This is a genomic window from Burkholderia sp. WAC0059 (genome assembly GCF_002870125.1).
GTDB lineage: Bacteria > Pseudomonadota > Gammaproteobacteria > Burkholderiales > Burkholderiaceae > Paraburkholderia.
This window is the reverse complement of record NZ_PNEO01000023.1, coordinates 1-54,693: the sequence shown is the minus strand read 5'-3', so window position 1 is coordinate 54,693 and position 54,693 is coordinate 1. Positions and strand designations below refer to the sequence as shown.

Sequence of the window (54,693 nt, the reverse complement as noted above, 5' to 3'; positions counted from 1 at the left end):
GCCGGGCGAACGTCTGCGCGTGCTGAATGCAACGAGTGACGCGATGGGCGCGACGCCGGCCGATTGCGAGGCATGGCTGACCCATGGACACGATCTCTTCGCACTGGCTCGTACGCTATCGCCGCAGGCGTTTCAGAGCGAGATCGAATTCATGGAAATTCTGTCCAGGCATCGACAATCCACTTCCGACGAGCAATACACGACAGCGGAGCTGCTGGACGCGGAGGCTCGCCTGAATGCCGCGTCGCTACCCGGAGATCTTCGCGACGTCGCCCAGCCGTCTCCGGCCCAGCAATGCGAGCTCCTTCACACGGCGATTGCCGCGATTGATGCAATGCCCGAACCGCTCCAACAACGTGCATCGTTCGAGTTCGTCAGGGTACTGGCGCATCAGCCGACTGCCGTTGACACGGTACTCAGCGACCCCGAGGCCTATCTCGATGCGATGTTCGACGAGCAGGCGTTGCCGGAAACGATCCGCGGGCGGTTACCGGCCGATGGCAGCCGTCCGCTTCCGTTCAGGCGTCTCGTCATCGACGGCGAGTGGGTCAGTCAGATTCCGGGCGAATCGGGGCCGATCCGCGACATCTATGTTAACCGGCACAATAACGGCGTAGTCAGCGAACTGCTGACTCCTGCCGGGCAGCCGGCCAAACCGGAGTGGGCGAATTTCATATTGAGCGACGGCTTTGTCGAGCTGCGCCAGCAATCCATCTGGAAACTCAGCGTCACGCCGCTGGCCGCCCTGTCGGGCGACCAGGGGACGGCGAAGGCAGACGGGCCGTTCGCCAAGGGCGAGACGATCGTCATTCCGCAGGCGCAGCCGCAACCGGACTTGACCGTATCCCAGCAGTGCACGGTAGGCGGCAGCCGGCCCGCTTCGACGGTATTCCCGTCCTTGAGCGGTGTTGCTGTCGACATGCAGTGCGTATCGCATGCGCAGACGGGAGAAGTCACGGCAGAGAATCAGGACGTCTGGTTGCCGGATTATCACGTTGCGTTCAATATGTCGTGGCGTATCAAGGGCAAGGCGGGCCACCTCGTCATCCACAACATCACGATCGAATGAGCGATGGCAGGCTGATCGTCCGGCCTGAAACCGGCGCGGACAGGGAGCAGCCCGACCTGCCGGGACAGGTGGCAGGGATGGGCATTGCGGCTGCGCCCTGAACGCTCCATGACGCATCCGGTGGGCGATAGTCTCCAACGTCGGGCGAAAGGAGCAGACATGGCAATCGAAACGGTCGGCGTCGTCGGGGCTGGCACGATGGGCAACGGCATCGCGCAGGTGGCGGCAGTCGCGGGTCTGAAGGTTCTCCTCATCGACGTGAACGACGCGGCGCTCGCGCGGGGCGTTGCTGCGCTGACGGGCAGCCTCGAACGGCTTGTGGCGAAAGGCAAAATCGGGGCGGAGGCGCGCGACAACGCGCTCGCGCGCATCGAGACCTCGACCGACTATCGACGGCTCGCCGCCGCCGATCTCGTCATCGAGGCCGCGACGGAAAACGCCGAGCTGAAAATCCGCATCCTGAAGCAGATCGAGGCCGCGGCGCGTCCCGACGCGATCATCGCGTCGAACACGTCGTCGATCTCGATCACGGCGCTCGCCGCGACGCTCGGCAACCCGACGCGCTTCGTCGGCATGCACTTCTTCAATCCGGTGCCGCTTTTACCGCTCGTCGAGGTGATCCGCGGCCTGCAAACCGGCGACGAGACGGCCGCGGCCGTGCGCGAACTGGCCGCGCGGCTCGGCAAGACGCCGATCGACGTGCGCAACGCGCCCGGTTTCGTGGTCAACCGGATTCTGCTGCCGATGATCAACGAGGCGTTTTTCGTGCTGGCGGAGGGCGTCGCGACGGCGGAGGAGATCGACGACGGGATGCGCCTCGGCGCGAACCATCCGATCGGTCCGCTGGCGCTCGCCGACCTGATCGGGCTCGACGTCTGCCTCTCGATCATGGACGTGTTCCTCAAGGACTTCGGCGACGCGAAGTATCGCGCCTGTCCGCTGCTGCGCGAGCTCGTCGCGGCCGGGCGGCTCGGCCGCAAGACCGGACACGGCGTTTATCGCTACGGTTAGGAAGTGGGGAAGGCGCCCCAGCGGGCTGGGACGAGGCGTGTGCAGCGCATCGCGCCAGCTCGTTCAATCCGGGCGCGCCCGGTAGACGGTCTGCTTGATCCGCCGGAGAATCCGGTACGGCGTCGCGAAATGCAGCAGGTTTTTCGCGAGCCCGAGCCAGTCGCACGGATTGAGCGCATCGAAGTAGCGCAATTGCAGCCGCAACGTGGAAACGATCTGCCGTCGCCGCTTCGTCGCGCTGATGCCGCCTTCGTTCAACTCGTAATAAAGGCCGAGTTCCGGCAGGTTCGCGCATTCGTGGCGCTCCATCAGGCGCAGGAACAGGTCGAGGTCCTCGGCGGCCGGATAGGCGATGCGATAGTTGCCGGCCGCGAGCACGGCGTCGATGCGCAACATCATCGAGGGATGGACGAACGGCGAGCGCAGAAAGCGCGTGCGGCGAATCTCGCGCGCGTCGGCGGGCGGCGTCAGCATGAAGAGCGGCGCGCCGGCCCGGCTCACGACCTGGGTCCAGGTGCCGAGCGCCGCGAGCGCGGGCTGCGCCGCCATGCGCGCGCGTTGCTTTGCGAGCCGCTGCGGCGCGGCGAGGTCGCCGGCGTCGATGCGCGCTGCGAAGCGGAAGCCGCGCGCGGCGAGCGCGTCGATGCCGGCCGCGAGCGCGCGTTCGATGCCGCCGTTGCGCGGCATGCGCCGTATCTCCACGGTCATGCCGGGCACGGCGGGTGCGACGAGCGGCGGCGTGCTGCCGTCGTCGACGACGAGCGCGTAGACGGGCGCGTCCTCGACGAACGAGGCGAGCGTGCGTTCGAGGTCGGCTTGGCCGTTGAAGGCGGGCATCAGCACGGCCACGTCGGCCAGCGCGCCGGTGCGTTCGGCCGCGGGAGGAAGCGTCATGACCGCAGCCTGAGACGGATGTAATGAAAGTTCACGGCCGCCGCCGCGAGGTAGCCGGCCGCGAGCCCGACCAGCGCGCCGTACGAACCGAACCGCGCGATGGCGGCGAGGTCGACGACGAACGCCACCGCGAGCGCGAGCAGCCATTTCGCGAGCAGGACGTACTTCGCCTGGTATTTGAGCACGACGAGATTGCCGATCGCCTCGATGCCGGCCGGCACCGAAAGCCACACGGCCCAGCGGAAGATGCCGGCGGCGCTCGCGTAGGCCGGCCCGAACACGTGCAGGACGATGAAGCCCGCGAGCGCGTCGAGCACGAGCGCGCCCGCCACCATCAGGAGGGCCGTCAGCGCGAACAGGCGCACGAGATTGCGGCGCAGTAGCGCGGCCTCCTGCACGCGGTAGACGAACGCCGGGGCGATGGTCTGCGCGAGCATCAGCGCGAGCGTGATCCAGTTCTCGTTCAATTGCTGAGCGGCCGAGTAGCGGCCGAGATCGGCGAACGAGATGGTGTGCTCGAGCATGAGCCGGTCGAGCTTCAGGAACAGGTACATGCAGATGAGCCCGAGCCAGAACACCGTGCCCGCGCTCGCGAAGTGGCGAAAGAGCGCCGGGTCGAGCCGCCAGCCGAGCCGGCCGCCGTGCCGGCGCCGGTAGTAGAGCACGAGCGCGGCGCCGATGGCGGCCGCTTCGAGCCCCCAGAGCCAGCCGAAACGCGAAGGCGCCGCCGCCGCGCGCGCGAGCGCGTAGACGAGCGCCGCCTTCACGATGGCCGTCGTCATGCTCGCGAGCAGTTGCGGCTTACTGTAGGTCATGCTCTGGAGCCAGGCGTTGATGACGCCGACGAACGGCTCGCGAAACAGCATCGTCGTTGCGAGGCCGGCGAGCATCGCGCCGACGAGCGGATCGGTCAGGCCCGCCGCGATGCCGGCCCAGGTCAGCACGAGCGCGGCGGCCGAGACGCCGACGCGCAGCGCGAACGCGCTGCCGAGCACGGTGCCGAGCTCGGCGGGCGGACGGTGGACGATGGTGGGCACGAGAATTTCCGCGCCGCACACCCAGGTGACGGGCGCGAGCACGAGCAGCAGCGTGTTCGCGTACTGCCACTTGCCGAACACGTCGGGGCCGAAGTAGCGCGCGAGCACGCCGCTGATCACGATGGCGACGACGATCTGCGTGACGCGCTCGAGCCCGAGCCAGACGATGTTGGAAAACGCTCGCGCCACGTCGGGGTTGGCGAAACGCTTCGTGCTCAGCATTGCGCGGGCGAGCTTCGGCGCTTCGCCCCGCCGCGCCGGGACGCGCAGAGGACGGCATGCTGGCGCGGATTGGCCGGACGAGCCGGCCACGTTGTCGAGGGGGCGAAACGTGAAGGCATTAAAATGGGCGGCAAAATGGAGCCTGAACGGCACCGAAAAACGGCCATTATAGTTTGTAACGAATACGACTTTTGGTAACGGCGCAACGGGGCGGCCAGGCGAGCTGTGTTATCCATAGACCCAATTTTCCATTGCACCAGGTGAGTCCAACCATGATTTCGAACTCCATATTCAAGGCATACGATATCCGCGGCGTGGTCGGCAAGACGCTCGACGCGCAGACGGCGCGCGCGATCGGGCGCGCGTTCGGCAGCGAGGTGCGCGCGCAGGGCGGCGACGCGGTCGTGGTCGCGCGCGACGGGCGCCTGTCCGGGCCGGAGTTGATCGGCGCGCTGGCCGACGGCCTGCGCGCGGCCGGGGTCGACGTCGTGAACCTCGGCATGGTGCCCACGCCGGTCGGCTATTTCGGGGCGAGCGTGCCGCTCAGGCTTGCGAACGGCGAACGGCGCGTCGACTCGTGCATCGTCGTGACGGGCAGCCATAATCCGCCCGACTACAACGGCTTCAAGATGGTGCTGCGCGGCGCGGCGATCTACGGCGAGCAGATCCAGGGGCTCTATAAACGCATCGTCGAGGACCGTTTCGAATCGGGCAGCGGCGCCTACGAGGACTACGACATCGTCGACGACTACGTCGCGCGCATCGTCGGCGACGTGAAGCTCGCGCGGCCGATGAAGCTCGTCGTCGACACGGGCAACGGCGTCGCGGGCGGTCTCGCGCCGCGTCTTTTCAGGGCGCTCGGCTGCGAGCTCGTCGAGCTCTTCACCGAGATCGACGGCCACTTCCCGAACCACCACCCGGACCCGGCGCATCCCGAGAATCTGCAGGACGTGATTCGCGCGCTGAAGGAAACCGATGCCGAGATCGGCTTCGCGTTCGACGGCGACGGCGACCGGCTCGGCGTCGTCACGAAGGACGGCCAGATCATCTATCCGGACCGCCAGTTGATGCTGTTCGCCGAGGACGTGCTCACGCGCAACCCGGGCGGCCAGATCATCTACGACGTCAAGTGCACGCGCAATCTCGCGACGTGGGTGAAGGAAAAGGGCGGCGTGCCGCTCATGTGGAAGACGGGCCACTCGCTCGTCAAGGCGAAGCTGCGCGAGACGGGCGCGCCGCTCGCGGGCGAGATGAGCGGCCACGTGTTTTTCAAGGACCGCTGGTACGGCTTCGACGACGGTCTCTACACGGGCGCAAGGCTTGCCGAAATCCTCTCGCGCGTCGCCGATCCGAGCGCGCTGCTCAACGGTCTGCCCAATTCGCGCGCCACGCCCGAATTGCAGCTCAAGCTCGAGGAAGGCGAGAACTTCGAACTGATCGGCCGGCTGCAGAAGAACGCGAAGTTCGCGGACGCCGACGACGTGCTGAAGATCGACGGCCTGCGCGTCGAGTACCCGGACGGCTTCGGCCTCGCGCGTTCGTCGAACACGACGCCCGTCGTCGTGATGCGTTTCGAGGCCGACAGCGACGCGGCGCTCGCGCGGATTCAGCAGGATTTCCGCCGCGTGATCCTCGCCGAAAAGCCGGACGCGAAACTGCCGTTCTGAGCGAGGCCGGCCGCCCCGGAAGGCGGCCGGCGTCTTTCCGGCGCCGGGTTCGCGCAAAGCGCGATCGGGCTGCCGTTTCCGCATTCGCCGGCGCCGATGTGCGCAACGATTCGCGCAATGATTGGCGCGCCCGGCGAATGTTCGTGTTTCCCCTGCCGGCGCGCTAGAATTGCGGACCTTTGTCCATCCGGGACGGTTCGCGCAGCCTGTCTGCCTCTTGCCGGCCCACCCCGTAGAAGCGTGCAAAAGATCCTGATCGTCCGCGTGTCGTCGCTGGGCGACGTCGTCCACAACATGCCGGCGATCGCCGACATTCTGCGTCGTTACCCCGACGCGCAGATCGACTGGCTGGTCGAAGAAAGCTTCCGCGAGCTCGTCGAGCTCGTGCGCGGCGTGCGCCGCGCGATTCCGTTTTCGCTGCGCCGCTGGCGCAAGCGGCTTCTCTCGCCCGCCAACTGGCGCGAGATCGGCGCGTTCAGGCGCGCGCTCGCGGCGGAGAAATACGATCTCGTGATCGACTGCCAGGGGCTCATCAAGACCGCCTGGGTGGCGAGCTGGGCGCGCGGTCCGCTCGTCGGCCTCGGCAATCGCACCGAGGGGGCCGGCTACGAATGGCCGGTGCGGTTCTTCTACGACCGCCGCGTGCCCATCGAGCCGCGCACGCACGTCGTCGAGCGCACGCGCCAACTGGTGGCCGCGGCGCTCGGCAACCCGGCGCCGCAACCCGCCGATCCCGTCGAATTCGGCCTCGACACGGGCCGCGCCGCGATGGCGCTGGCCGGCGCGGGGCTGAACCTGCCGGTGCCGTACGTCGTGTTCGTGCACGCGACCTCGCGCGCGGACAAGGAGTGGCCGGCCGCGCACTGGATCGAGCTGGGCCAGGCGCTTGTGCGGCGCGGGGCGTCGCTCGTGCTGCCTTGGGGCAACGCGGCCGAGCGCGCGACGAGCGAGCGGCTCGCGCGCGAGTTCGGCGCCGCCGCGATCGTGCCGCCGAAGCTGTCGCTGCCGGCCGTCGTCGGCCTCGTCGACGGCGCGGCGGCGACGGTGGGCGTCGATACCGGGCTCGTGCACATCGCGGCGGCGCTGAAGCGGCCGACCGTCGAGCTGTACAATTTCGCGACCGCGTGGCGTACCGGCGGCTACTGGTCGCCGAACGTCGTCAATCTCGGCACGGCGGGCAGGCCGCCCGCGCTCGCCGACGTGAGGCGCGCGCTGGCGGAATTCGGGCTGCTGTAGACGGCCCGGCCGTGCCGGGGTGACGCCCGGCAAGAACGACACGCAAGAAGACGAAGCGGGACGGAGCCGGTTGCGCCGCCCGCTTCGGGCCAGGGACGTATTGCGGCCCGTCAAGGTGGCGCGGGGGGCCGGCCGGTATAACGAAGCGGCGCGCGCAGGCGCGCAAAGGGGCCAGCCGGGCGATCCGCGCAAGGCGCCGCGGCGCGGGAGCCGCGCGGCGCCTCCCCGGCGACGCAACAGGCATGACCTTGCTCCACCGCTTCAAGAGGGCGACCATGAACGAATCCCAGATCATCGAAATCGCGAGCGCCAACTGGCGCGGACAAAACCTGTCGATGCCGCGCGAGGCGCTGCTGGCCGGCGTCGAACAGGGCAAGGTGCTGTATTTCCCGAACCTCGGTTTCGCGTTCGACGCGAACGAGCGCGCGCTGCTCGATCCGGCCATCGCCGATCCGAAGCGCAAGAACATCAGCCTCGATCCGGACGGCCGCACGCTGCACGGCGTGCTCGGCGACGGCGCGCGTCAGGACGCGGTGCGCGGACTGATCGCGCGTTACCAGGCCAATGCGCGCGCGCTTGTCGACGGCCTTTTTCCCGAGTACGACGGCAAGCTGCGCGTCGCGCCCACGAGCCTGCGCCTGCACCAGGTCGAAACGCGCCAGACGTCGTGGCGCAAGGACGACAGCCGTCTGCACGTCGACGCGTTCCCGTCGCGGCCCAATTACGGCGAGCGCATCCTGCGCGTGTTCACGAACGCCAACCCGAACGGCGCGCCGCGCGTCTGGCGCGTGGGCGAGCCTTTCGAGGACATGGCCAGACGCTTCCTGCCGAACATCAAGCCCCAGATGCCGGGCTCGGCCCGGCTCCAGCATCTGCTGCACATCACCAAGACGCCGCGCAGCGAATACGATCACCTGATGCTGAACCTGCACGACGCCATGAAGGCCGACCTCGACTATCAGAAGACGAGCCCGCAGGTCACGATGCCGTTTCCGCCCGGCAGCGTCTGGGTGTGCTTCTCGGACCAGGCATCGCACGCGGTGATGTCCGGCCAGTTCATGCTCGAGCAGACCTTCTTCCTGCCCGTGCGGGCGATGGCGCGCCCGGAATGGGCTCCGCTCGGCATTCTCGAACGCCTGAAGGGCAAGGAGCTCGTTTGAGCGCGGCGGCGTACCCGGCGACGCGGCGCACGGCGGCGGCCTTTCCTGCATCCGGACCGCTGTCGGGACCGATGCTGCCAGGCCGCCGATGCTGAGGGCCGTCTATCGCGCCGTCTGGTGGCTCGTCGCGCCGCTGGCCGTCCTGCGTCTGTTCATCCGGTCGCGCCGCGAGCGCGGCTATCGCGAGCACATCGGCGAGCGCTTCGGTCACGCGGCGGGCCGCCTGCCCGAGGACGACGCGCCGCTCGTCTGGGTGCACGCCGTGTCGGTCGGCGAGACGCGCGCCGCGCAGCCGCTCGTCGAGGCGCTGCTGGCCGCGCGTCCCGACATCCGCATCCTCCTGACCCACATGACGCCGGGCGGCCGCGCGACGGGCGAGCGCCTGTTCGGCGCGCGCGTCGCGCGCTGCTATCTGCCCTACGACGCGCCGCGCTTCGTGCGGCGCTTTCTGCGCACGTGGCGGCCGAGTCTCGGGCTCGTGATGGAGACCGAGGTGTGGCCGACGCTGATCGACGAATGCCGGCGCGCCGATGTGCCGCTCGTGCTGACCAATGCGCGCATGTCGGCGCGTTCGTACCGGCGCGCGGCGAGATTCGGCCGCGCGACGCGCGAGGTGTTCGGCGGCTTCGCGCGCGTGCTGGCGCAGAGCCCGGCCGACGCCGAGCGGCTGCGCGCGCTCGGCGCGCGCAATCCGGCCGTGCTCGGCAACCTGAAGTTCGACATGACGAGCCCGCCCGAGCTCGTCGCGCGCGGCCACGCGTGGCGCCGCGCCGTCGGCGCGCGGCCCGTCTGGGTCGCCGCGAGCACGCGCGAGGGCGAGGAGGAGCACGTGCTGCAGGCGCTGGCGGTGCTCGGCGTCGAGGGCGCGCTGCTGATCCTCGTGCCGCGCCATCCGCAGCGTTTCGACGAGGTGGCGGCGCTCGCGGCCCGCAAGGGCCTGCGCGTGGCGCGTCGCTCGGAATGGGCACCGGGCGCGCCGGCCGCCGCGGCCGGACATACCGATATCCGCGCGTTGCCGGCCGACGTCGACGTGCTGCTCGGCGACTCGATGGGCGAAATGGGCGCGTACTATGCGGCGGCCGATCTGGCTTTCATCGGCGGCAGTCTGCTGCCGTTCGGCGGGCAAAACCTCATCGAGGCCTGCGCGGTCGGCGTGCCCGTGCTGATCGGCCCGCACGTGTTCAACTTCTCGCAGGCCACGGCCGACGCCGTCGCGGCGGGCGCGGTCCAGCAGGTGAAGGACGCGCAGGATCTCGCGGACGTGCTGCGCGAGCTGTTCGCGGACCGGTCGCGCCGCGTCGCGATGGGCGCGGCGGCGGCGGCTTTCGCGGCGCGCCATCGCGGCGCGACCGCGCGCACCGTGGACGTGCTGACGACGCTGCTGCCCGAGCCGCGGCCGGCGGCGCACCGGCCCGGCGATCCGGCGCTGCGCGTGAACGAATAGACCGTAGACGCGCGGGCGTGCCGGGGCGCCTTCACCCGGCCAGCAGCCCCTTCTTCTCGATGAACGCGACGACCTGGGCGAGCCCGTCGAGCGCCTTCAGGTTGCACATCACGAACGGCCGCTCGCCGCGCATTTTCTTCGTGTCCGAGGCCATCACCTCGAGGTTCGCGCCGACCATCGGCGCGAGGTCCGTCTTGTTGACGACGAGCAGGTCCGACTTCGTGATGCCGGGGCCGCCCTTGCGCGGAATTTTCTCGCCGCCGGCCACGTCGATCACGTAGATCGTCAGGTCCGAGAGCTCGGGGCTGAACGTCGCCGCGAGATTGTCGCCGCCCGACTCGATGAACACGATGTCGGCTTGCGGAAAGCGCGTGAGCATCTGGTCCACGGCCTCGAGATTGATCGACGCGTCCTCGCGGATGGCCGTGTGCGGGCAGCCGCCCGTCTCGACGCCCATGATGCGCTCGGCGGGCAATGCGCCCGCGACGGTCAGGAGGCGCTGGTCTTCCTTCGTGTAGATGTCGTTGGTGATGGCGACGAGGTCGTAGCGCTCGCGCATCGCCTTGCACAGCATTTCGAGCAGCGTGGTCTTGCCGGAGCCGACCGGGCCGCCGATGCCGACGCGCAGCGGAGGCAGTTTTTTCGTGCGTCTTGCCGGATGGGGAGAAGTCGCGTTCATGATCGGAGGGATGGGCTTTCTGGGTTCGGGGAAGCGGTGGTCTACGACCGGAAGAGCCGCGAATACTGCGATTCGTGGCGCGCCGACAGGATGCCGAGCTGCGGCGCGAACGTGTTGACGGCCTCGGGCGGCGTGGCGAGCGCGCGCTCGACGGCGGCCTCGACGGCGGGGCGCAGCGCGACGAGTATGCGCTGGCCTGCCAGTTGCCCGAGCGGCACAGTCTTGAGCGCGGCGGCCACCTGGTTCTCGATCCAGCTAAACGCGTAGGCGGCGAGCGCGGCGTCGGCCGGCACGTCGTGCGCGAACGCGGCCAGCGCGAACGCGGTCGGTTGCGCGACGCTCGCGAGCCCGTCGAGCGTCGCGCGCCGGGCGGCGTCGCCCCATTCGAGCTGCAGGCAGAGTTGCCGCAGCGACCAGCCCATTTGCGCCGTTTCGCGGCGCAACTCGGCCGATTCGCGGCTCGCGAGGAATTCGTCGTTCGCCTCGGCCAGCATGGCCGCGTCGTGCGTATCGTGCGTGCGCCAGCGTTCGATCTGATGCGCGAGAAACGGCAGCTCGCCCGCGGCCAGCACGTCTCCAAGACCATGCTCGATCCAGCGTCGGGCGCTGTCGGCGTCGCCGACGAGCTGCGCGTCGATGGCCGCCTCGAGTCCCTGCGAATAGCTGAACGCGCCGATCGGCAGCGCCGGCGACGCGAGATGCAGCAGCGCCGTGAGCTCAGCGATGCGCATGGCCGTGATGGTGGTGCGGATCGGCGCAGGGCGCGCCGTCGTCGTGCGTGTGGTCGTGGCCGTGGTCGTGACCGCAGCCCGGGCCGTGGACGTGCGCTTCTCCGGCGGCATGGCCGTGGTCATGGCTGTGGTCGTGACCGCAGTCCGGACCATGCACGTGGGCCTCGCCTGCATGGGCATGGCTTGCGTCGTGCTGGTGGTGCCCGTGCCCGTGGTGGGCGTGCCCATGATCGTGATCGTGCGCATGCCCGTGATGCTCGTCGAACACCTTCTGCGCGAGCGCGTAGTCCTCGTCGAACGACGCGTCGTGGCCATGCCGGTGGCCGCCGCCGTACGCGCCCGCCTCGGGCTGGAACGGCAGCGTCGCCGTCTCGACGCGCGCGCCGAGCCGGCGCAGCATATCTTCGAGCACGGGATCGGCCTCGAGCTTCAGATAATCGGCGCCGACCTCGACGGGCGTGTGCCGGTTGCCGAGGTGATAGGCGGCGCGCGTGAGCGTCGGCGCGTCGTCGGCTTCTACGCGCAGCACCGTCTCCGGCGCCGCGACGACGCGCACGAGGCCGCCGTCGTCGGCGACGAGCATGTCGCCGTCGCGCAGCACGGTGCCGCGCGGCAGCACGAGCGCGACTTCCTCGCCGGAGTCGAGCGCGGCGGACAGGCGGCTTTTGCAGCGCGATTCGTAGGCGAGCGTGAGCGTGGGCGCGCGCCGCACGAGCACGGCCGCGAGTTTGACGTGGGCGTCGAGGCGTTTGTCGAGTGTGCGCATATCGGAGTCTTCAGAACAGAAAGTAACGTTGGGCCATCGGCAGCACGGCGGCCGGTTCGCAGGTCAGCAACTGGCCGTCCGCGATCACCTGGTAGGTCTCGGGGTCGACGCTGATTTTCGGCTGCCACGCGTTGTGGATCATGTCGGCCTTCGTCACGTTGCGGCAGTTGCGCACCGCGACGACGCGTTTCTCCAGCCCGTAGCGCGCCGCGACGCCGGCCGCCTCGGCCATCTGCGAGACGAACGTGAGCGAGGTGCACGCGAGCGCCTGGCCGCGCGTCGCGAACATCTCGCGATAGTGGACCGGCTGCGGCGTCGGGATCGACGCGTTCGGGTCGCCCATCTGCGCGAGCGCGATCATGCCGCCCTTGAGCACGAGCGAGGGCTTGACGCCGAAGAACGCCGGCTCCCAGAACACGAGGTCGGCCCACTTGCCCGGCTCGATCGAGCCGACCTCGTGCGCGATGCCGTGCGTGATGGCCGGGTTGATCGTGTACTTCGCGACGTAGCGCTTCACGCGGAAGTTGTCGTTGCGCACGGAGTCTTCGCCGAGCGCGCCGCGCTGCACCTTCATCTTGTGCGCGGTTTGCCAGGTGCGGATGACGACCTCGCCCACGCGCCCCATCGCCTGCGAGTCCGAGGACAGCATCGACAGCGCGCCGAGATCATGCAGGATGTCCTCGGCCGCGATCGTCTCGCGGCGGATGCGCGATTCGGCGAACGCGATGTCCTCGGCGATCGACGGGTCGAGGTGATGGCAGACCATCAGCATGTCGAGGTGCTCGTCGAGCGTGTTGACCGTGTAGGGCCGCGTCGGATTCGTCGACGACGGCAGCACGTTCGATTCGCCGCAGACCTTGATGATGTCGGGTGCGTGGCCGCCGCCCGCGCCCTCGGTGTGGTACGTGTGGATCGTGCGGCCCTTGAAGGCGGCTACCGTCGCCTCGACGAAGCCCGCCTCGTTGAGCGTGTCGGTGTGGATCGCGACCTGGGTGTCGGTGTCGTCGGCCACGGAGAGGCAATTGTCGATCGCGGCCGGCGTCGTGCCCCAGTCCTCGTGCAGCTTCAGGCCGATGGCGCCGGCGGCGATCTGCTCGGTCGCGGGCTGCGGCAGGCTCACGTTGCCCTTGCCGAGAAAGCCGAGGTTCATCGGCCAGCCGTCGGCGGCCTGCAGCATCCGTTCGAGGTGCCACGGGCCCGGCGTGCAGGTGGTCGCGTTCGTGCCGGTGGCCGGGCCGGTGCCGCCGCCGAGCATCGTCGTCACGCCCGAGGCAAGCGCCTCGTCGATCTGCTGCGGGCTGATGAAGTGGATGTGCGTGTCGACGCCGCCGGCCGTCACGATGAGCCCCTCTCCCGCGATCACCTCGGTCGCGGCGCCGATGGGGATCGTCACGCCCGGCTGCACGTCGGGGTTGCCGGCCTTGCCGATCTTCCAGACGCGGCCGTCCTTGATGCCGATGTCGGCCTTGACGATGCCCCAGTGATCGACGATCACGGCGTTCGTGACGACCGTGTCGGCGACCTGCGCGGCGGGAAGCTGCGACTGGCCCATGCCGTCGCGGATCACCTTGCCGCCGCCGAACTTCACCTCGTCGCCGTAGACGGTGTGGTCGCGCTCGATCTCGATCACGAGCTCGGTGTCGGCGAGGCGCACGCGGTCGCCGGTGGTGGGGCCGAACATCTCCGCGTATGCGCGGCGGCCAATGCGTAGTGTCATGATGAAGGTCCGAAGCGGATGGCGGATAGCGGTGGCGCGGGCGCCTTACAGCGGCCCCATCACCTTGCCGTTGAAGCCGTAGACGACGCGGTGGCCGGCAAGCGCGACGAGCTCGACCGTGCGTGCCTGGCCGGGCTCGAAGCGCACCGCCGTGCCGGCCGCGATGTTCAGGCGGAAGCCGCGCGCGGCCTCGCGGTCGAACGCGAGCGCCGGGTTCGCTTCGTAAAAGTGAAAGTGCGAGCCGACCTGCACGGGCCGGTCGCCGGTGTTGGACACCGTGACGGTGAGCGTCGTGCGGCCCGCGTTGAGTTCGAGCTCGCCGTCGTCGATCAGCAGTTCGCCGGGAATCATGTGCAGCGCCTCGCTCAGGGAATCGGGTGATGGACGGTGACGAGCTTCGTGCCGTCGGGAAACGTCGCCTCGACCTGGATGTCGGGGATCATGTCGGGCACGCCCTCCATCACGTCGTCGCGCGTGAGCAGCGTCGTGCCGTAGTGCATGACCTCGGCGACGGTCTTGCCGTCGCGCGCGGCTTCCATCAGCGCGGCCGTGATGAACGCGACGGCCTCCGGATAGTTGAGCTTGAGGCCGCGCGCGCGGCGCCTTTCGGCGAGCAGCGCGGCGGTGAAGATCAGGAGCTTGTCTTTCTCGCGGGGCGTGAGCTTCATCGGTTCAGGGTCGATTCGGGGTCGGTCGGGGCGCCTGGCGGGTACGGGCGGGATGCGTCGGCGGCGCCACGGACATCATAGCGGCTGATTTCATGGGCGTCGACGCGCTCAAAATGCGTTGCCGGGTCGGCTTGGGCGTCGCGCGCGGGTCAGGTCGTCCACAGCCGCAGCGGCGTGGCCTCGACACCGTGCACGAGCGGGCGCAGGCGGGTCCAGCAGCGCGCGAGCGTCTGCTGCAGCGGCTCCATCGAGCGCGCCAGCACGCGCACGAGCAGCAGGCCGGGACAGACGCAGGTCGCGGCGGCGCGCAGCGCGTCGTCGAACGGCAGGTGTTCGGCGAGCGCCTGCGCGAGCGCATCGTCGCAGACCGGGCCGGCCGCCCAGAGCACGCCGAACGCCGGATAGCCGGAGAGCCCCTGCGGAGCGTCGCGCAGCGTATCGGCGGCGTCGAGCCGCGCGCGTTCGAACCAGAGCAGCGGCGTCGCGGAAGGGAGGGCCGAAGGCGAAGCCGTGGCGCGCGCGAGCCGCGTCGTGGCACGCAGCGTGCCGGCCGACCAGCGCTCGCCGGCCGCCTGACGGCCGAGCTGGGTGGCGTCCCAGCCGATCGCCGTCGCGCCTTCGGCCAGCGTCAGCGAGAAGTCGAGTTCGGCGTGGGCATGGTCGAAAACCAGGTTGTTCTGCGGTAGCCAGTCGAGCTTCGCGCCCGCGCCGATGCGCAGGTCGATCCGCTGGCGCGCCGCGCGGCCGTTCGACTTGTACCACTTCGTCGCGCCCGGCGTGGTCAGCACGGCGTGCGCGCCGTCGGCCACGTTCACGTCGATTTCGAGCCGGTCGCCGCCCGCGATGCCGGCCGGCGGATGCACGATCACCGCGTGGCAGATCGCGTCGCCCTCGGGGTAGAGCGGCCGCTGTACGCGCAGCGGGCCCAGATGCCGCCGGTGCGCGAGCGTCGTGCGCGCGCCGCCCGGCTGGCCTCCTTGGGCGGCGTCGCGACGCTCGAAACCGAGTTCGAGCCGCGCGAGCCATTCGCGATGCGCGGCGGACGGATCGGACGCATCGGCCGGCGTGACGAGGGCGGCGGGATGTTCGTTGAGCGACATGCGGGCGTGGCGTGCGGCGCGTTGGGTATGGGCGGGGGGCGGCGGTTGCCGGCGGCGGCGACCGCCGCCCTTGTCGTCGACAACCGCCGCATGGATTTCCACGACGCCCGGGGGCGCCCGCGCGCCGCTCCGGACGAAGAAGCGCGCGCCGACGGGCCCGGATCAGTAAGTCGGCACGTCCGGATCGACCTGGCGCGACCACGCGTCGATGCCGCCGTACAGATTGAAGACTTGAGCGAAGCCGCGCGACTCGAGGAACATCGCGACCTGGGCGCTGCGCGCGCCGTGGTGACAGATGCAGACGATCTGCGCCTCGTCGTCGAGTTCCTCGCTGCGCGCCGGGATGTCGCGCATCGGAATCGAGACGCTGCCGGCGAGCTTCGCCGTTTCGATTTCCCAGGGCTCGCGCACGTCGAGCAGCACGGGCGCCTTGCGCGACGAGTCGGCGAGCCATTCGGCGAGGGCGGGGGCGGTCAGGTTCTGCATCGTGGTCGGTAGTGGCGTAGGGTCGGGGCGGAAAAGCGTACGCTCAGAACTTGAAGCTCGACGGGTGCACGGCGTTCTGCAGCGCTTCGGTCCAGGTTTCGAAAATGCCGGCGATGCGGTACTGCCGCTCGTCGATGCGCGTGATGATCTGGGCTTCCATCACGGGCGCGGTGCCGACGAAGGCGGCGAGGCGACCGCCTACCTTGAGCTGTTCGAGCAGTTCCTGCGGCACGACGGGCAGGCCGCCCGAGACGCAGATCACGTCGTACGGCTGCGCGGCCTTCCAGCCGCGCGCGCCGTCGCCGAGCGCGACTTCCGCGTTCAGCACGCCGTTCTTCGCGAGGTTCGCGCGCGCGAACGCGGCCAGCTCGGTGTCGATCTCCACGGTCAGCACCTGCTGTGCCCGGTGCGCGAGCAGCGCCGCCATGTAGCCCGAGCCCGCGCCGACTTCGAGCACGCTTTCGTGTTTCTTGACCGCCAGCTCCTGCAGCACGCGCGCCTCGACGCGCGGCGTCAGCATGTGCTGGCCGCCCGGCAACGGAATTTCGAGGTCGGAGAACGCGAGGTTCGCGTAGACGGCGGGGACGAATTGCTCACGCTTGACGATCGACAGCAGGTTCAGCACGTCCTGGTCGAGCACCTCCCAGGTACGGATTTGCTGTTCGATCATGTTGAAGCGTGCTTTTTCGATGTTCATGATGGTTCGGCGTGGTGGGTTCGAATCCGTTCGGGTGCGGCGTCTTCCCGGCGCGGCGCGGGTCCGGCGGCCCGGCCGCGGCGCCTCGGGCGCCGGCGCGGAACCGCACGATAACCCGTGTGCAAAAAGGTGCCAGGGCAACCCGGCGATTGTAGCAAAGCGGGGCGCCGCGCCGCGCCGGCGCCGGCAATGGAGCCAGCGCAGGGGCCAGCAACCGGGCCGGCCCGGTGCCCGCCGCCTCAAAGCTCGTAGCTTTCGTGCTCGCCCTTGAGCGCCTGCTCGATGAGCCGCCGGTTCAGGCTCGGCGAAAGCAGTTCGACGAGCGTGTAGATGTAGCTGCGCAGGTACGCGCCCTGCTTGAGCGCCAGACGCGTGACGTTGCTGCCGAACAGATGGCCGACGGGCAGGGCGCGCAGGTGGCGGTCGCGCTCGGCGTTGAACGCGATGTCCGCCATCAGGCCGACGCCCATGCCGAGCTCGACATAGGTCTTGATGACGTCCGCGTCGATGGCTTCCAGCACGATGTCAGGCGAGAGGCCGCGCAGGTTGAACGCCTGGTTGATCTTCGAGCGGCCCGCGAACGCGTTGTCGTAGGTGATGAGCGGGTACTGGGCCAGGTCGTCGAGCGAGAGCGGCTTGCGTTCGAGCAGCGGGTGGTCGGGCGGCATGACGGCCACGTGGTGCCACTGGAAGCACGGCAGCGACACGAGTTCCTTATAGTTCGAGATGGCCTCGGTCGCGATGGCGAGGTCGGCTTGGTCGTGGATGACCATCTCGGCCACCTGGGTCGGGCTGCCCTGCAGGATCGACAGATGCACCTTCGGGAAGCGCCGCTTGAACTCGGCGATCGCGCCCGGCAGCGAGTAGCGCGCCTGGGTGTGGGTGGCGGCGATGGTCAGATTGCCCTGGTCCTGGGCCGCGTAGTCCTTGCCGACGCGCTTTAAGCTCTCGACCTCCTGCAGGATTCGCTCGACCGATGCGAGAATGATCCTTCCGGGCTCCGTCAGCGAGCGTACGCGCTTGCCGTGACGGGTGAAGATTTCGACGCCCAGTTCGTCCTCGAGCTCGATGATGGCCTTCGAAACGCCCGGCTGGCTTGTGAACAGCGCCTTGGCCGCCTCGGTGAGGTTGAAATTCTGTCGGACGGCCTCGCGCACGAACCGGAATTGGTGCAGGTTCATATATAACACCTTGGCATATAAACAGAATTTTTTAGTCGTTTGAAATATAAAGGGAGTTTATTACGATTTCCCCAAATTTTCCAATATGGATATCTGTTTTCGTCATTAGCAAATGACGGACGGGCTTTGCCCGCCGTCGGCCGCGACGAAACGGAGCCGGGCGCGGCACAACCGGAGAGCCGCGTCGAGTTCGAATGCAACACAAGCGCAACCCTGGGGTCCCCGAATGTACCAATACGATCAGTACGACCAGACCATCGTTGACGAGCGCGTCGCGCAGTATCGCGACCAGGTTCGCCGCCGGCTGTCGGGCGAATTGAGCGAGGAAGAATTTCGTCCGCTGCGCCTGCAGAACGGCCTGTACATGCAGCGCCACGCCTACATGCACCGCATCGCCGTTCCGTACGGCAACCTGCGCAGCGACCAGATGCGCATGCTGGCGCGCATCGCGCGCGAGCACGACCGCGGCTACGGCCACTTCTCGACGCGCTCGAACATCCAGTTCAACTGGATCGAGCTCGAGGAGACGCCCGACCTGCTCGCGAAGCTCGCCTCGGTACAGATGCACGGCATCCAGACCTCGGGCAACTGCATCCGCAACATCACGGCCGACCAGTTCGCGGGCGTCGCGCCCGACGAGACGGTCGATCCGCGCCCGTGGGCCGAGATCCTGCGCCAGTGGTCGACGTTCCACCCCGAATTCGCGTGGCTGCCGCGCAAGTTCAAGATCGCCGTGTCCGGCGCGAAGGAAGACCGCGCGGCCGTGCAGATTCACGACCTCGGCGTCTATCTGGACCGCGACGCGGCCGGCGAGGTCGTCGTCACGATCATGGCGGGCGGCGGGCTCGGCCGCACGCCGGTCATCGGCTCGATCATCCGGCGCGACCTGCCCTGGCGGCATCTGCTCACCTATTGCGAGGCCGTGCTGCGCGTCTACAACCGCTACGGCCGCCGCGACAACCTCTACAAGGCGCGCATCAAGATTCTCGTGAAGGCGCTTTCGCCCGAGAAGTTCGCGCAGCAGGTCGAGGAAGAATGGCAGCACCTGAAGGACGGCCCGTCGACGCTGACGGAAGCCGAAGTGGCGCGCGTGGCGCAGTATTTCGCGCCGCCCGCCTACGAGAAGCTGGCCGACACCGACGCGACCTACGAGAAGTACCTGCTCGAAAACCGGGCGTTTTCGCGCTGGATCGAGCGCAACGTGCGTCCGCACCGCGTGCCGGGCTACGCTTCGGTGACGCTCTCGCTCAAGCCCGCGGGCGTGGCGCCCGGCGACGCGACCGACGCGCAGATGGACGCGGTCGCCGATTGGGCCGACCGCTATTCGTTCGGCCAGATCCGCGTTTCGCACGAGCAGAACCTGATTCTCGCCGACGTGAAGAAGCGCGACCTGTTTGCGCTCTGGGAGGCGGCGAAGGCGCAGGGCTTCGCGACGGCGAACATCGGCCTCCTGACCGACATCATCGCGTGCCCGGGCGGCGACTTCTGCTCGCTCGCCAACGCGAAGTCGATTCCGATCGCGCTCGCGATCGAGGAGCGTTTCGGCGACCTCGATTACGTCCACGACCTCGGCGACGTGTCGCTCAACATCTCGGGCTGCATGAACTCGTGCGGCCACCATCACGTCGGTAACATCGGCGTGCTCGGCGTCGACAAGGACGGCGCCGAGTGGTACCAGGTGTCGCTCGGCGGCGAGCAGGGCACGGGCGCGAACGGCGCGCGGCTCGGCCGCGTGATCGGCCCGTCGTTCTCGGCCGGCGAAATGCCGGACGTGGTGCAGAAGGTCATCGACACGTTCGTCGAGCACCGGCTCGAGGGCGAGCGCTTCATCGACACCTACGACCGCATCGGCATCGCGCCGTTCAAGGAGCGCGTGTACGCCTCGCGCCAGCCGGCCCACGCCTAAGAGACGGCATCGACAAAGGATTTCAGGTTAGCTTATGAGCACTTCGATTATCAGGAACCGCGCCGTCGTCGAGGACGACTGGAACGTGGTGCGCGCCGCCGAAGACGGCACGCTGCCGGCCGCGGACGCGCTGCCCGCGGGCAAGGTGCTGGTGCCGCTCGCGCTGTGGCAGACGGCGAAGGACGCGCTGCGCGCCTCGCGCGGGCGCGACGCGCTCGGCGTCTGGCTCGCGCCCGACAGCGAGCCGGCCGATCTGGCCGGCGACTTCGACGCGATCGCGCTGATCGGCGTTGATTTCCCGGTGTTTCGCGACGGCCGCGGCTATTCGATCGCGCGTCTGCTGCGCGAGCGCTACGGCTACAAGGGCGAGTTGCGCGCGATCGGCGACGTGCTGCGCGACCAGTTGCGCTACCTGGAGCGCTGCGGGTTCGACGCGTTCGCGGTGCGCGCCGACAAGGACATCCACGACGCGCTGAAGGCGTTCGGCGAGTTCACGGTCCAGTATCAGGGCGCGGTCGACGAGCCGTCGCCGCTGTTCCGTCGCCGCGAGGCGCAGCGGGCCGCGGCATGAGCCCGTCCGCCACGCCCGCGGGCGATGCCGGCTTGCCGGCGGGCCTTGCCGCGAAGATCGGCCGGCTCGAGGCGCTGCTCGATTCGATCGCCGCGCGCCATGCGCGCGTGAAGCTCGCGAGCAGCCTCGCGGCCGAGGACATGCTGCTCACGCACGCGATCCTCGCGCGCGGCGTGAAGATCGGCATCTTCTCGTTGAACACGGGGCGGCTGCACGCGGAAACGCTCGGCATGATCGAACGCGTGCGCGAGCGCTACGGCTACGAGATCGAGCAGTTCCATCCGCGCGAGGACGCCGTGGACGAATACGTGGCGGCGCACGGGCTCAACGCGTTTTACGAGAGCGTCGAGCTGCGCAAGCGTTGCTGCGAGATCCGCAAGGTCGAGCCGCTGAACCGCGCGCTCGCGGGCGTCGGCGCCTGGGTGACGGGCCAGCGCCGCGAGCAGTCGGTCACGCGTACCGAACTGCACGAGGAAGAGCACGACGCCGGGCGCAACATCGCGAAGTTCAACCCGCTCGCGGACTGGACCGAGGCCGAGGTCTGGGCCTATCTGCGTGCGTTCGACGTGAGCGTGAATCCGCTGCACGCGCGCGGCTATCCGAGCATCGGCTGCGAGCCTTGCACGCGCGCGGTGCGCCCCGGCGAGGACAGCCGGGCCGGGCGCTGGTGGTGGGAGTCGCGCGACACGAAGGAATGCGGATTGCACCTGACGGGCGTTTCCGCGATTCCCGTGGTCGACGCCTCGCGGCAGGCGCCGACGGCGACCGGCCAGAATTAGTTTCGACGCAAGAGCATCGCGCAGCCAAAGGGCCGCGCAACCCAACGAAGGATTTTGAATATGAGCACGACGCTCGATTCCGCTGTTTCCCCTGCGTCTTCGGCGAGGCCCGCTGCGGCGGCGAACCGGATGGACCATCTCGACTGGCTCGAAGCCGAATCGATCCACATTCTGCGCGAGCTGGTGGCCGAGTGCAGCAAGCCCGCGCTGCTGTTCTCGGGCGGCAAGGACTCGGTGGTCGTGCTGCACCTCGCGCTGAAGGCGTTCGGCCTCGGCGCGAATCGCAGGACCTCGTTGCCGTTCCCGCTCGTGCACATCGACACGGGCCACAATTACGAGGAAGTGATCGACTTTCGCGACCGCCGCGCGGCCGAAATCGGCGCGCAGCTCGTGGTCGGCCACGTCGAGGATTCGATCAGGCGCGGCACCGTGCGCCTGCGCCGTGAGACCGATTCGCGCAATGCCGCCCAGGCCGTGACGCTGCTCGAGACGATCGATGCGCACGGCTTCACGGCGATGATCGGCGGCGCGCGCCGCGACGAAGAGAAGGCGCGCGCGAAGGAGCGCATCTTCTCGTTCCGCGACGAGTTCGGCCAGTGGGACCCGAAGGCCCAGCGCCCCGAGCTCTGGAGCCTCTACAACACGCGGCTGCACAACGGCGAGCACCTGCGCGTGTTCCCGATCTCGAACTGGACCGAACTCGACGTGTGGCAGTACATCGGACGCGAAGGCCTCGAACTGCCGTCGATCTACTACGCGCACCGCCGCGAGATCGTGCGCCGCAGCGGGCTGCTCGTGCCCGTCACGCCGCTCACGCCGATGCGCGAGGGCGAGGCGAGCGAGTCGGCGCTCGTGCGGTTTCGCACGGTCGGCGACATTAGCTGCACGTGCCCGGTCGAGAGCGACGCGGACAACGTCGAGAAGATCATCGCCGAGACGGCCGTGACCGAAATCACGGAGCGCGGCGCGACGCGGATGGACGACCAGACCTCCGAAGCCGCGATGGAACAGCGCAAGAAGCAGGGTTATTTCTGAAGGCCTACGCGGGACGATTCACATGAGTACGACGCATCAACCTGAAAACCTCGATTTCGACCTTGCCGCCCTCCAGGGAGACTCGCGCAGCGGCGTGCTGCGCTTCATCACGGCCGGCAGCGTCGACGACGGCAAGAGCACGCTGATCGGCCGCCTGCTCTACGACAGCAAGGCCGTGCTGTCCGACCAGCTTTCGGCGCTCTCGCGCGCGAAGAACAAGCGCACGGTCGGCGACGAGATCGACCTGTCGCTCCTGACCGACGGCCTCGAAGCCGAGCGCGAGCAGGGCATCACGATCGACGTCGCCTACCGCTACTTCGCCACGGCGCGGCGCAAGTTCATCATCGCCGACACGCCGGGCCACGAGCAGTACACGCGCAACATGGTGACGGGCGCCTCGACCGCGCACGCGGCGATCGTCCTGATCGACGCCACGCGCGTGACGCAGGGCGCGGACGGGGCGGCGCAGTTGCTGCCGCAGACCAAGCGCCACAGCGCCATCGTCAAGCTGCTCGGCCTGCAGCACGTGATCGTCGCGATCAACAAGATGGACCTGGTGGACTACGGCGAGGCGCGCTTCAACGAGATCCGCGACGCCTACCTCGCGCTCGCGCGGCAACTGGGTCTCGCCGACGTGCGCTTCGTGCCCGTCTCGGCGCTGCGCGGCGACAACATCGTCGCCGCGAGCGAGCGCATGCCCTGGTATGCGGGCGAACCGCTTCTCGATGTGCTCGAGGCCCTGCCGGTCGGGCAGGCGGCGAGCGCCGCGCTGCGCTTTCCGGTGCAGTGGGTGGCGCGCCAGGACGGCGCGAGCGCCGACGACTTCCGCGGCTACATGGGCCGCGTCGAGGCCGGCGAGGTGAAGGTCGGCGACGAGATCGCCGTGCTGCCGGCCGGCCGCAGCGCGACCGTGGCGGAGATCGTCGCGCCGGTGCCGGGCGGCACCGCGCAGGTGGAGCGCGCGTACGCGGGGCAGACCGTCACGATCCGCCTCGCGCAGGACGTGGACGTTTCGCGCGGCGACACCTTCGTGCCGGCCGGCGACGCGGTGCAGCCCGCGAAGAAGCTCGAGGCCGACCTCTGCTGGTTCGACGAGGAGCCGCTCTCGATGCAGCGCAAGTACCTGCTCAAGCAGACCACGAGCACGGTGTTCGCGCGCGTCGGCGCGGTCCGCCAGGTGCTCGACGTGCATACGCTCTCGCACGCGACGGACCGGCAGGCGCTGGCGATGAACGATATCGGCCGCGTCGCGCTGACGCTGCAGAAGCCCGTGGTTTGCGACGTGTATGATGCTCAACCCGGCACCGGCGCGTTCGTGCTCATCGACGAGGCGACGCATCACACGGTAGCGGCCGGCATGATTCGAGAGTTTTCGGCCTGAGCGAGGGCCGACGATGCGTGCCTTTCCCGCACGGCGGCGGAGCGGAACGCGACAGGCAGCAACAGGAGAGTTGGGACAAATGGGCAAGGTGTATCTGATCGGCGCGGGACCCGGCGCCGCGGATCTGATTACGGTGCGCGGCGCGCGGCTGCTCGGCATGGCCGACGTCGTGCTGCACGACGCGCTCGTCGAGGAGGCGATGCTCGAGTACGCGCCGAACGCGCGCCGTATCGCCGTCGGCAAGCGCTGCGGACAGCGCTCGACCGCGCAGCATTTCATCAACAAGCAGCTCGTCGATGCCGCGCGCGAGCACGCCGTGGTCGTGCGGCTGAAGGGCGGCGACCCGATGCTGTTCGGCCGGGCCGACGAGGAAATGCGCGCGCTCGAGGCGGCGGGGATCGAGTACGAGGTCGTGCCGGGCATCACGGCCGCGCTGGCCAGCGCGGCGACGCTGCGCCGCTCGCTGACGCTGCGCGGCGTCGCGCGCAGCGTCGCGCTTGCCACGCACAGCCGGGCCGAGGGGAGCGACGCGATTCGCGAACAGGTGAATGCCGATTCGCTCGTGTTTTACATGGGGCGCGACAGCGCGCCCGAGATCGCGCGTCAGTTGATCGACGCGGGCCGGCCCGGCGAGACGCCGGTGGCCGTCGTCGAGGCGTGCAGCACGCCGCGCGAGCGTACGCTGACGCTGACGCTCGCGCAGCTCGCGGCGGGCGAGGCCCAGGCGTGGCTCGACGCGACGCAGCCGAGCCTCCTGATGATCGGCGATGCGTTCGCCGAGCGGGTCGTCGGCGCAGCCGAAACGGCCGAAGCGGCTGCGCCTCGCGGCGGGGTAAGAGCGGCGGCCTGAAAGTCCGCGGTCCCGCTTTTTCTGCGGCCGGGTGCGGCGTTTATCCGGCCCTGGCCGCCTTCCCCGGCTTTCTTCCCAGTCTCTTTCCAGCGGAACCGATCGTGTGAGCCCCCGGGCTCAGGAATCGGCGCGTCCTGCCGTGGCCGAGAGGCAATAGCGGACCACCGCATCCAGCACCGCATCGTCCTCGCCGACGGCGCCCGCGCAGCGTATCCGTACGTCCGGGTGCGCCTGCCGGCAGCGCTCGACGAGCAGCGGCAAATCCCGGCGGACGTGGCCGCCCTCGCCGAAGAAAACCGGCACCACCGTGATCGTGCTGCATCCCGAGGCGGCCTGCGCCGCGATGGCCGCCGGCAGGTCCGGCGTCATGAGTTCGAGGAAGGCGAGTCCGACCGGACCCGCGTCGCCCGTCTCGCGGCGCGCCGCGGCGAGCTTCGCGGCGAGCCGCCCGAACGGCTCGGCCCAGCGCGGATCGCGCGCGCCGTGGCCGAAGAGGATCATGCCGTGTGCACCCATCGTCGACTGCTCCGTGCCGCTGTGTGCAGCTTCGTGCGATTGATCGTGCCGCCGCGCCGGCTGGCGGGGAGCGCGGCCGGCCCGGGGAGGCCGTCAGACGCCGCTCAATGCCGGTCGACCCATTTCAGGCCGACGAGCCCCAGCACGAGATAGATCAGGCCAGGCGTGGCCGCGGTGAGCGGCGCGGGCCACGTGTTCAGTGTACCGATGTGCGAGAACAGCGTGTTGATGAGCTGGAAGCTCATGCCGAGCATGATGCCGCCGAACACCTTCACGCCGACGACGCCGGCGCGCGTGTGCAGGTACGCGAACGGCAGCGACAGCACGAGCATCACGAACACCGCGAACGGGTAGAGCAGCTTGCGCCAGAGCGCGATTTCGTAGCTGTGCGTGTCCTGGTGGTTCTCGGTCAGGTGCTGGATGTAGCGCATGAGGTTGAAGATCGACATCTGGTCCGGCGAGACCAGCAGCACCGAGAGGATTTGCGGCGTGAGCTCCGAGCGCAGCGAGTATTCGGGCAGCGTGACCTGCTGTGCGCGGTAGACCGGATTCAGCGCGTCGACGGGCTGACCCTGCGGCGGCGGCACGCCGATGAGCTGGGTGTCGGTCACGTTCTTGAGCAGCCAGTGTCCCGGCGGCTGATAGGTGCCGCTTTGCGCGATGCGCACGTTCGTCAGGCGGAAGAGCGAGTCGAACTCGTAGATGCGCACGTCGCTGATGGTCGCGTCGGGCAGCAGCTTGCCGACGTTCACGAAGCGCGTCACCTGCTCGCCGTCCTCGCGCTCGGTGAGCGTGTCCTTCACCCAGACGCCCGACTGGAAGTTGGTCGACACGGCCGAGCCGAGCGCCTCGAGCCGCACGCGCTCGGAGAGCTGGTCGGTGTAGGGGCCGATCACCTCGCCGATCACGTAGGTGACGAGCACGAGCGGAATGCCGATCTTCAGCAGCGAGCGCAGCGCCTGCCCCGTGGCGAGGCCCGAGACGCGAAAGATCGTGTACTCGGAGTTGGCCGCCATCTGCGCGAACACGTAGATCGCGCTGATGAGCGCCGCGACCGGGATGATTTCGTAGAAGCGCGAGGGCGTCTGCAGCGCGACGCGCAGCACCGCGTAGGCGAACTTGTAATTGCCGTGGCCGACCGAGTTCAGCTCGTTGATAAGGTCGAAGAAGAAGAACAGGCCCGAGAACGCGAACAGGATGAAGACGAAGGTCAGGTAGACCTGGCGCGCGAAATAGCGTTCGTAGATGCGCATCGTTCAGTTTCCCTGCGCTGCGCGCCGGAACGTGGCGCGCGTGATGAGCGGCCGGTTGCGCACGCGCATCCAGAAGAGGAACGCCACGAGCGCCCCGACGACGATGTGCAGCGCGACGAGGCCGACGCCGAACGACAGCTTGCCCTGCTCGATCCACGATTGCACGACGTTGAGCAGGTTCGAATAGGTGAGGTAGATGAGCACCGCCATGACGAGGTTGATCGTGCGCCCGCGCCGCGGGTTCTGGTAGGCGAGCGGAATGGCGAGCAGCATCAGGTTCAGCGCGATGAGCGGTAGCCCGGCGCGCCAGGCCAGCTCGCCCAGGTTGTCGCGGGTCGGGTTGCGCAGCAGCCGGCGCGTCGGCAGGGCGCTTGGTGTCAGGCTCGAGACGACCGGCTGGCTCTGGATTTTGACGCCGTACTGCTGGAATTCCATGATCCGGAAGTCGGGCTGGCCCGGCACGCCGTCGTAGCGGCGGCCGTTGTCGAGCACGACGAAGCGGTCGCCGTCCGGCTGCGTTTCGGTGTGGCCGCTCCTCGAGACGATCACGCTGACCCTGCCGTTGTCGGTGCTCGTCACGAACACGTTCTCGACGTGCGACTGGTCGGGAGACATGCCCTCGATGAAGAACACGCGGTGCGTGGTCGGCGACTCGCGGAACTGGCCCGGCGCGAGCAGCGAGACCTCGTCGCGCTGCTGGAAGCGTTCGCGGATCATCTGGCTGCGCGCGTTCGACCACGGCCAGCCGACGAACGCGAAGAAGACGATCAGCACGAGGATCGGGGCCGAGAACGTCGCGATCGGCCGGATGAGCTGCGTGAGGCTCACGCCCGAGGCGAACCACACGACCATTTCGGAATCCCTGTACCAGCGCGTGAGCACGAACAGGATCGAGACGAACAGCGTGACGATCAGCATGACCGCCGTGTAGCCGATCACGGTCAGGCCGATCAGGACCAGCACGTCGCGCGGGTCGATCTGGCCCGACGCCGCGAAGCCGACGATGCGGATCATCATCGTCGTCAGCATGATCGTGAGCAGAACCATGAACACGGCACCGGCCGTGTACGCGAGTTCACGCTGCAGGGAACGTTCGAAGATCATTGGTGATGGGGGAAGCGGGCGGCCCGCGAGGGGAGCCGCGCGGGCCGGGAGGCCTTCATGCAGCCGCCGCGGGAAAAATAGCGGATAATTGCCGCTTTCTCATCTGACAAGCCCAGATTTTATCCGAGGACGAGCGCGATGGACTTTAGCATAAAAGCCTGTGATTGGAGCAAAGGCGGGGAAGGCGGGTTCCTGGCCGGAAAATCAGATTGCATCGTGGTCGGCGTGTTCGAGTCGCAGACGCTTTCCGGCGCGGCATTCGCGATCGACGCGGCCATCGGCGGCCAGATCGCGCGCGTCGTGAAGGCGGGCGACATCGACGGCAAGGCCGGCTCCACGCTCTTCCTGCCCGAGGTCTCGGGCATCGGCGCCTCGCGCGTGCTGCTCGTCGGCCTCGGCAAGCAGGACGCGTTCGGTCAGAAGGCTTACGGCGAGGCCGTGAAGGCCGCCTTTCGCGTCGTGCTCGGCACGAAGATCGCCCAGGTCACGTTCACGCTCGCGCAACTGCCCGTCAAGGAGCGTTCGGCCGACTGGGCCGTGCGCACGGCCGTCCTCGCGCTGCGCGAGCAGACCTACCGCTTCACGCAGATGAAGAGCAAGGCCGAGCCGGCGCCGCGCGCGCTGCGGCGCGTCACGTTCAGCGTCGACGCGGCCGACGAGAAGGTCTCGAAGCTCGCGGCGAAGCAGGGCGCGGCGCTCGCCAACGGCATGGATCTCACGCGCGACCTCGGCAACCTGCCCGGCAACGTCTGCACGCCGACCTATCTCGCGTCGACGGCGAAGAAGCTCGCGCGCGACTGGAAGCTCAAGGCCGAAGTGCTCGGCGAGCGCCAGATCGCGGCGCTGCGCATGGGCTCGTTCCTTTCCGTCGCGAAAGGCTCGGTCGAGCCGCCGCAGTTCATCGTGCTGCACTACCAGGGCGCGTCGGCGAAGTCCGCGCCCGTCGTGCTGGTCGGCAAGGGCATCACGTTCGACACGGGCGGCATTTCGCTCAAGCCCGGCGAGGCCATGGACGAGATGAAGTACGACATGTCGGGCGCGGGCTCGGTGCTCGGCACGATCCGCGCGGTCGCCGAGCTGGGGCTGAAGCTCAACGTGATCGGCGTCATCCCGACCTGCGAGAACATGCCCTCGGGCACCGCGACGAAGCCGGGCGACGTCGTCACGACGATGTCGGGCCTCACGGTCGAAGTGCTCAACACCGACGCGGAAGGCCGCCTTATTCTTTGCGACGCGCTGACCTACGCGGCCCGCTTCAAGCCGGCCGCCATGATCGACATCGCGACGCTGACGGGCGCCTGCATCATCGCGCTCGGCCATCACAACACGGGTCTCTTTTCGAAGGACGACGCGCTCGCGGGCGAACTGCTCGACGCCGCGCGCGAGGCGAACGACCCGACCTGGCGCCTGCCGCTCGACGACGAGTACCAGGATCAGCTCAAGTCGAACTTCGCCGACCTCGCGAACATCGGCGGCCGGCCGGCCGGCAGCGTGACGGCCGCCTGCTTCCTGTCGCGTTTCGCCGACGGCTATCCGTGGGCGCACCTCGACATCGCGGGCACCGCGTGGAAGAGCGGCGCGGCGAAGGGCGCGACGGGCCGGCCGGTGCCGCTCCTCGCGCAGTTCCTGATCGACCGCGCGGCGCAGTGATCGCGGCGTCGCGGCCGGACGGCGGGGCGGCGAGCGCGCCATGACGCGCATCGACTTCCACACCAACGTCGGCAACGCGCTGCTGTACGCCTGCCGGCTCGCGCGCAAGGCGTACCAGGCGGGCCAGCCGATCGTCGTGCTGGCCGAGCCCGCGAAGCTGCGCACGTTCGACGAGGCGCTGTGGACGTTCTCGCCGCTCGACTTCGTGCCGCACTGTCCGGTCGAGAGCGCGCTCGCGCCCGGGACGCCGGTCGTCCTGACCGCCGATCTCGAGCGCGCGCCGCATCACCAGGTGCTGCTGAATCTCGGCGCCGACGTGCCGCAGCAGTTCGCGCGCTTCGAGCGGCTGCTCGAGGTGGTCGGCAACGCGCCCGAGGAACTGGCCGCGGGCCGCGAGCGCTACCGCTTTTATCGCGATCGCGGGTACGCGCTCAATAATTACAAGCAGGGCGCTTAAACCGGTAACGGCGTATCACCGGGGCCAATGGGCGGGGCAGGATGCCGGCGCGGCCGGCCGATCGATGGAGGTGAAGCGTGTCAGACGTCTACGATGATTCGATTCCGGTCCTCGCCGAGATTCTCGTGCCGGGCAATCCGGCGCGCGCGCGGGGAGCGGCGCCCTTTCCTGACCCGGCGGGCGCGGCGTCCGTCGTCTCCGGCGCACACTCGCTCGACGTCGACACGCTCGTGGAGCGTCTGCGGGGCCGCTGTCTCGACTATCTGTCCGGCGACGGCCGCGCGACGATCGAAGCGCGCTGCCACGGCGCGATCAACGAGCATTCGAGCTGGCTCGTCGGCCAGATCACGCGCGAGGTCGGTCTCGCGCTCGAGATGGAACTGATCGCCTGGGTGCGCGCGGCCGTGGCGGAGGAGCTGGCGGCCCGGCAGGGACCAGCCCAATCGGACGAGGCCTGAACTGAACGTCCAGGTGGTTTGCGGGCGTGCCGCGAAAGGATCGACGCGGCGGCCGGCTGACTACTTCAGCGACAGGATCCAGCGCGCCAGCGCGGCGGCCTGACCCGGGGCAAGCTGCGTGTTCGCCGGCATCGGCACCGGTCCCCACACGCCGCTGCTGCCGTCGGCGATCTTGCGCGCGAGATAGCGCTGGGCATCGCCGCGCGACGCGTATTTCGCCGCGACGTCTTGCAGCGCAGGCCCCATGAGCGTGCGATTCACGGCGTGGCAACTCATGCAGTTTTGCTGTTGCGCGAGCGCGAGCCCCTGCAATTCGGCCGGCCCGGCGGCCTCGGCGCTGCCCGCCGCGGCCACGGCGAACGCGATGGCGGCCGCCGCCGTTTTCACGAGCGACTTCGAATACGACATGCTGGTCTCCGCCGGTCTGAATGCCCGGCTATCGTGGCCGCATTATAGAAGCAAAGGGGCGCACGGCAATCCGTGCGCCCCCTGTTTCATGCGTGTGCGGTGCGGCGGCCGGCCCGGCGTTCGCCGCCCCGGGGCCGCGCGACGCTCAGCCCGTCACCGCCCCGCGGTTGGCCGGCAGCGCCAGCGCCGCGTACTTCGCCAGCACGCCGCGCGTGTAGCGCGGCGCCGGCTGTTTCCAGGCGGCGCGGCGGCGTTCGAGCTCGGCGTCGTCGACGTTCAGTTGCAGCAGCAGCTTGTGTGCGTCGATCGTGACCGAATCGCCTTCCTGCACGAGCGCGATCGTGCCGCCCGCGAACGCTTCCGGCGCGACGTGGCCGACCACCATGCCCCACGTGCCGCCCGAGAAGCGCCCGTCGGTGATGAGGCCGACCGATTCGCCGAGCCCCTTGCCGATGAGCGCCGAGGTCGGCGCGAGCATCTCCGGCATGCCGGGGCCGCCGCGCGGCCCGAGGTAGCGCAGCACGAGCACGTCGCCGGCCTTGATCTGGTCCGCGAGGATCGCTTCCATCGCGCTCTGCTCGTCGTCGAACACGCGCGCCGGGCCCGTGATGACCGGGTTCTTCAGGCCCGTGATCTTCGCCACGGCGCCTTCGGTCGCGAGGTTGCCCTTCAGGATCGCGAGGTGGCCTTCCTTATAAAGGGCCTTGTCGATCGGGAAGATCACGTTCTGGTCGGCGCGCGGCACGGACGGCACGTCCTTCAATTCCTCGGCGAGCGTCTTGCCCGTGATCGTCACGCAGTCGCCGTGCAGCAGGCCCGCGTCGAGCAGGATCTTCAGCACCTGGGGAATGCCGCCCGCCTTGTGCAGGTCGGTGGCGACGTAGTGGCCCGACGGCTTCAGGTCGCAGATCACCGGCACGCGCTTCCTGATGCGCTCGAAGTCCTCGATGGTCCAGTCCACCTCGGCCGCGTGCGCGATGGCGAGGTAGTGCAGCACCGCATTGGTCGAGCCGCCCGTCGCCATGATGAGCGACACGGCATTCTCGAGCGACTGCTTCGTGATGATGTCGCGCGGCTTGAGGTCCTGCTTCACGGCTTCGACCAGCACGCGCGCCGACTCGGCCGCCGACGTCACTTTTTCCTCGTCGGGGTTCGCCATCGTCGACGAGTACAGCAGCGACATGCCGAGCGCCTCGAACGACGAGCTCATCGTGTTCGCCGTGTACATGCCGCCGCACGAGCCCGTGCTCGGGCAGGCGTTCTTCTCGACGCCCTCGAAGTCTTCCTGCGACATGCGGCCCGCCGTGAATTCGCCGACCGCCTCGAACGACGAGACGACCGTCAGATCCTTACCCTTCCAGTTGCCCGGTTTAATGGTGCCGCCGTACACGTAGATGCCCGGCACGTTGGCGCGCGCGAGTGCGATCATGCCGCCCGGCATGTTCTTGTCGCAGCCGCCGACCACGACGACGCCGTCCATCCATTGACCCTGCACGCAGGTTTCGATGCAGTCGGCGATGACTTCGCGCGAGACGAGCGAGTACTTCATGCCTTCGGTGCCCATCGACATGCCGTCCGAGATGGTCGGCGTGCCGAAGATCTGCGGATTCGCGCCGGCGGCCTTGACGGCGTCGACGGCCGCGTCCGAGAGGCGCTGCAGGCCCGCGTTGCAGGGCGTGATGGTGGAGTGGCCGTTGGCGATGCCGATCATCGGCTTGTCGAAGTCATCCTTCTGATAGCCGATGGCGTAATACATCGAGCGGTTCGGCGAACGCGCGACGCCTTGCGTGATGTTCTTCGAACGACGGTTGTACGACATGGGGAGCTCCGTGATTTTTTGACTGGTCGCGCCGGTTCGGGGCGCCTCGCGAGGAGGCGTGCCGGCGCGTGGCGAAAAGGATGCAGTTTCGCGAGCCGAATGTCCAATATATTATTCGTGGCTTATTGAGTCGAAAAAGATATCAAATGGCGAATCCGACCCTGCCCGATCTGCGCCAGCTCCGCTATTTTGTCGCCGTGGCCGAGGAGCAGCATTTTGGCCGCGCGGCGGCGCGGCTCTCGATGACGCAGCCGCCGCTCTCGCAGGCGATCCGCGCGCTCGAGGAGACGCTCGGCGTCGAACTGTTCGCGCGCACGCGGCGCTCGGTCGAGCTGACGGCCGTCGGCGCCGACCTGCTGCCCGAGGTGCGGCGCCTGCTGGCCTCGGCGGAGGCTCTGCGCCCGCTTGCGCAGAGCCTCGTGCGCGGCGAGGCCGGCTCGCTCGCGCTCGCGTTCGTTTCCACGGCCGACTACGGGCTGCTGCCGCCGCTGTTGCGCGACTTCGGCGCGCGCTATCCGGGCGTGCGGCTGCAACTGACGGAGGCGACGAGCGACGTGCAGGTCGAGGAACTGGTCGCGGGCCGCATCGACGCGGGCCTCGTGATCGCGCCGCTGCCACCGCGCCACGCGTCCCAGCTCTCGTATCTGCCGATCGCGCGCGAGCCGCTCGTGGCCGCGCTGCCGACGGCGGTCTCGGTTGGCGCGGGCGGCCCGGCCGCCGACGACTGGTGCGATGCGCCCGTCGACCTGCGCGACCTCGCCGACGCGCCGCTCGTCGTTTTCCCCCGACATCTGGCGCCCGGCTTTTATGACATCATTATGGGCTGCTACGGCGCGGCGGGGCTCGAGCCCCGCGTCGGCCAGGAGGCGATCCAGATGCAGACCATCGTGAGCCTCGTGTCGGCCGGCATGGGCGTCGCGCTGGTGCCGCAGTCGCTGCGCAACCTGCGGCGCACGGGCGTCGCGTACCGGCCGCTGGCCGGCGCCCGCGCGACGATCGAGACCGGCCTCGTGTGGCGCACGGCGGAGGTGAGCCCGGTGCTCGCGGGCTTCATCGGGATCGTGCGCGCGCATGCGGCGACCGACCCGGCCAGCGGGTCCGACGCGCCGGCGCGTCGCGCCTGAACCCGGCGGCACGAAAGCCGTCCAACGCGCTGCGGCGCAGGGCGCCGTCCCCGTTTCCGAACCACCCGGCCGCCGAACGACCGATTCACTGCTTCACCGATTCACACAACTCGCCGACAACCGATTACTCCACGATGCTCATTCACCCGAATTTCGACCCCATAGCCATTCACCTAGGGCCGCTCGCCGTGCGCTGGTACGGCCTGATGTATCTCGTCGGCTTCATCGCGGCGATCGTCGTCGGCCGCCTGAGACTGCGCCTGCCTCACGTCGCCGCGCAGGGCTGGACGGCGAAGGACATCGACGACATGCTGTTCTACGGCGTGCTCGGCACCGTGCTCGGCGGGCGGCTCGGCTACGTGCTGTTCTACAAGGCCGACTGGTATTTCGGGCATCCGCTCGACATCTTCAAGGTCTGGCAGGGCGGCATGTCGTTTCACGGCGGCTTTCTCGGCGTGACCTTCGCGATGGCGCTCTTCGCCTGGCAGCGCGGGCGCACCTGGCTGCAGGTGACCGACTTCGTCGCGCCGATGGTGCCGACGGGCCTCGCGGCCGGCCGCTTCGGCAACTTCATCAACGGCGAGCTCTGGGGCCGCGTGACGGAACCGTCCGCGCCGTGGGCCATGATGTTCCCGGGCGCCTCGAACGACGACGCGGCCTGGCTCGTCACGCATCCGCAACTGGCGGCGAAGTGGCATCTGAACGAAGTCTTCGCGCAGTACCACATGCTGCCGCGCCATCCGTCCGAGCTTTACGAAATCGCGCTCGAAGGCATCGCGCTCTTCATCGTCCTGATTCTGTTCTCGCGCAAGCCGCGGCCGGTCGGCGCGGTGTCGGCGGTGTTCCTGATTGGCTATGGGCTCGCGCGTTTCACCGTCGAGTTCGCGCGCGAGCCCGACGACTTTCTCGGGCTGCTCGCGCTCGGCCTCTCGATGGGACAGTGGCTCTCGCTGCCGATGATCGTGGCGGGCGTGGTCATGCTCCTCTGGTCGTACCGGCGCCGCCGCCGCGACGACACGCAGGCCGTGCGAGCGGGCTGAACGCTGCGCTATTTCATCTGCACCGATCCCGACACGGTGACCGTCACGGTCGACGTGCCGGCTTCGAGCGAGAGCGGCGGCGCGGCATTCGCGTCGGCCGCCATCGTGCGCGCGCCCATCAGCATGAGCGGGCGCGGCATCGCGTTCGCGCGGCCGACGTCGACCTGGCGTATCGCGTAGCCGCCATAGCCGAACGCGTGCGCGTTCGCGGCGGCCTGCTCGCGGAACGATGCGATCGCCTCGGCCGAGAGTTTCTCTTCGGCGGCGTGCCGCGCGTCGGGCGAGAGCGAGAACTGCACGCCGGCTACCTGCATGAGCGGCGCGAGCGTGCCCGCGAGTTGCGAGGCGGCCGCGAAGTCGTGCGACTCGAGGACGATCTCGGTGCGGCCATGCCAGGCGGAGATGCGGCCGTCGCGGTCGGTCGACGGATAGATCGAGAACGCGCCCGAGCGCGCGCTGACGCCGCGCGCGTTTTTCGCCTTCTGCAGCGCCGCGTCGGCGCGCTGGTTCAGCGTGTCGGTCAGCGAGGCGGGGTCGGCCGCCTGCTCTTCGTAGAAAAGCGTGATCGTCACGACGTCCTGCGGCACCTGCGCGCTTGCCTCGGCCGAGAGCGACAGTACGCCCGAGGGCTCGGGACGGGCGTCGTTCGGGTTGTCCTGGGCCAGCGCGGCATGCGGCAGCAGCGGCAGGGCGGCGGCGAGCGCGATGGCCAGGGTGGCGGCGGTCTTTCTTCGGATCATGTCTTCGGGCTCCTTCTCGCAGGCGGCGGCATGTGCGGCCTTACATCAGGCGTTCCGTGATGAAACGCCACTCGTCCCCGGTGACGGGCGTGATCGACAGCCGGTTGCCTCTCGCGAGCACGCGCATGCCGGCGAGCGCCTCGTGCTCGCGCAATGCGGCGAGCGGGATCAGCGCCGTCTTCTTTTCGAACGCGACGTCGACGAGCAGCCAGCGCGGCGTTTCCCGCGTGGACTTCGGATCGTAATAGGGACTCGCGGGATCGAACTGGGTCGGGTCCGGATAGACCCCCGACGCGACGCGCGCGAGTCCCGAGATGCCGGGCTCGGGACAACTGGAGTGATAGAACAGCACGCCGTCGCCGACCTGCATCGCATCGCGCATGAAATTGCGCGCCTGATAGTTGCGCACGCCGGTCCAGGGCAGCGTGCGTTCGGGGGCGTTGGCGAGGTCGTCGATGCTGGCCTCGTCGGGTTCGGACTTCATCAGCCAGTAGCGCATGAGTCGAAACGGACGTCGGAGGTGAGGAAGTAAGCCGGCGCCGCCGCGCGCAGGGCGCGGCGCGCGAACGAAAGCACAAGAAGCACAAAGAAAAACGGCACCGGACCCAGGTCCGATGCCGTCGAATAGGTCCCCGCCATAGCCGCTAGGCCGGCATCCTGAACCTGAGGTTCAGAATTGGTCGCAGTTAGCAGCACTTCGGGTACATCAGACAGAGTGACGCGCACACCCGTGCTACAAATTTCCGCAACCGTGCACATGGCATTGGTTCAAGGAATATATGACCTTGGCAAACCAGGCAGGGAAGCTGATTGAACTACCCGAGCCGCTGCCGGGCAGCGGTTCGTATTGATTGCATGACTGAAACCGGGACGATGCAGTTCGGCCCACCTGTTCGTCACTGTACGCCGTAACGCTGGATTACCGTGCCGAGCTGCTCGTTCATCTGGTGCATTGTACGACGGATTTCCTCGGCGGGGAATGCTTCGCCGTGGCGGACGCTCGCCTGCAGGCGCAACAGTTCCGAGGCGAGCGAAAGGGCGGCCATGACCGCGATGCGATCCATGCCGCGCACGGGGCTGTGCGCGCGGATCTTCGACATTTCCGCGTCGACGCGGGCCACGGCCTCGAGCAGTGCGGCTTCCGTTTCGGGCGAGCAGGCGAGGCGGTAGGTCTGGCCGAGAATGGTCGCTTCGATCTGCTTGGTGGTCATGCATTCTCTCCGTGGCTGTCGAGGTCGTTGCCGGCCGTCTGCGCGGGTTCGAGCAGGTCGAGCTGATTGTCGGATTCGGCGGCCGTACGCGCGCGCGGCAGCTTTTCGAGGATGGCGTTGAGGCGGACCTGCGCGTCGTCGATCTTCGCCGACAGCGTGTCGCGTTCCGACTGCAACGCGTTGCGTTCCTGGCGCACCTGTTCGAGCTCCGCCTGAGTCGTCTCGCACTGGGCGCGCAATTGCGCGAGCTGCCCCTCGAGCGCCACGCGCGCCTCGTGGTGGCGCTGGTTGATCTCGATGAGCCGCCCGATGTTCTGTGAGAGTGTTTCGAGTTCGTTGAGCATGTGCTGCGTCCTCTAAAGACAGGCATTCTAGCGCGGATTAAAGCGTATCCAGATAATTGTGTCGTTTCCAGTCGTAACCGCCCGGCTTCATGCCGGCAACGGTCGTCAAGCCGATGCCGCGTGCGTTTGCCGAAAGAGGCGCCGGGTCGGCGCAATGCGTTGCCCTGCGTTCGGGCGGGCGGGTTCCCGGCCTGGGTCTCGCGCGATACGGCGGCGTTCCGCCCGGCGAACCGGGGCGCGAAGTTCGTCGGGGCGGCATCGGCGTGCCGGCGCGTTATAACATCGCGAGCGCGCGGCCGACGCACGACGCCGACCGATCCGATATCGGCCCCGATTCATTCGTAACGTTTCCGACGAGGACCATGGTTTTGCCCACACGCCCAGCAGCCGTTTCGCCGACCGTGACGAACGGATCGTCTCCGACCCGCGGCGCGGGCGGTTCATGCCGAGTCGCACGGAAGACGCCCGGGCGTTGCCCGCGATGAGCGCGCGGCGCGCGACCGCGATCTGGGCCGGGCTTGCGCTGGCCGCGCTCGTCGTGCTGGCGGCGTCGCTGCTCGCGGGCAGCGTGCCGGTCACGTTCGGCCAGGCGCTCGACGCGTTGAGGCCGGCCTGCGCCGCGCCGGACCTCGGCGTACAGGTCGTGCGCACGCTCCGGTTGCCGCGCGCGCTCGGCGGCTTCGCGTGCGGCGCGTTGCTCGCGTTCTCGGGCGCGCTGCTCCAGGTGCTGCTGCGCAATCCGCTTGCCGAACCCTACGTGCTCGGCGTGTCGGGCGGTGCGGCCGCGTTCGCGCTCGGCGCGATGATCGCCGGCGCGGCATGGTGGGCCGTGCAGGCGAGCGCCTGCGTCGGCGCGTTCGCGTCGATCGTCCTCGTGCTCGGCATCGCGCGGCGGGAATGGTGGCGCATGCAGACCGGCGCCGCGCAGGACGGTCCCGCGCGCCTGCTGCTCGGCGGCGCGGTGATGGCCGCGGGCTGGGGCGCCCTCGTCACGCTGCTGCTCACGCTCGCGCCCGACGCGCGGCTGCGCGGCATGCTGTTCTGGCTGACGGGCGACCTGAGCGGCGCCGGCATGCCGTGGACGGCGCTGGGCGCGCTCGCGCTCGTCTTCGTCGCCATCGTGCCCGTCGCGCCGCAACTGAACGTGCTGCTGCGCGGCGACGCCGCCGCACAGGCGCTCGGCGTGCCGGTGGCGCGGCTGCGTATCGGCGTTTATCTGGCGGCCTCGGTGGCGGCCGCCGCGGCCGTGACGACGGGCGGCGCGATCGGCTTCGTCGGCCTCGTCGTGCCGCACGTGCTGCGGCTCGCGTTCGGCAACGACCAGCGCATGCTGCTGCCCGCCGCCGCGCTCGCGGGCGGCGGCGCGGTGATGGCCGCCGATCTCGCCGCGCGCACGGTCGTCGCGCCCATGCAGTTGCCGGTCGGCGTCGTGACCGCGCTGGCGGGCGTGCCGGTGTTCCTGTGGATGCTACTGCGCAGGCGGGGCGCATGACGCCGGCCACGCACCCGACGGGGAGCCGCAATGCGCCGCTGCTCGCCGTCCGCGGGCTGACGCTGCGGGCCGGCGCGCGCACGCTCGTCGCCGATCTCACGCAGGCGTTCGGCGCCGGCGAGGTCTGGTGCGTGGCCGGCGCGAACGGCGCGGGCAAGACCACGCTGCTGGCTGCGCTCGCGGGTCTGCTGCGGCCCGCGGCCGGCTATGTCGAGAGCGGCGGCGTGCCGCTTGCGGACTGGTCCGCCGTGGCACTCGCGCGGCGCCGGGTGCTAATGCCGCAGGACGTTCGCGACGCCTTCGGCGCGAGCGTGCTCGACGTCGTGCTGCTGAACCGCTTTCCGCATCTGGCCGGCTGGGGCTGGGAGCGCGACGCCGATCGCGCGGCGGCGCGGACGGCGCTTTCCGCGCTCGGTCTCGAGGCGCTGGCCGCGCGCGACGTGCTGTCGTTGTCGGGCGGCGAGCGGCAGCGGGTCGCGCTCGCCGCCGTATTGTGCCAGGATGCGCCCGTGTTGCTGCTCGACGAGCCGCTGGCGCATCTGGACCTGCATCACCAGGTCGCCTGTCTCGAAGCGCTTGCGCGTTGGGTCGGCGAGGCCGCGCGCACGATCGTGCTGTCGTGCCACGACCTGAACCTGGCGCGGCGTTTCGCGACGCATGCGCTGCTGCTCGACGGACGTGGCGGCGTGCACGCGGGCGCCGTGCGCGAGGTGCTGACGCCCGAGCGTGCCGGCGACGCGTTCGGGCATCCGCTGGTGCTCGTGCGCGACGGCGCGCACGAAGCGCTGGTCCCGGCGCTGCGCGGCGGCAAGACGGACCCGACGGAGCGCGCATAGCGGCGAAGCAACAAGGCGACAAAGCGGCGAAGCGCCGGCGCACCGGCGCACCGGCGCACCGGCCGAAAACGAAAGCAGACCGAACGAACCTCATTCGAACACCTGACATGACGTCCTCCCTGTCCAGCCTCATCGCGGTCGATCCGCTCGACGCCTCGCTGCGTCCCACGCTGCAGCATCTGATCGATACGAAGACCAAGCCGCCCGGCAGCCTCGGCCAGCTCGAGACGCTGGCGCTGCAACTCGGACTGATCCAGCGCACCGTCCATCCGCGCGTCGAGCGCCCGGCGATGATCGTGTTCGCGGGCGACCACGGCGTGGCCGCCGAGGGCGTGAGCCCGTATCCGCAGGCCGTGACGGCGCAGATGGTCGCTAATTTCCTCGCCGGCGGCGCGGCGATCAACGCGTTGAGCGGCGTGGCCGGGCTCGCGCTCGAAGTGGTCGACGCGGGCGTGGCGGCCGAATTGCCGGCTTCGCCCGCGCTCGTCTCGATGCCGATCGCGCGCGGCACGCGCAACTTCGCCCGTGAACCCGCGATGACGCGCGACGAGGCCGTCATCGCGCTGCTGGCCGGCGCTTCGCGCGTGCACCATCACGCGGCGCTCGGCACCAACGTGATCGGCTTCGGCGAGATGGGCATCGCGAACACGTCGTCGGCCGCCTGCCTGATGAGCCGGCTCTGCGGCGTGCCGATCGGGGAGTGCGTCGGCCGCGGCACCGGGCTCGACGACGCGGGGCTCGCGAAAAAGCGCGACGTGCTGGCCGCGGCGCTCGCGCGGCACGTCGCGGCGCGCGAGCCGCTCGACGTGCTCGCGACCTTCGGCGGCTTCGAGATCGCGATGATGGCGGGGGCCTGTCTCGCGGCGGCCCAGGCGCGCATGACGATCGTCGTCGACGGCTTCATCGCGACGTCCGCGCTGCTCGTGGCCGACGCGCTCGCGCCGGCCGTGCGCGAATACTGCGTGTTCGCGCACGCGTCGAACGAGGCCGGGCACCGGCGCATGCTCGAACACTTCGGCGCGCGGGCGCTGCTCTCGCTCGATCTGCGGCTCGGCGAAGGCACGGGCGCGGCGCTCGCGGTGCCGCTCCTGCGGGCCGCCACCGCGTTCCTGAACGAAATGGCGAGCTTCGAATCGGCGGGCGTCGCGGATCGCGACGACGGGCGCGATGACTGACGGCGCGCGCGCCGGGCGCTCGGGCGGCGCGTCTTCCGGGCCGGAGGCGGGCGCGCGCTCCTCGCGCCGGTTGTCTCGCGTTCGGGCTGCATTCGCCGCGTCTGCCGGGCCTGCTGGGTTCGCCGTATCCGCCAGATCCGCCAGATCCGGCGCCCGCCCGTCATGAAACCGCTCGCGGAACTGCGCTATTTCTTCACGGCGCTCGGCTATTTCACGCGCGTGCCCGTGCCGCGCTGGGTCGGCTACGAGCCGCAGTGGCTCAGCGCGGCGGCCCGTTACTTTCCGCTCGTCGGCGTGCTCGTCGGCGCGCTGGGCGCGCTCGTCTATCTGGCCGCGCTGCGCGTGCTGCCGGCCGGCGTCGCGGTCCTGCTCTCGATGGCGGCGACGCTCGTCGCGACCGGCGCGTTTCACGAGGACGGCCTCGCGGACTGCTGCGACGCGTTCGGCGGCGCATGGCGACGCGAGGACGTGCTGCGCATCATGCACGACTCGCGCATCGGCGCGTTCGGCGCCGTCGGCCTCGTGCTCGCGCTGGCGCTGAAGTGGCAGACGCTGGCCGCGTTGCCGCCGCTGCGCGCGGCGGCGCTGATGATCGCCGGCCACGCGGCGAGCCGCGCCTGCGCGATCAGCTATCTCGTCACGCTCGACTACGTGCGCGACGAGGGCAAGGCGAAGCCCGTCGCGCGGCGCATGAGCCCCGGCGCCTGGGCGCTGGCCGGCGTCTTCGGCCTGCCCTGGCTTTTCTGGCCCACGGGGCTCGTCTGGTCCGCGCGGCCCGACTGGCGCTTCGGCGTTGTCTCGCTGGCGGTGCTGGCCGTGCTGCGCGTCGCGCTCGGCCGCTATTTCGCGCGTCGGCTCGGCGGCTATACGGGCGACTGCCTTGGTTTCGCGCAGCAGGTGTTCGAGCTGGCCGTCTATCTGCTGGGGCTTGCGTGGATCTCGTCCTGATCCGGCATCCGGCCGTCGCGGTGCCGGCCGGCGTCTGCTACGGGCGCAGCGAGGTGCCGTTGGCCGTCGATCCGCGCGACGCGGCGGCGACGCTGGCGGCGCGTCTCGAGGCGCTCGGCGTATCGGCCGCGGGGTTGCCCCGGCGGATCGAGACGAGCCCGCGGCAGCGCTGCGCGCGCGTGGCGGCCGCGCTGGCCGAACGCATCGCCTTGAGCGAAGGCGAGGGCGAGGCGGCGCGCGAGGACGCGCGGCTCGCCGAGATGGATTTCGGCGCCTGGGAGATGCGCCCGTGGGACGCGATCGGCCGCGCGCCGCTCTATGCCTGGGCGGCGGATTTTTACCATGCCCGCGAGCACGGCGGCGAGAGCGTCGCGCAGTTCGGCGCGCGCGTGCAGACCTGGTTCGACGGATTGCAGCGCGATCCGCAGCCGCCGATGCGCTGGGTCGTCACCCACGCCGGCGTGATCCGCGCCGTGACGGCCCAGGCGCTCGGCGTGCCGCTCGAACGCTGCGCGCGCTGGCCCGTCGATTTCGCTGGCATCGTCTGGCTGCGCCGCGAGCCGGAGCGGGCGCAGGGCGACGCCTGGACGCTCGTGCGCTGGAACGCCTGACTTACCTTGCTACCTTGCCGATGGGGCCGCCGCCGGGCGGCGCGCGCGGACCGTTTCCAGATCGCGGCACAGCAGCGCGGCGCCCTGCGCGATGCGCGGCGCGGGCCGGTCGAGCAGGTCGCCGTCGATGGCGAACAGGTTCCCGCGCGCGGCGGCGGTCAGCGTCGGCCAGGCGCGCCACCGGTCGAGCGCCGGCAGCGGCGCGTCCGGCGCCGTCGCGCCGGGAGCGGCCGTGACGATGACCTCCGGATTCGCGGCGAGCACGGCTTCGGCGGAGACGGTCGGTACGCTTTCTCGCAGCGTGCCGAACACGTTGCGGCCGCCGCACAGCGCGATGACGTTGCCGATCACGTTCGCGTCGTTGAGCGTCATCAGCGGCCGATCCCAGACCTCGTAGAACACGCTGACCGGCGGCCGGCCGGCGTAACGCGCGCGCAACTGCGCGATCTCGTGCCGGTAGGCGCCGGCGGCGGCATCGGCCGTGTTTTCGGTGCCGAGCAGGCGGCCGAGACGGATCAGCGAGGTCGCGACGTCGTCGAGCCGGCGCGGCTCGCTGGAAAAGAGCGGAATGTGCAGCGCGCGCAGCCGGTCGATCTGCTGCTGCGCGTTGCCGTGCGGCCAGACGACGATCAGGTCGGGCTTCAGCGCGACGATGCGTTCGAGGTCGAGCGCGCGGTAGCTGCCGACGCGCGGTACGGTTTTCGCCTGCGGCGGGTAATCGCTGTACGAGACCGCGCCGACGAGCCTCGCGCCGCCGCCGGCTGCGTAGAGGAGTTCGGTCGCGTGCGGCGCGAGGCTGACGACGCGCTGCGCCGGCGCGGCGAGCGTGACGGCGGCGCCGGTGTCGTCGGTGTCGTCGGTGACGGTGATGGCCGCGTATGCGTCGCGGCACCACGCGGCGGCGAGCAGACAGGCGCAGGTCATGACGATGGCGCCCGCGGTGCCCATGACGCGGGCGGCCGCGTTCGCCCTCATTGCCGGTCCGGCGAGAGCGCGCTGAGGCTGTGGGCGAGCGCCGTTTCGAACTGCCGCCATGCCGCTTCGGAGCCCGGCAGGCCGAAGCGCAGGCTCGCGGGCGTGGGGAACAGGCGGGTCCAGACCGCCCGTTGCGCGAGCGCCTGGTGCAGCATGTGCGCGCGCCGGTCGACGACCCAGGCGAAGAGCGGCGTCGCGCGCGGCGCGAAACCGTGGCGCTCCAGCAGCGCGACGAGCCGCGCGCCGTCGGCCGCGAGCCGCGCGCGCGTTTCGCGCTGCCAGGTTTGATCGCCGAGCGCGTGCGTCACCGCGTGGCGCGCCGGCCCGCTGACGGTCCAGGCGCCAAGCCGGCGGCGCAGCGCATCGAGCCGCGCCGGCTGCGCGAGCGCGAAGCCGCAGCGCGCGCCGGCCAGCCCGAAGAACTTGCCGGGCGAGCGCAGCACGACGAGCCCTTCGCGCCCCACGTGCTGCGCGACCGATACGGACGGCGGGTCGTCGAGCGCGTCCGCGAAGGCCTCGTCGACGATCAGCGTACCGCCGCGCGCCGCCAGTTGCGCGTGCCAGCCGAGCAGCCGTTCGGGCTCGACGCGCGTGGCCGTCGGATTGTTCGGATTGGCGACGACCGCATGCGTGACGTTCTCGGGCAGCGTCTCGAGCGTCGTATCGAGCGGCACGATGGGATGGCCCGCCTGCAGGAAGGCCGGCGCGTATTCGCCGTAGGTCAGCGCGGCGACGGCCGTGACGCCGGGCGCGAGCAGCGCCGGCAGCGCCCGGATCGCGGCCTGGCTGCCGGCGGTGGGCAGCACGTGCTGCGCGTCGGGCGCGCCGTAGTAGCGCGCGGCGCAGGCGGCGAGGCCGTCGCCGTCCTCGGGCAGGCGATGCCAGGCCGAGGCGGGCACGGGCGGCACCGGATAGCCGTGCGGATTGATGCCGGTCGAGAGGTCGAGCCAGGCGTCGAGGGCGATGCCGTAGCGCTGCGCGGCCTCGCGCAGGTTGCCGCCGTGCGCGATGGGGCCCGGGCCGCCGCTCGTGGCGTTCGTGCTGCTCGTGCCGCTCAGGCCGCTCAGGCCGCTCGCGTCGTGTCGCTTCGGTTCAGGCATGGCCGACCGCCGCGACGAGTAGCGCAAGCGCGAGCAGCACGGCGAGCCAGAGCGCCGTGGCGCGCTCGACGAGCCGCAAGGCCGCGTCCACGTGAACGGCGTCGGGCGAGACGCCGACGCCGAGCTGCGGGCGCGCTTCGAGCACGCCGTGATAGACCGCCGCGCCGCCGACGAGCACGTTCAGGCTGCCCGCGCCGGCGGCCATCACCGGTCCGGCGTTCGGGCTGTCCCAGCGCCGCGCCTGGTCGCGCCAGCAGCGCAGGGCGCTCGACGTGTCGCCGAGCAGGGCGTAGCTGGCCGCGGTGAGGCGCGCCGGAATCCAGTTCAGCACGTCGTCGATGCGCGCGGCGGCCCAGCCGAAGCGCAGGAAACGCGACGTCCGGTAGCCCCACATCGCGTCGAGCGTGTTGGCGAGGCGGAATGCGAGCGCGCCCGGACCGCCGGCGACGGCGAACCAGAATAGCGCGCCGAAGATCGCGTCGTTGCCGTTCTCGAGCGCCGATTCGACGGCCGCGCGCGCGAGCGCCGCCGCGTCGGCCGAGGCGGTGTCGCGCGAGACGATGCGCGAGGTCAGCCGGCGCGCCTCGGCCAGATTGCGCTGTGCGAGCGCGGCGCCGATCGGCGCGATGTGCTCGCGCAGGCTGCGCGCGCCGAGCGCGAACCAAAGCAGCGCGACGTGTAGCGCGGCCGCGAGCGGCAAGGGCAGGACGCGGACGAGCCAGGCGGCGACGAGCACGGGAGGCGCGACGGCCGCGAGCCAGGCGAGGAGCCCGACGGGGCGGCCGTGCCGGCCCGTGTTCAGGCGCGCTTCGAGACGTCCGGCGAGCCGGCCGAACGCGACGAGCGGATGGGCGCGGCGGGGTTCGCCGAAGATGCGGTCGAGCGCCACGGCGGCGACGGCGAGGAGGGCCGCGACGGGCAGCGTCAGCGTCGTCATGGCTGGCCGCCCTTGAGCGCGAGCGGCAGGCCGGCCACCATCAGCGTCGCGCGGTTCGCGAGCGCGGCCACGCGCTGGTTCAGGCCGCCGAGTTCGTCGACGAAGAGGCGCGTGGCCGCGCCGAGTGGCACCACGCCGAGGCCGATCTCGTTGCTGACGACGAGCACCGTGCCGGCCGCGCGGGCGCAGGCGGCCTCGAACGCGTCGAGCCGCGCGGCGTAGTCGGCGCGCGGCGGGCCGCCGTCGGACGGGCACAGCAGATTGGCGAGCCAGAGCGTCAGGCAGTCGATCAGCACGCAGCGGCCCGGAGCCGCGGCCGCGTCGAGCGCGCCGGCCAGGTCGACGCTTTCCTCGGCCAGCGCCCAGTGGGCGGGCCGGCGGGCGCGGTGCGCCTCGACGCGGGCGGAGAATTCGGCGTCGGCGACGCGCGCGGTGGCAATGTAGGTGACGGGCAACCCGCTTGCGCTGGCGAGCCGTTCGGCGTGCGCGCTCTTGCCCGAGCGCGCGCCGCCGACGATGAAGGTGAGGTCGCGCGGAATCATCGCGTGATTGTACCCGGCGCGTACCAGGCGCAGCGCGCGGCGGGGGGACCGATGGGATAATGCGGGCGGCGTCGCTGGCGTTGACTGGTGACGCCGGAGTGGCCAGAGCGGCTGGTGTCGGGCGCGGCCTTGCCCTGGCGTCGTCCAGGCCTTGTTCCGGTCTGGGCCTTGCCCCTCTTGCCCTGGTTTTGTCCCGGCGCCGTCCGGACCGGCCGTGGCCGCCGGTTCTTCCCGTTTCCCCCTGTTAGCCGATGACCGCTCCGAATTTCCCCGATCTGCGCGTGCCGCGCGGCACCCTGATGATCCAGGGCACGACGTCCGACGCGGGCAAGAGCACGCTCGTCGCTGGCCTGTGCCGGCTCGCGCGCCGCGCCGGCGCGCGCGTGGCGCCGTTCAAGCCGCAGAACATGGCGCTCAACAGCGCGGTGACGGCCGACGGCGGCGAGATCGGCCGCGCCCAGGCGCTGCAGGCGCTCGCCGCCGGCATCGAGGCCCATACCGACCTGAACCCGGTGCTGCTCAAGCCGACGAGCGACCGCGGCGCCCAGGTGATCGTGAACGGCAAGGCGCGCATGACCCTCGACGCGCGGGCCTACCAGGACTACAAGCCGCTCGCGCGCGAAGCCGTGCTGGCCGCCTACGCCCGGCTGCGCGGGCGCTATGACACGATCTTCGTCGAAGGCGCCGGCAGTCCCGCCGAAATCAATCTGCGCGCGAACGACATCGCGAACATGGGCTTCGCCGAGGCCGTGGACTGCCCGGTGCTGCTCGTCGCCGACATCGACCGCGGCGGCGTGTTCGCGCATCTGGTCGGCACGCTCGAATGCCTGTCGGAAAGCGAGCGCGCGCGCGTGCGCGGCTTCGTCATCAACCGCTTTCGCGGCGACCCGGCGTTGCTGCGGCCGGGCCTCGACTGGCTCGAGACCCGCACCGGCAAGCCCGTGCTCGGCGTCGTGCCGTATCTGCACGGACTCACGCTCGACGCCGAGGACATGCTGCCGCGCGTCGCGCACAGCGGCGCCGAGGAGGGCGCCCAGACGCTGCGCGTGATCGTGCCCGCGCTGCCGCGCATCAGCAATCACACCGATTTCGACGCGCTGCGCGCCCATCCGCAGGTCGATTTCCGCTACGTGCCGGCGGGCAGTCCGCCGCCGGCCGCCGATCTCGTGATCCTGCCGGGCTCGAAGAACGTGCGCGACGACCTGGCCTGGCTGCGCGAGCAGGGCTGGGAGGCGGCGCTCGCGCGGCATCTGCGCTACGGCGGACGCGTGATCGGCGTCTGCGGCGGGCTGCAGATGCTCGGGCGCGAGGTGGCCGACCCGCACGGCGTGGAGGGGCCGCCAGGCGCGACGGCGGGCCTCGGCTGGCTCGACTGTTCGACCGTGCTGACGCGCGAGAAGACGCTCGAGAACGTGACGGGCACGCTCGCGCTCGACGGTGCGCCCGAGGTGGCCGGCTACGAGATTCACATGGGCGAGACGCGCGGGCCGGCGCTGGCGCGGCCCGCGCTGTGGCTCGCCGGGCGCGGGAACGGCGGGAACGGGGCGGCCGGCGAGGGCGGTAATGCCGACGGCGAAAGCGGCGACGGACGCGGGCGCCCGGACGGCGCGCAGTCCGCCGATGGCCAGATTCTCGCGACCTACGTGCACGGCCTTTTCGACACGCCGCGCGCCTGCGCCGCGCTGCTCGAATGGGCCGGGCTCGCTGCGGCCCGGCCGCTCGACTACCCGGCGCTGCGCGAGGCCTCGCTCGACCGGCTCGCGGATACGCTGGCGGAGCATCTGGACCTTGCGCGCGTGTTCGGCGCGATTAGCTGAGCCGCGCGTGCCCGCCTGCCGGTCGGGCGCGCCGCTCGTCGTCGCGAGACCGGCGCCGGGTACGACCTGTCGCACTGTCGGACGGCCGATCCGACGCTCCGGTGTACGAACCATGCCGGGTTGGGGCGGCGGCGGGCAGGCGCCGCCCGGCGGGCCCGAAGCGCGCGGGGCGCCGCCGGGCGCCGCGTGCTTCGGGCGACGACCGGGGCTGGCCGGTCGGCCTTTCCGGCCCCCGGGATAACCCGTCCGGCAAGACTGAATACTTCGGCCCGGGCCGATTTGCCGATATTATCGGCGGGAGGGTCAAAACGCCTCGCCGGGCGGACCCGGGGCAACGACAAACCGGCCGGCCTGCGCGCCGGCCTTTCAGACGGGAGCATTCATGACGGTGATCGTGGTGGCGAACCCCAAGGGCGGCGTCGGCAAGAGCACGCTGTCCACCAATCTGGCCGGCTATTTCGCCGCGCAGGGCGAATGGGTCGCCCTCGCCGACCTCGACCGGCAGCAGTCCGCGCACGCATGGCTGGACCTGCGGCCGGCGACGCTGCCGCCCATCGAGGCCTGGCAGGTCGATTTCGACGCGCCGGCGCGGCCGCCGCGGGGGCTCGAGCGCGCGATCGTCGATACGCCCGCGGGGCTGCACGGCAACCGCCTCGGCGTGGTGCTGGAGCTGGCCGACCGCGTGATCGTGCCGCTGCAGCCGTCGATGTTCGACATCCTCGCGACCCAGGACTTCCTCGACCGTCTCGCGAAGGAGAAGGCCGTGCGCAAGGGCGAGATCGAGGTCGGCGTGGTGGGGATGCGCGTCGACGCGCGCACGCGTTCGGCCGACCAGCTCCAGCGTTTCGTCGAGGGCCTCAAGCTGCCCGTGCTCGGCTATCTGCGCGACACGCAGAACTACGTGCAGCTCGCCGCGCACGGCCTCACGCTCTGGGACGTCGCGAAAAGCCGCGTCGAGAAGGATCTGGAGCAGTGGCAGCCCATCGTCGAATGGGCGACCGGCAAGTAGGCGGGACGAAGGGATCCGAAGCGGGGCGAAACGGGACGCAGCACGGGCGCGGGGCCGCGCCCTCAGCTCCAGCTTTGCACGGGCACGTGGTCGCGGCTGCCCTTCACGCGGTTGTTTTCGTCGACGAACACGAGGCTCGGCTTCCAGCCGGCCGCGAGTTCGGCCTCCTCGACGTGGGCGAACGCCGCGATGATGACGAGGTCGCCCAGTTGCGCGCGCCGCGCCGCCGAGCCGTTCAGCGAGATCATGCCGCTGCCGCGCTCGCCCTTGATCGCATAGGTCGAGAAACGCTCGCCGTTGTTGATGTTCCAGACGTCGATCCGCTCGTTCTCGACGATGTTCGCCGCGTCCAGCAGGTCCTCGTCGATGGCGCACGAACCCTCGTAATGCAGTTCGCAGTGCGTGACGACCGCCCGGTGAATCTTCGATTTGAGCATGTGGCGTTGCATGGGCAGGCTCCCGGCGCGTCGCGCGCCATCGCGGTGGGCGGCGGTCAGATTTCGAGGTTGTCGATGAGGCGCGTCGCGCCGAGCTTCGCGGCGGCGAGCACGACGAGCGGCGCGTCGGCGTCGGTGTCGTCGGCGTGCGGCGGCAGCAGGTTCTCGCGCTTGCGGATCGCGATGTAGTCGGGCTTCCAGCCGCGCGCGGCGAGCGTCGCCATGGCGTCGAGCTCGAGCTGAGCGTAGTCGCGCCGGCCCGCGAGCACCGATTCGCGCACGGTGTGCAGCACGGCGGCGAGCTGCGGCGCCTCGGCGCGCTCGGCGTCCGCCAGATAGCGGTTGCGCGAGCTGAGCGCGAGCCCGTCGGCGTCGCGCACGGTCTCGGCCGCGACGATGTCGGTCGGCAGCGCGAACTGCTGGCACATCGCGCGCACGATCATCAACTGCTGGTAGTCCTTCTTGCCGAACACGGCCACGCGCGGCTGCACGCACGACATCAGCTTCATCACCACGGTGCAGACGCCCTCGAAGAAGCCGGGACGGAATTCGCCCTCCAGGATGTCGCCGAGGTCGTGCGGCGGGCGCACGCGGTAGGACTGCGGGACCGGGTACATGTCGCGCTCGGTCGGCGCGAACAGCACGTAGACGTTCTCGCGCTGGAGCTTGTCGATGTCGTCCTGGAGCGTGCGCGGATACTTGTCGAAGTCCTCGTTCGGGCCGAACTGGAGCCGGTTGACGAAGATGCTCGCGACGACCGGGTCGCCGTGCTGGCGGGCGAGCCGCATCAGCGAGAGGTGGCCTTCGTGCAGGCTGCCCATGGTCGGCACGAATGCCGTGCGGTTCTGGCCGCGAAGCTGGTCGCGCAGCTCCTGGATCGAACTGATGACTTTCATGATGGAATGCGTTAAGCCTCGCGCAGTGCGGGACGGGGTTGCCGCAACCCGCATGCGGGATTGCGCTCGGCGCCTCTCCCGGCCCGTCGGGCGGGGTGAGCGCGGGCGATTGTAGTGGATTTGCGCGCCGCGCGCAGCCAGGGCGGGTGCTGCGGCGCTCAGGCCGGCAGGTACGCGAGCCGCACGTAGATCGGCGCGAACGGCTCGGGCTGGGTGATCTCGATCAGCGATTCGCGCGCGAGCTCGAGCATGGCGATGAAGTTCACGACGACGACGGGCACGCCGCGGCTCACGTCGAAGAGTTCGCAGAACTCCATGAAGCGCGCGTTCTGGAGCCGGCGCAGGATGACGCTCATGTGCTCGCGTACCGAGAGCTCCTCGCGCGAGATCCGGTGGTGCTGGACCAGCTTCGCGCGCTTGACCACGTCGGCCCAGGCCGTGCGCAGATCGTCGCCGTTCACGTCCGGGAAGCGCGGCGAGAGGCTCTGCTCGATGTACACCTGGGCGCGCAGGAAGTCGCGGCCCAGTTGCGGCAGATGGTCGAGGCGCTGCGCGGCGAGCTTTATCTGCTCGTATTCGAGCAGGCGCCGCACGAGCTCCGCGCGCGGGTCCTCGGCTTCCTCGCCCGTGTCGGCCTTCCTGACGGGCAGCAGCATGCGCGACTTGATCTCGATGAGCATCGCGGCCATCAGCAGGTACTCGGCGGCGAGCTCGAGGTTCGTGTGGCGCAATTGCTCGACGTAGCCCAGATACTGCGTCGTGACCTCGGCCATCGGAATGTCGAGCACGTTGAAGTTCTGCTTGCGGATCAGGTAGAGCAGCAGGTCGAGCGGGCCTTCGAAGGTCTCGAGGAACACCTCGAGCGCGTCGGGCGGGATGTAGAGGTCCTGCGGCAGCTTGAAGAGCGGCTCGCCGTACAGGCGCGCGAACGCGACGCCGTCGACCGTGTCGGGCGTCGAGTCGGTGGCGGGCGCGGTGAGCGCGTCGTCCGGCCTGGGCGAAGTGCCGGCTCCCTCGGCTGCGGTCATCAGAAGTTCTGGTAGTAGACGTAGGGCGTCTGTCCGACGCGCGAGGCCTGCTGCCGCGCGCGCTCGTCGAGATCGATCGGCTGCTTGTCCCAGAGCAGCGCGCGGCCGCGCCGCTGTTCTTCCTCGAGGCTGGGCTTCTGCTGCTTCAACTGGTTCAGGAATTGCGTGATGTCCGATTGGTACATGGTCGAGGTCCGTTCGAAGTAGCGTGCCGGCGGGGCGGCCGCGGTTGATGGGGCCGCCCGGTTTTCCGGGTCTGCCGGGGCCGGGTTGCGGGCCGGGTTGCGCGACGCAGCCGATTTTACCGCAAGCGCCGCGGCGCAGAACGCCGGTCCGGCGGCGGGAGGCGGGCCGGGCCGGACGAGGCGGCGGGGTCGGCGGGGTCGGCGGGGGCGATCCGGGGCCGGCGATCGCGCGAAACAGGGCGGTCGTATGGTCAAATAACCCATTTGTGCCCGTCCCGAAAGCCTGTTCGAAGGTGTCGCGCGGGCGCCTTGCAACCCCGTCTCACGACGGCCGGAGGTCTGTTTGGCAGTAAGGTCGATCGAACCGTTGCGCCGGCGGCCGCGCCGCGCGGCCGGCAGCCGGCGGCGCGTGCGCGGTCTCGTTCCGTCCGGTTCGGGCGACGTCGCGGCCGCCGGCCAGGCGGCGGGATGGCGCAGCGCTTGGGTGGACCGATCGGGCGCCGGATGGGCAGCGGGGTTCGGGCGGCCCCTGGCGATCTGGCTGGCCATGCGGGTTTCGACGGTCTCGAAGATCCTGAAGGTCTCGAAAATCCCGCCGCCGCCGCGCTCCGCCGCGCTCGTGCGGCTCTTCGTGCTCGCCGCGCTCGCGCTCTGGGCCGGCAGCGCTGCCGCCGCCGCCGCGTACACGGTCGACATCCACGCGTCGCCGCGCTCGTTGCGCAAGCTGCTGGAGGCGCATCTCGACATCGCCCGCTTCGCGAAACGCAACGACATCACCGACGACCAGTTCGGCTTTCTCGTTACCGCCACGCCCCAGCAGACGCGCGACCTCGCCGCGACCGACGGTTATTTCTCGCCCGTCGTGACGACCGACGTGCGCACGGTCGCCGGCAAGAAGCGCGTGAGCGTCAGCGTCGACCCGGGGCCGCGCACCACGATCTCGTCGGTGACGCTGAACTTCACGGGCCCGGTGGGTACCGAAGACCCCGCGCAGGAGACGGCCACGCGCCTCGCCTTCTCGCTGCACGCGGGCGAGCCGTTCACGCAGCCGGGCTGGAGCGACGCGAAGAGCGCGGCGCTCAAGGCGCTGCAGGCGCGCCGCTACCTCGGCGCGCGGATTTCGCAGTCGCAGGCGCGCATCGACCCGCGCACGCACGACGCGCAGCTCTCGGTCACGTTCGACAGCGGGCCGACCTTCACGATCGGGTCGCTCGACGTGTCCGGCACGCGCCGCTATTCGCCGGCCATCGCGACGCACGTGAACCCGCTGTCGCCTGGCGAGGTCTACGACGTACAGCGCATCGCCGAGCTGCAGCGGCAACTGCAGAACACGCCGTACTATGCGAGCGTCGCGATCGACGTCGACGACAGCACGGCGAAGCCCCTCCTGACCCCGGTTCACGTGAGAGTGAGCGAATATCCGTACAACAATTTTCGCGGCGGCGTCGGCTATTCGAGCGACACCGGCGCGCACGTGCAGGGTTCGTACTCGTACCTCGACACCTTCGGCAGCAACTGGCCGTTCCAGGTGCAGGGGCGGCTCGACCAGATCCAGCAGTACGGCCAGGTCCAGCTTTCGATGCCGCCGGGCCCGGGCGCGTGGACCAACAGCGCGCTCGCGTCGTACACGACCACCGACGTGTCGGATACGCACATCTACAGCGTGCGCGCCGGCCTGCAGCGCTCGCGCACGTCGCAGTACATCGACTATTCGTATTCGGTTCTCTTCTACGAGGACCGGCTGACGCAGAACGTCGGGCCGCCGACCACGAGCCGCGCGCTGGTGCCGTCGTGGTCGTGGACGCGGCGCAACGTCGACGATCCGCTGTTTCCGCGCTCGGGCAACCTGATCCACGTCGAGGCGGGCTTCGCGGTGAAGGGCCTGCTGACCGACCAGACCTTCATGCGCGGCTACATGCGCGGGCAGCAGTACGTGCCGATCGGGCGCAACGACCTCGTGCTCTTTCGCGCCGAGCTCGGCGGCGTGTTCACGGGCGGCAGCGCGGCCGGCGTGCCGGCGTCGCTGCTCTTTCGCGCGGGCGGCTCGAACTCGGTGCGCGGCTACGGGTTCGAAACCATCGGCGACAACGTGGACGGCTCGGTGCTGCCGGCCAAGTATCTCGTCACCGGATCGACCGAATACCAGCACTGGTTCAGTCGCGACTGGGGCGCGGCGGTGTTCTTCGACATCGGCACGGCGACCGACACCTGGGGCGACAAGGTGTTCTACCAGGGCGTGGGCGTCGGCGCGCGCTGGCGCAGCCCCGTCGGGCCGGTGAACCTCGACCTCGCGTACGGCCTGCGCAACCACGACATCCGGCCGTACCTCACGCTAGGGATCGCTTTCTGATGGATGCGCGCGCCGGGTTCCGTTCCGCTTCGCGTCTGCCGGCGCGGTCGAGTGCCGCGAAAGCGGGCGCTGCTCCGGTCGGTTCGGCGCGATCCTTTTCGGTTTGCCCGGCTGCGTGGCCAGCGCGATCGGCCGGGTCCGTTTGCTTCGCGCCGCGCGTCGGCGCGCCGACCGCATGAACGCGCCGACGCCCGGGACGCCCGCTCCGCCGGACGACACGCACCGCATGCCGTCCGGCGACGGCGCGGGCCGCCCGCCCGCCGCGCCGCCGCCGCGCCGCCGTTGGCGGCCGTGGAAGGCGCTGATCTGGCTCGTCGGCGTGCCGGTGCTGCTGGTCGCGATCGTCGCGGGTCTGCTCTACGGCGCCGCGACGACCGAGCGCGGCACCGGCTACGTCTGGCGGGCCGCCGTCGCCGTGCTCGGCGGGCGGCTCGCCGGGCATTTCGACGGCGGCACGCTCGCGACGGGCGTGCGCCTGCGCGACCTCGCCTGGCACGGCGGCGACGGCACCTCGGCCGCGCTCGACCGGGTGGACGGGCAGTGGTCGTTGCAGCGGCCGGGCAGCGGCAAGCCCTGGCGTTTCGTCGTCGATTACCTGCATCTCGGCGACGTCGAACTGCGGATCGTGCCGTCGGGCACGCCGTCCTCGCCCGCGACGCTGCCGCACGACCTGCGCGTGCCGCTCGCGTTCGACCTGCGCGACCTGCGCGTCGAGCGACTGCGGCTGCGCGAAGGGGCGTCGACGACCGTGTTCTCGCGCTTCGTCTTTCGCGCGAGCAGCGACGGCCGGCATCACGAGGCCGCCGTCGAGCGGCTCGACACGCCGTACGGCGCCGTGAGCGCGCACGTCGCGCTCGACGGCGTGCGGCCGTTTCCGCTCACGGGCGACTTCGGCTACGCGGGCAAGGTCAGCCACGAGGACGTCGAGGTGAACGGCCATCTCGGCGGCTCGCTGGAGGCGCTGGTCGCGCAGGTCGAGGCGAGCGGGATGAAGCTGACGGGCCGCGCGCGGATCGAGGCGACGCCGTTCGCCGCCGTGCCGCTGCGCAGCGTGACGCTGGCGTTCGATCACGTGAATCCCCAGGCGTTCGCGCCCGGCGCGCCGTTCGCCGACCTGACCGTGCGGGCGCAGTTGCGGCCCGCGCAGCGGCCGCCGGCTCAGGCCGCGGCGAGCGCGGTTGGCGGGACGGCGGCGCGTGGCGCCGCCAGTAGTCTGGCAGGCACAGGATCGGCCGTGCCGGCCGCGAGCGCAGGCACGGCGGGACCGGCTGGCGCGTCGGCGTCCATAGCGGCCTCTGCGTCCGCCTCCGCCTCCGCCGCGCCGCATACCGCGCCCGGTGGCTTCGCCGTGGCCGGCACGGTATCGGTCGTCAACGCGAAGCCCGGCGCGATCGACGCGAACCTGCTGCCGCTCGTCGACGCCCATGCCGACGTGGCGCTCGACGCGACGACGCAGCGCATCGCGAACCTGAGCGTGCGGTTCGTGAAGGACGCCACGCTGACGGGCGGCGGCACGCTGAGCGGCCGGCACGGCCGGTTCGACCTGAATGTCGCCGGGCTGGACCTGAACGCTCTCGATTCGCGCGTGCGCGCGACCGACCTGGCCGGACCGATCGACATTCGCCTCGACGACGACGTCCAGCGCGTCGCGCTCGATCTCGCCGATCCGAAGGCCGCGCTGCGCGCCCAGGGCCGCGTGACGCTCGACCCCGCGCGGCTCAGTTTCGACGACGTGCGCGTGAGCGCCGGCGCGGGCAGCATCGATCTGGCCGGAGCCGTCGGGCACGACGCGAACTCGACCTACACGCTGAAGGCGACGCTGACCGACTTCGATCCGATGTTGCTGGCCTCGCCGACGGCGGCGCGCGGCGCGGCCGGCCAGCCGCGCGCCGCGGCAACCGCGCCGGGGCGGCGGGCCGCGTCGGCGCGTACGGCCCCCGCGTC

At 70.1% G+C, this 54,693-nt stretch carries 54 protein-coding genes, 1 other RNA gene and 1 pseudogene (1 of these 56 only partly in view); 26 read left to right on the top strand and 30 right to left on the bottom strand.

Annotated features, from left to right (window positions below):
* Both CY652_RS20610 and CY652_RS20605 read left to right on the top strand, forming a co-directional pair.
* A protein-coding gene (locus CY652_RS20610) for a hypothetical protein (protein WP_102132576.1) crosses the window boundary here: on the top strand, positions 1 to 1,069 show its 3' portion. It extends 317 nt beyond the left edge of the window; 1,069 of the gene's 1,386 nt are visible here — the last part of the coding sequence; its start codon lies off the left edge, out of view; its stop codon occupies positions 1,067 to 1,069.
* Between the two features lie 159 nt (positions 1,070 to 1,228).
* Positions 1,229 to 2,080, top strand: coding sequence for a 3-hydroxybutyryl-CoA dehydrogenase (locus CY652_RS20605; protein ID WP_102132575.1), 852 nt, complete (start codon positions 1,229 to 1,231; stop codon positions 2,078 to 2,080).
* A 63-nt stretch (positions 2,081 to 2,143) separates the two neighbouring features.
* Here the strand turns inward: CY652_RS20605 and CY652_RS20600 are convergent, their stop codons facing one another.
* Both CY652_RS20600 and CY652_RS20595 read right to left on the bottom strand, forming a co-directional pair.
* Entirely contained in the window at positions 2,144 to 2,974 is an 831-nt protein-coding gene (locus CY652_RS20600) for a glycosyltransferase (protein ID WP_102132574.1), read from the bottom strand.
* Positions 2,971 to 4,233, bottom strand: a complete 1,263-nt coding sequence (locus CY652_RS20595) for an oligosaccharide flippase family protein (RefSeq protein ID WP_102132606.1) — start codon at positions 4,231 to 4,233, stop codon at positions 2,971 to 2,973. Before CY652_RS20595 ends, CY652_RS20600 begins: the two co-directional genes overlap by 4 nt.
* Before the next feature lie 272 nt (positions 4,234 to 4,505).
* Between CY652_RS20595 and CY652_RS20590 the strand changes: the two genes are divergently transcribed.
* The 4 genes from CY652_RS20590 (at position 4,506) to waaA (ending at position 9,740) form a co-directional block, all read left to right on the top strand.
* Entirely contained in the window at positions 4,506 to 5,900 is a 1,395-nt protein-coding gene (locus tag CY652_RS20590; RefSeq protein WP_102132573.1) for a phosphomannomutase/phosphoglucomutase, read from the top strand.
* A 240-nt stretch (positions 5,901 to 6,140) separates the two neighbouring features.
* Positions 6,141 to 7,136 (top strand): lipopolysaccharide heptosyltransferase I, encoded by a 996-nt coding sequence (gene waaC, locus CY652_RS20585; protein WP_102132572.1) that lies wholly within the window; start codon positions 6,141 to 6,143, stop codon positions 7,134 to 7,136.
* A 275-nt stretch (positions 7,137 to 7,411) separates the two neighbouring features.
* Positions 7,412 to 8,296, top strand: a complete 885-nt coding sequence (locus tag CY652_RS20580; RefSeq protein WP_102132571.1) for a Kdo hydroxylase family protein — start codon at positions 7,412 to 7,414, stop codon at positions 8,294 to 8,296.
* A gap of 88 nt (positions 8,297 to 8,384) precedes the next feature.
* The gene (gene waaA / locus CY652_RS20575; protein WP_102132570.1) at positions 8,385 to 9,740 is read left to right on the top strand and encodes a lipid IV(A) 3-deoxy-D-manno-octulosonic acid transferase; all 1,356 of its coding nucleotides are present in this window, start codon (positions 8,385 to 8,387) and stop codon (positions 9,738 to 9,740) included.
* Between the two features lie 31 nt (positions 9,741 to 9,771).
* On the opposite strand, the gene ureG is transcribed toward waaA, so the two are convergent.
* The 10 genes from ureG to CY652_RS20525 all read right to left on the bottom strand — a co-directional run bounded on the left by ureG (position 9,772) and on the right by CY652_RS20525 (position 17,765).
* A complete protein-coding gene (gene ureG / locus CY652_RS20570; protein ID WP_102132569.1) occupies positions 9,772 to 10,419 on the bottom strand; it encodes an urease accessory protein UreG in 648 nt (215 codons plus the stop codon).
* A gap of 41 nt (positions 10,420 to 10,460) precedes the next feature.
* Positions 10,461 to 11,150 (bottom strand): urease accessory protein UreF, encoded by a 690-nt coding sequence (locus tag CY652_RS20565; protein WP_102132568.1) that lies wholly within the window; start codon positions 11,148 to 11,150, stop codon positions 10,461 to 10,463.
* Positions 11,137 to 11,916, bottom strand: coding sequence for an urease accessory protein UreE (gene ureE, locus CY652_RS20560; RefSeq protein WP_102132567.1), 780 nt, complete (start codon positions 11,914 to 11,916; stop codon positions 11,137 to 11,139). Before ureE ends, CY652_RS20565 begins: the two co-directional genes overlap by 14 nt.
* A 10-nt stretch (positions 11,917 to 11,926) precedes the next feature.
* Positions 11,927 to 13,633 (bottom strand): urease subunit alpha, encoded by a 1,707-nt coding sequence (gene ureC, locus CY652_RS20555; RefSeq protein ID WP_102132566.1) that lies wholly within the window; start codon positions 13,631 to 13,633, stop codon positions 11,927 to 11,929.
* A 45-nt stretch (positions 13,634 to 13,678) separates the two neighbouring features.
* Entirely contained in the window at positions 13,679 to 13,984 is a 306-nt protein-coding gene (locus CY652_RS20550; protein ID WP_102132565.1) for an urease subunit beta, read from the bottom strand.
* Between the two features lie 14 nt (positions 13,985 to 13,998).
* Positions 13,999 to 14,301 (bottom strand): urease subunit gamma, encoded by a 303-nt coding sequence (gene ureA / locus CY652_RS20545; RefSeq protein ID WP_102132564.1) that lies wholly within the window; start codon positions 14,299 to 14,301, stop codon positions 13,999 to 14,001.
* Positions 14,302 to 14,450: 149 nt separating this feature from the next.
* Complete coding sequence (locus CY652_RS20540; RefSeq protein WP_102132563.1) at positions 14,451 to 15,401, bottom strand: urease accessory protein UreD; 951 nt, start codon at positions 15,399 to 15,401, stop codon at positions 14,451 to 14,453.
* A gap of 162 nt (positions 15,402 to 15,563) precedes the next feature.
* Positions 15,564 to 15,887, bottom strand: a complete 324-nt coding sequence (locus CY652_RS20535; RefSeq protein WP_102132562.1) for a rhodanese-like domain-containing protein — start codon at positions 15,885 to 15,887, stop codon at positions 15,564 to 15,566.
* A gap of 43 nt (positions 15,888 to 15,930) precedes the next feature.
* The gene (locus CY652_RS20530; protein WP_102132561.1) at positions 15,931 to 16,584 is read right to left on the bottom strand and encodes a protein-L-isoaspartate O-methyltransferase family protein; all 654 of its coding nucleotides are present in this window, start codon (positions 16,582 to 16,584) and stop codon (positions 15,931 to 15,933) included.
* A gap of 239 nt (positions 16,585 to 16,823) precedes the next feature.
* Positions 16,824 to 17,765 carry a CysB family HTH-type transcriptional regulator gene (locus CY652_RS20525; protein ID WP_102132560.1) on the bottom strand — a complete coding sequence of 314 codons (942 nt, stop codon included), beginning with the start codon at positions 17,763 to 17,765 and terminating at the stop codon, positions 16,824 to 16,826.
* Between the two features lie 226 nt (positions 17,766 to 17,991).
* Here CY652_RS20525 and CY652_RS20520 point away from each other — a divergent pair, with 226 nt between their 5' ends.
* From CY652_RS20520 to cobA, 6 genes are all read left to right on the top strand, one after another.
* Entirely contained in the window at positions 17,992 to 19,671 is a 1,680-nt protein-coding gene (locus CY652_RS20520; RefSeq protein ID WP_102132559.1) for a nitrite/sulfite reductase, read from the top strand.
* Positions 19,672 to 19,705: 34 nt separating this feature from the next.
* Positions 19,706 to 20,242 (top strand): DUF934 domain-containing protein, encoded by a 537-nt coding sequence (locus tag CY652_RS20515; protein ID WP_102132558.1) that lies wholly within the window; start codon positions 19,706 to 19,708, stop codon positions 20,240 to 20,242.
* Complete coding sequence (locus CY652_RS20510; RefSeq protein ID WP_102132557.1) at positions 20,239 to 21,021, top strand: phosphoadenylyl-sulfate reductase; 783 nt, start codon at positions 20,239 to 20,241, stop codon at positions 21,019 to 21,021. The genes CY652_RS20515 and CY652_RS20510 overlap by 4 nt, the downstream gene beginning before the upstream one ends.
* A gap of 60 nt (positions 21,022 to 21,081) precedes the next feature.
* Positions 21,082 to 22,056, top strand: coding sequence for a sulfate adenylyltransferase subunit CysD (cysD, locus tag CY652_RS20505; protein ID WP_102132556.1), 975 nt, complete (start codon positions 21,082 to 21,084; stop codon positions 22,054 to 22,056).
* A 22-nt stretch (positions 22,057 to 22,078) separates the two neighbouring features.
* Positions 22,079 to 23,437, top strand: coding sequence for a sulfate adenylyltransferase subunit 1 (locus CY652_RS20500; RefSeq protein WP_102132555.1), 1,359 nt, complete (start codon positions 22,079 to 22,081; stop codon positions 23,435 to 23,437).
* Positions 23,438 to 23,516: 79 nt separating this feature from the next.
* Positions 23,517 to 24,287 (top strand): uroporphyrinogen-III C-methyltransferase, encoded by a 771-nt coding sequence (cobA, locus tag CY652_RS20495; RefSeq protein ID WP_180970702.1) that lies wholly within the window; start codon positions 23,517 to 23,519, stop codon positions 24,285 to 24,287.
* A gap of 117 nt (positions 24,288 to 24,404) precedes the next feature.
* On the opposite strand, the gene CY652_RS20490 is transcribed toward cobA, so the two are convergent.
* From CY652_RS20490 to lptF, 3 genes are all read right to left on the bottom strand, one after another.
* A complete protein-coding gene (locus tag CY652_RS20490; protein ID WP_102132554.1) occupies positions 24,405 to 24,803 on the bottom strand; it encodes a sirohydrochlorin chelatase in 399 nt (132 codons plus the stop codon).
* 104 nt (positions 24,804 to 24,907) lie between these two features.
* A complete protein-coding gene (lptG, locus tag CY652_RS20485; protein WP_102132553.1) occupies positions 24,908 to 26,056 on the bottom strand; it encodes an LPS export ABC transporter permease LptG in 1,149 nt (382 codons plus the stop codon).
* Between the two features lie 3 nt (positions 26,057 to 26,059).
* Positions 26,060 to 27,160, bottom strand: a complete 1,101-nt coding sequence (gene lptF, locus CY652_RS20480; RefSeq protein ID WP_102132552.1) for an LPS export ABC transporter permease LptF — start codon at positions 27,158 to 27,160, stop codon at positions 26,060 to 26,062.
* Positions 27,161 to 27,298: 138 nt separating this feature from the next.
* On the opposite strand from lptF, the gene CY652_RS20475 reads away from it, so the two are divergent.
* The 3 genes from CY652_RS20475 (at position 27,299) to CY652_RS20465 (ending at position 29,725) form a co-directional block, all read left to right on the top strand.
* A complete protein-coding gene (locus CY652_RS20475; protein ID WP_102132551.1) occupies positions 27,299 to 28,810 on the top strand; it encodes a leucyl aminopeptidase in 1,512 nt (503 codons plus the stop codon).
* A gap of 40 nt (positions 28,811 to 28,850) precedes the next feature.
* Entirely contained in the window at positions 28,851 to 29,267 is a 417-nt protein-coding gene (locus tag CY652_RS20470; protein WP_102132550.1) for a DNA polymerase III subunit chi, read from the top strand.
* A 77-nt stretch (positions 29,268 to 29,344) separates the two neighbouring features.
* Positions 29,345 to 29,725, top strand: coding sequence for a DUF2486 family protein (locus CY652_RS20465; RefSeq protein ID WP_102132549.1), 381 nt, complete (start codon positions 29,345 to 29,347; stop codon positions 29,723 to 29,725).
* Positions 29,726 to 29,785: 60 nt separating this feature from the next.
* Here the strand turns inward: CY652_RS20465 and CY652_RS20460 are convergent, their stop codons facing one another.
* Both CY652_RS20460 and ilvD read right to left on the bottom strand, forming a co-directional pair.
* Positions 29,786 to 30,133: a c-type cytochrome gene (locus CY652_RS20460; RefSeq protein ID WP_102132548.1), complete on the bottom strand. Its 348-nt coding sequence runs from the start codon at positions 30,131 to 30,133 to the stop codon at positions 29,786 to 29,788.
* Between the two features lie 145 nt (positions 30,134 to 30,278).
* Positions 30,279 to 31,952, bottom strand: a complete 1,674-nt coding sequence (gene ilvD / locus CY652_RS20455; protein WP_102132547.1) for a dihydroxy-acid dehydratase — start codon at positions 31,950 to 31,952, stop codon at positions 30,279 to 30,281.
* A 146-nt stretch (positions 31,953 to 32,098) separates the two neighbouring features.
* On the opposite strand from ilvD, the gene CY652_RS20450 reads away from it, so the two are divergent.
* Together CY652_RS20450 and lgt are read left to right on the top strand one after the other, a co-directional pair.
* Entirely contained in the window at positions 32,099 to 33,076 is a 978-nt protein-coding gene (locus CY652_RS20450) for a LysR family transcriptional regulator (RefSeq protein WP_258002389.1), read from the top strand.
* Between the two features lie 134 nt (positions 33,077 to 33,210).
* A complete protein-coding gene (lgt, locus tag CY652_RS20445) occupies positions 33,211 to 34,116 on the top strand; it encodes a prolipoprotein diacylglyceryl transferase (RefSeq protein WP_102132546.1) in 906 nt (301 codons plus the stop codon).
* Between the two features lie 8 nt (positions 34,117 to 34,124).
* On the opposite strand, the gene CY652_RS20440 is transcribed toward lgt, so the two are convergent.
* The 5 genes from CY652_RS20440 to CY652_RS20420 all read right to left on the bottom strand — a co-directional run bounded on the left by CY652_RS20440 (position 34,125) and on the right by CY652_RS20420 (position 36,411).
* Entirely contained in the window at positions 34,125 to 34,856 is a 732-nt protein-coding gene (locus CY652_RS20440) for an SIMPL domain-containing protein (protein WP_102132545.1), read from the bottom strand.
* Positions 34,857 to 34,896: 40 nt separating this feature from the next.
* Entirely contained in the window at positions 34,897 to 35,355 is a 459-nt protein-coding gene (locus tag CY652_RS20435; protein ID WP_102132544.1) for an EVE domain-containing protein, read from the bottom strand.
* 126 nt (positions 35,356 to 35,481) lie between these two features.
* A non-coding RNA gene (ssrS, locus tag CY652_RS20430) (6S RNA) lies at positions 35,482 to 35,663 on the bottom strand.
* An 89-nt stretch (positions 35,664 to 35,752) separates the two neighbouring features.
* Positions 35,753 to 36,067 carry a cell division protein ZapA gene (locus CY652_RS20425; protein ID WP_102132543.1) on the bottom strand — a complete coding sequence of 105 codons (315 nt, stop codon included), beginning with the start codon at positions 36,065 to 36,067 and terminating at the stop codon, positions 35,753 to 35,755.
* A complete protein-coding gene (locus CY652_RS20420) occupies positions 36,064 to 36,411 on the bottom strand; it encodes an ATPase (RefSeq protein ID WP_102132542.1) in 348 nt (115 codons plus the stop codon). The genes CY652_RS20425 and CY652_RS20420 overlap by 4 nt, the downstream gene beginning before the upstream one ends.
* A gap of 442 nt (positions 36,412 to 36,853) precedes the next feature.
* On the opposite strand from CY652_RS20420, the gene CY652_RS20415 reads away from it, so the two are divergent.
* The 5 genes from CY652_RS20415 to cobC all read left to right on the top strand — a co-directional run bounded on the left by CY652_RS20415 (position 36,854) and on the right by cobC (position 41,473).
* Complete coding sequence (locus CY652_RS20415) at positions 36,854 to 37,903, top strand: FecCD family ABC transporter permease (RefSeq protein ID WP_102132541.1); 1,050 nt, start codon at positions 36,854 to 36,856, stop codon at positions 37,901 to 37,903.
* Entirely contained in the window at positions 37,900 to 38,739 is an 840-nt protein-coding gene (locus CY652_RS20410) for an ABC transporter ATP-binding protein (RefSeq protein ID WP_102132540.1), read from the top strand. The genes CY652_RS20415 and CY652_RS20410 overlap by 4 nt, the downstream gene beginning before the upstream one ends.
* A gap of 107 nt (positions 38,740 to 38,846) precedes the next feature.
* Complete coding sequence (gene cobT, locus CY652_RS20405) at positions 38,847 to 39,914, top strand: nicotinate-nucleotide--dimethylbenzimidazole phosphoribosyltransferase (protein ID WP_102132539.1); 1,068 nt, start codon at positions 38,847 to 38,849, stop codon at positions 39,912 to 39,914.
* 162 nt (positions 39,915 to 40,076) lie between these two features.
* Positions 40,077 to 40,862 carry an adenosylcobinamide-GDP ribazoletransferase gene (locus tag CY652_RS20400; protein ID WP_102132538.1) on the top strand — a complete coding sequence of 262 codons (786 nt, stop codon included), beginning with the start codon at positions 40,077 to 40,079 and terminating at the stop codon, positions 40,860 to 40,862.
* The gene (cobC, locus tag CY652_RS20395; RefSeq protein WP_102132537.1) at positions 40,847 to 41,473 is read left to right on the top strand and encodes an alpha-ribazole phosphatase family protein; all 627 of its coding nucleotides are present in this window, start codon (positions 40,847 to 40,849) and stop codon (positions 41,471 to 41,473) included. The genes CY652_RS20400 and cobC overlap by 16 nt, the downstream gene beginning before the upstream one ends.
* Before the next feature lie 9 nt (positions 41,474 to 41,482).
* Here the strand turns inward: cobC and CY652_RS20390 are convergent, their stop codons facing one another.
* The 4 genes from CY652_RS20390 to cobU are packed head-to-tail and all read right to left on the bottom strand — an operon-like array spanning position 41,483 to position 45,027.
* Positions 41,483 to 42,397, bottom strand: coding sequence for a cobalamin-binding protein (locus tag CY652_RS20390; RefSeq protein WP_102132604.1), 915 nt, complete (start codon positions 42,395 to 42,397; stop codon positions 41,483 to 41,485).
* 47 nt (positions 42,398 to 42,444) lie between these two features.
* Positions 42,445 to 43,548, bottom strand: coding sequence for a threonine-phosphate decarboxylase CobD (cobD, locus tag CY652_RS20385; RefSeq protein WP_102132536.1), 1,104 nt, complete (start codon positions 43,546 to 43,548; stop codon positions 42,445 to 42,447).
* Entirely contained in the window at positions 43,541 to 44,485 is a 945-nt protein-coding gene (gene cbiB / locus CY652_RS20380) for an adenosylcobinamide-phosphate synthase CbiB (RefSeq protein ID WP_102132535.1), read from the bottom strand. Before cbiB ends, cobD begins: the two co-directional genes overlap by 8 nt.
* Positions 44,482 to 45,027 (bottom strand): bifunctional adenosylcobinamide kinase/adenosylcobinamide-phosphate guanylyltransferase, encoded by a 546-nt coding sequence (gene cobU / locus CY652_RS20375; protein WP_102132534.1) that lies wholly within the window; start codon positions 45,025 to 45,027, stop codon positions 44,482 to 44,484. The genes cbiB and cobU overlap by 4 nt, the downstream gene beginning before the upstream one ends.
* Positions 45,028 to 45,278: 251 nt before the next feature.
* On the opposite strand from cobU, the gene CY652_RS20370 reads away from it, so the two are divergent.
* Positions 45,279 to 46,844, top strand: coding sequence for a cobyric acid synthase (locus CY652_RS20370; RefSeq protein WP_180970701.1), 1,566 nt, complete (start codon positions 45,279 to 45,281; stop codon positions 46,842 to 46,844).
* Positions 46,845 to 47,226: 382 nt separating this feature from the next.
* Positions 47,227 to 47,853 (top strand): ParA family protein, encoded by a 627-nt coding sequence (locus CY652_RS20365; RefSeq protein WP_102132533.1) that lies wholly within the window; start codon positions 47,227 to 47,229, stop codon positions 47,851 to 47,853.
* 62 nt (positions 47,854 to 47,915) lie between these two features.
* On the opposite strand, the gene panD is transcribed toward CY652_RS20365, so the two are convergent.
* The 4 genes from panD to CY652_RS20345 form a co-directional block, all read right to left on the bottom strand.
* Positions 47,916 to 48,302 (bottom strand): aspartate 1-decarboxylase, encoded by a 387-nt coding sequence (gene panD, locus CY652_RS20360; protein WP_102132532.1) that lies wholly within the window; start codon positions 48,300 to 48,302, stop codon positions 47,916 to 47,918.
* A 44-nt stretch (positions 48,303 to 48,346) separates the two neighbouring features.
* On the bottom strand, positions 48,347 to 49,186 hold the full coding sequence (gene panC / locus CY652_RS20355; RefSeq protein WP_102132531.1) for a pantoate--beta-alanine ligase: 840 nt from the start codon (positions 49,184 to 49,186) through the stop codon (positions 48,347 to 48,349).
* Positions 49,187 to 49,344: 158 nt separating this feature from the next.
* On the bottom strand, positions 49,345 to 50,214 hold the full coding sequence (locus CY652_RS20350) for a segregation and condensation protein A (protein WP_102132530.1): 870 nt from the start codon (positions 50,212 to 50,214) through the stop codon (positions 49,345 to 49,347).
* Entirely contained in the window at positions 50,214 to 50,399 is a 186-nt protein-coding gene (locus tag CY652_RS20345; protein WP_102132529.1) for a DUF3460 family protein, read from the bottom strand. Before CY652_RS20345 ends, CY652_RS20350 begins: the two co-directional genes overlap by 1 nt.
* A gap of 547 nt (positions 50,400 to 50,946) precedes the next feature.
* Here CY652_RS20345 and CY652_RS20340 point away from each other — a divergent pair.
* Together CY652_RS20340 and CY652_RS20335 are read left to right on the top strand one after the other, a co-directional pair.
* Entirely contained in the window at positions 50,947 to 52,749 is a 1,803-nt protein-coding gene (locus CY652_RS20340) for an autotransporter assembly complex protein TamA (protein WP_102132602.1), read from the top strand.
* A 175-nt stretch (positions 52,750 to 52,924) separates the two neighbouring features.
* Positions 52,925 to 54,693, top strand: a pseudogene (locus CY652_RS20335) (translocation/assembly module TamB domain-containing protein); the annotation flags it as partial.

Bases quoted from the DNA above. Each gene is read 5' to 3' on its own strand.
- CY652_RS20605 (WP_102132575.1), top strand. From the start codon at position 1,229: ATGGCAATCGAAACGGTCGGCGTCGTCGGGGCTGGCACGATGGGCAAC.
- CY652_RS20600 (WP_102132574.1), bottom strand. From the start codon at position 2,974: ATGACGCTTCCTCCCGCGGCCGAACGCACCGGCGCGCTGGCCGACGTG.
- CY652_RS20595 (WP_102132606.1), bottom strand. From the start codon at position 4,233: ATGCTGAGCACGAAGCGTTTCGCCAACCCCGACGTGGCGCGAGCGTTT.
- CY652_RS20590 (WP_102132573.1), top strand. From the start codon at position 4,506: ATGATTTCGAACTCCATATTCAAGGCATACGATATCCGCGGCGTGGTC.
- CY652_RS20580 (WP_102132571.1), top strand. From the start codon at position 7,412: ATGAACGAATCCCAGATCATCGAAATCGCGAGCGCCAACTGGCGCGGA.
- waaA (WP_102132570.1), top strand. From the start codon at position 8,385: ATGCTGAGGGCCGTCTATCGCGCCGTCTGGTGGCTCGTCGCGCCGCTG.
- ureG (WP_102132569.1), bottom strand. From the start codon at position 10,419: ATGAACGCGACTTCTCCCCATCCGGCAAGACGCACGAAAAAACTGCCT.
- CY652_RS20565 (WP_102132568.1), bottom strand. From the start codon at position 11,150: ATGCGCATCGCTGAGCTCACGGCGCTGCTGCATCTCGCGTCGCCGGCG.
- ureE (WP_102132567.1), bottom strand. From the start codon at position 11,916: ATGCGCACACTCGACAAACGCCTCGACGCCCACGTCAAACTCGCGGCC.
- ureC (WP_102132566.1), bottom strand. From the start codon at position 13,633: ATGACACTACGCATTGGCCGCCGCGCATACGCGGAGATGTTCGGCCCC.
- CY652_RS20550 (WP_102132565.1), bottom strand. From the start codon at position 13,984: ATGATTCCCGGCGAACTGCTGATCGACGACGGCGAGCTCGAACTCAAC.
- ureA (WP_102132564.1), bottom strand. From the start codon at position 14,301: ATGAAGCTCACGCCCCGCGAGAAAGACAAGCTCCTGATCTTCACCGCC.
- CY652_RS20540 (WP_102132563.1), bottom strand. From the start codon at position 15,401: ATGTCGCTCAACGAACATCCCGCCGCCCTCGTCACGCCGGCCGATGCG.
- CY652_RS20535 (WP_102132562.1), bottom strand. From the start codon at position 15,887: ATGCAGAACCTGACCGCCCCCGCCCTCGCCGAATGGCTCGCCGACTCG.
- CY652_RS20530 (WP_102132561.1), bottom strand. From the start codon at position 16,584: ATGAACATCGAAAAAGCACGCTTCAACATGATCGAACAGCAAATCCGT.
- CY652_RS20525 (WP_102132560.1), bottom strand. From the start codon at position 17,765: ATGAACCTGCACCAATTCCGGTTCGTGCGCGAGGCCGTCCGACAGAAT.
- CY652_RS20520 (WP_102132559.1), top strand. From the start codon at position 17,992: ATGTACCAATACGATCAGTACGACCAGACCATCGTTGACGAGCGCGTC.
- CY652_RS20515 (WP_102132558.1), top strand. From the start codon at position 19,706: ATGAGCACTTCGATTATCAGGAACCGCGCCGTCGTCGAGGACGACTGG.
- CY652_RS20510 (WP_102132557.1), top strand. From the start codon at position 20,239: ATGAGCCCGTCCGCCACGCCCGCGGGCGATGCCGGCTTGCCGGCGGGC.
- cysD (WP_102132556.1), top strand. From the start codon at position 21,082: ATGAGCACGACGCTCGATTCCGCTGTTTCCCCTGCGTCTTCGGCGAGG.
- CY652_RS20500 (WP_102132555.1), top strand. From the start codon at position 22,079: ATGAGTACGACGCATCAACCTGAAAACCTCGATTTCGACCTTGCCGCC.
- cobA (WP_180970702.1), top strand. From the start codon at position 23,517: ATGGGCAAGGTGTATCTGATCGGCGCGGGACCCGGCGCCGCGGATCTG.
- CY652_RS20490 (WP_102132554.1), bottom strand. From the start codon at position 24,803: ATGGGTGCACACGGCATGATCCTCTTCGGCCACGGCGCGCGCGATCCG.
- lptG (WP_102132553.1), bottom strand. From the start codon at position 26,056: ATGCGCATCTACGAACGCTATTTCGCGCGCCAGGTCTACCTGACCTTC.
- lptF (WP_102132552.1), bottom strand. From the start codon at position 27,160: ATGATCTTCGAACGTTCCCTGCAGCGTGAACTCGCGTACACGGCCGGT.
- CY652_RS20475 (WP_102132551.1), top strand. From the start codon at position 27,299: ATGGACTTTAGCATAAAAGCCTGTGATTGGAGCAAAGGCGGGGAAGGC.
- CY652_RS20470 (WP_102132550.1), top strand. From the start codon at position 28,851: ATGACGCGCATCGACTTCCACACCAACGTCGGCAACGCGCTGCTGTAC.
- CY652_RS20460 (WP_102132548.1), bottom strand. From the start codon at position 30,133: ATGTCGTATTCGAAGTCGCTCGTGAAAACGGCGGCGGCCGCCATCGCG.
- ilvD (WP_102132547.1), bottom strand. From the start codon at position 31,952: ATGTCGTACAACCGTCGTTCGAAGAACATCACGCAAGGCGTCGCGCGT.
- CY652_RS20450 (WP_258002389.1), top strand. From the start codon at position 32,099: ATGGCGAATCCGACCCTGCCCGATCTGCGCCAGCTCCGCTATTTTGTC.
- lgt (WP_102132546.1), top strand. From the start codon at position 33,211: ATGCTCATTCACCCGAATTTCGACCCCATAGCCATTCACCTAGGGCCG.
- CY652_RS20440 (WP_102132545.1), bottom strand. From the start codon at position 34,856: ATGATCCGAAGAAAGACCGCCGCCACCCTGGCCATCGCGCTCGCCGCC.
- CY652_RS20435 (WP_102132544.1), bottom strand. From the start codon at position 35,355: ATGCGCTACTGGCTGATGAAGTCCGAACCCGACGAGGCCAGCATCGAC.
- CY652_RS20425 (WP_102132543.1), bottom strand. From the start codon at position 36,067: ATGACCACCAAGCAGATCGAAGCGACCATTCTCGGCCAGACCTACCGC.
- CY652_RS20420 (WP_102132542.1), bottom strand. From the start codon at position 36,411: ATGCTCAACGAACTCGAAACACTCTCACAGAACATCGGGCGGCTCATC.
- CY652_RS20415 (WP_102132541.1), top strand. From the start codon at position 36,854: ATGCCGAGTCGCACGGAAGACGCCCGGGCGTTGCCCGCGATGAGCGCG.
- CY652_RS20410 (WP_102132540.1), top strand. From the start codon at position 37,900: ATGACGCCGGCCACGCACCCGACGGGGAGCCGCAATGCGCCGCTGCTC.
- cobT (WP_102132539.1), top strand. From the start codon at position 38,847: ATGACGTCCTCCCTGTCCAGCCTCATCGCGGTCGATCCGCTCGACGCC.
- CY652_RS20400 (WP_102132538.1), top strand. From the start codon at position 40,077: ATGAAACCGCTCGCGGAACTGCGCTATTTCTTCACGGCGCTCGGCTAT.
- CY652_RS20390 (WP_102132604.1), bottom strand. From the start codon at position 42,397: ATGACCTGCGCCTGTCTGCTCGCCGCCGCGTGGTGCCGCGACGCATAC.
- cobD (WP_102132536.1), bottom strand. From the start codon at position 43,548: ATGCCTGAACCGAAGCGACACGACGCGAGCGGCCTGAGCGGCCTGAGC.
- cbiB (WP_102132535.1), bottom strand. From the start codon at position 44,485: ATGACGACGCTGACGCTGCCCGTCGCGGCCCTCCTCGCCGTCGCCGCC.
- cobU (WP_102132534.1), bottom strand. From the start codon at position 45,027: ATGATTCCGCGCGACCTCACCTTCATCGTCGGCGGCGCGCGCTCGGGC.
- CY652_RS20370 (WP_180970701.1), top strand. From the start codon at position 45,279: ATGACCGCTCCGAATTTCCCCGATCTGCGCGTGCCGCGCGGCACCCTG.
- CY652_RS20365 (WP_102132533.1), top strand. From the start codon at position 47,227: ATGACGGTGATCGTGGTGGCGAACCCCAAGGGCGGCGTCGGCAAGAGC.
- panD (WP_102132532.1), bottom strand. From the start codon at position 48,302: ATGCAACGCCACATGCTCAAATCGAAGATTCACCGGGCGGTCGTCACG.
- panC (WP_102132531.1), bottom strand. From the start codon at position 49,186: ATGAAAGTCATCAGTTCGATCCAGGAGCTGCGCGACCAGCTTCGCGGC.
- CY652_RS20350 (WP_102132530.1), bottom strand. From the start codon at position 50,214: ATGACCGCAGCCGAGGGAGCCGGCACTTCGCCCAGGCCGGACGACGCG.
- CY652_RS20345 (WP_102132529.1), bottom strand. From the start codon at position 50,399: ATGTACCAATCGGACATCACGCAATTCCTGAACCAGTTGAAGCAGCAG.
- CY652_RS20340 (WP_102132602.1), top strand. From the start codon at position 50,947: ATGCGGGTTTCGACGGTCTCGAAGATCCTGAAGGTCTCGAAAATCCCG.